At 61.4% G+C, this 55,898-nt stretch carries 57 protein-coding genes and 5 pseudogenes (2 of these 62 cut by a window edge); 28 read left to right on the top strand and 34 right to left on the bottom strand.

What is annotated here, in order from left to right:
- The 4 genes and pseudogenes from AC07NY_RS24535 to AC07NY_RS24520 all read left to right on the top strand — a co-directional run.
- On the top strand, positions 1–2,343 hold the 3' portion of the coding sequence (locus AC07NY_RS24535) for a hypothetical protein (protein ID WP_492288403.1). The gene continues 111 nt to the left of window position 1, outside the view; 2,343 of the gene's 2,454 nt are visible here — the last part of the coding sequence; its start codon lies beyond the left edge, outside the window; its stop codon occupies positions 2,341–2,343.
- A pseudogene (locus tag AC07NY_RS24530) lies at positions 2,343–3,035 on the top strand (TSCPD domain-containing protein); the annotation flags it as partial. The gene AC07NY_RS24535 and the pseudogene AC07NY_RS24530, both read left to right, overlap by 1 nt.
- Before the next feature lie 911 nt (positions 3,036–3,946).
- A complete protein-coding gene (locus AC07NY_RS24525; protein ID WP_494585923.1) occupies positions 3,947–4,399 on the top strand; it encodes a hypothetical protein in 453 nt (150 codons plus the stop codon).
- A 238-nt stretch (positions 4,400–4,637) separates the two neighbouring features.
- Positions 4,638–5,204: a Panacea domain-containing protein gene (locus tag AC07NY_RS24520; RefSeq protein WP_494585922.1), complete on the top strand. Its 567-nt coding sequence runs from the start codon at positions 4,638–4,640 to the stop codon at positions 5,202–5,204.
- A gap of 584 nt (positions 5,205–5,788) precedes the next feature.
- Here the strand turns inward: AC07NY_RS24520 and AC07NY_RS24515 are convergent.
- A protein-coding gene (locus AC07NY_RS24515) for an IS3 family transposase (protein WP_494585921.1) occupies positions 5,789–6,888 on the bottom strand; the annotation gives its coding sequence in 2 pieces (ribosomal slippage) (positions 5,789–6,636 and positions 6,636–6,888; 1,101 coding nt in all).
- Between the two features lie 239 nt (positions 6,889–7,127).
- Between AC07NY_RS24515 and AC07NY_RS24510 the strand changes: the two genes are divergently transcribed.
- The 4 genes from AC07NY_RS24510 (at position 7,128) to AC07NY_RS24495 (ending at position 8,852) form a co-directional block, all read left to right on the top strand.
- Positions 7,128–7,460: a four-helix bundle copper-binding protein gene (locus AC07NY_RS24510; RefSeq protein WP_089174951.1), complete on the top strand. Its 333-nt coding sequence runs from the start codon at positions 7,128–7,130 to the stop codon at positions 7,458–7,460.
- A gap of 33 nt (positions 7,461–7,493) precedes the next feature.
- The gene (copM, locus tag AC07NY_RS24505) at positions 7,494–7,877 is read left to right on the top strand and encodes a CopM family metallochaperone (protein WP_248308054.1); all 384 of its coding nucleotides are present in this window, start codon (positions 7,494–7,496) and stop codon (positions 7,875–7,877) included.
- 63 nt (positions 7,878–7,940) lie between these two features.
- Positions 7,941–8,411 carry a DUF305 domain-containing protein gene (locus AC07NY_RS24500; RefSeq protein WP_089174949.1) on the top strand — a complete coding sequence of 157 codons (471 nt, stop codon included), beginning with the start codon at positions 7,941–7,943 and terminating at the stop codon, positions 8,409–8,411.
- A 93-nt stretch (positions 8,412–8,504) separates the two neighbouring features.
- Positions 8,505–8,852: a hypothetical protein gene (locus AC07NY_RS24495; RefSeq protein ID WP_089174948.1), complete on the top strand. Its 348-nt coding sequence runs from the start codon at positions 8,505–8,507 to the stop codon at positions 8,850–8,852.
- Between the two features lie 57 nt (positions 8,853–8,909).
- Here the strand turns inward: AC07NY_RS24495 and AC07NY_RS24490 are convergent, their stop codons facing one another.
- From AC07NY_RS24490 to AC07NY_RS24455, 8 genes are all read right to left on the bottom strand, one after another.
- Positions 8,910–9,401 (bottom strand): DUF411 domain-containing protein, encoded by a 492-nt coding sequence (locus tag AC07NY_RS24490; RefSeq protein WP_089177870.1) that lies wholly within the window; start codon positions 9,399–9,401, stop codon positions 8,910–8,912.
- 159 nt (positions 9,402–9,560) lie between these two features.
- Entirely contained in the window at positions 9,561–12,740 is a 3,180-nt protein-coding gene (locus tag AC07NY_RS24485) for an efflux RND transporter permease subunit (RefSeq protein ID WP_494585920.1), read from the bottom strand.
- The gene (locus tag AC07NY_RS24480) at positions 12,737–14,155 is read right to left on the bottom strand and encodes an efflux RND transporter periplasmic adaptor subunit (RefSeq protein WP_494585919.1); all 1,419 of its coding nucleotides are present in this window, start codon (positions 14,153–14,155) and stop codon (positions 12,737–12,739) included. The genes AC07NY_RS24485 and AC07NY_RS24480 overlap by 4 nt, the downstream gene beginning before the upstream one ends.
- Positions 14,152–14,550: a FixH family protein gene (locus tag AC07NY_RS24475; protein ID WP_494585918.1), complete on the bottom strand. Its 399-nt coding sequence runs from the start codon at positions 14,548–14,550 to the stop codon at positions 14,152–14,154. The genes AC07NY_RS24480 and AC07NY_RS24475 overlap by 4 nt, the downstream gene beginning before the upstream one ends.
- A 128-nt stretch (positions 14,551–14,678) precedes the next feature.
- Positions 14,679–15,029, bottom strand: coding sequence for a hypothetical protein (locus tag AC07NY_RS24470; RefSeq protein ID WP_494585917.1), 351 nt, complete (start codon positions 15,027–15,029; stop codon positions 14,679–14,681).
- 91 nt (positions 15,030–15,120) lie between these two features.
- Positions 15,121–15,642 carry a cytochrome b gene (locus AC07NY_RS24465; protein ID WP_494585916.1) on the bottom strand — a complete coding sequence of 174 codons (522 nt, stop codon included), beginning with the start codon at positions 15,640–15,642 and terminating at the stop codon, positions 15,121–15,123.
- Between the two features lie 123 nt (positions 15,643–15,765).
- Positions 15,766–18,141 carry a heavy metal translocating P-type ATPase gene (locus tag AC07NY_RS24460; protein WP_494585915.1) on the bottom strand — a complete coding sequence of 792 codons (2,376 nt, stop codon included), beginning with the start codon at positions 18,139–18,141 and terminating at the stop codon, positions 15,766–15,768.
- Between the two features lie 78 nt (positions 18,142–18,219).
- Positions 18,220–18,486 carry a heavy-metal-associated domain-containing protein gene (locus tag AC07NY_RS24455; RefSeq protein WP_494585914.1) on the bottom strand — a complete coding sequence of 89 codons (267 nt, stop codon included), beginning with the start codon at positions 18,484–18,486 and terminating at the stop codon, positions 18,220–18,222.
- Positions 18,487–18,704: 218 nt separating this feature from the next.
- Between AC07NY_RS24455 and AC07NY_RS24450 the strand changes: the two genes are divergently transcribed.
- Positions 18,705–19,061, top strand: coding sequence for a hypothetical protein (locus AC07NY_RS24450; RefSeq protein WP_494585913.1), 357 nt, complete (start codon positions 18,705–18,707; stop codon positions 19,059–19,061).
- A 130-nt stretch (positions 19,062–19,191) separates the two neighbouring features.
- Here the strand turns inward: AC07NY_RS24450 and AC07NY_RS24445 are convergent.
- Positions 19,192–19,668, bottom strand: a pseudogene (locus tag AC07NY_RS24445) (amino acid ABC transporter ATP-binding protein); the annotation flags it as partial.
- Positions 19,669–19,724: 56 nt separating this feature from the next.
- Here AC07NY_RS24445 and AC07NY_RS24440 point away from each other — a divergent pair.
- A protein-coding gene (locus tag AC07NY_RS24440; protein ID WP_494585912.1) for an IS3 family transposase occupies positions 19,725–20,860 on the top strand; the annotation gives its coding sequence in 2 pieces (ribosomal slippage) (positions 19,725–19,989 and positions 19,989–20,860; 1,137 coding nt in all).
- Positions 20,861–20,926: 66 nt separating this feature from the next.
- On the opposite strand, the gene AC07NY_RS24435 is transcribed toward AC07NY_RS24440, so the two are convergent.
- The 9 genes and pseudogenes from AC07NY_RS24435 to AC07NY_RS24395 form a co-directional block, all read right to left on the bottom strand.
- The gene (locus tag AC07NY_RS24435; RefSeq protein WP_257735531.1) at positions 20,927–21,577 is read right to left on the bottom strand and encodes a DsbA family protein; all 651 of its coding nucleotides are present in this window, start codon (positions 21,575–21,577) and stop codon (positions 20,927–20,929) included.
- The gene (locus AC07NY_RS24430; protein ID WP_257735530.1) at positions 21,574–22,002 is read right to left on the bottom strand and encodes a disulfide bond formation protein B; all 429 of its coding nucleotides are present in this window, start codon (positions 22,000–22,002) and stop codon (positions 21,574–21,576) included. Before AC07NY_RS24430 ends, AC07NY_RS24435 begins: the two co-directional genes overlap by 4 nt.
- A gap of 29 nt (positions 22,003–22,031) precedes the next feature.
- The gene (locus AC07NY_RS24425; protein ID WP_257735529.1) at positions 22,032–22,760 is read right to left on the bottom strand and encodes a cytochrome c biogenesis CcdA family protein; all 729 of its coding nucleotides are present in this window, start codon (positions 22,758–22,760) and stop codon (positions 22,032–22,034) included.
- Positions 22,760–23,317, bottom strand: coding sequence for a TlpA family protein disulfide reductase (locus tag AC07NY_RS24420; protein ID WP_257735528.1), 558 nt, complete (start codon positions 23,315–23,317; stop codon positions 22,760–22,762). Before AC07NY_RS24420 ends, AC07NY_RS24425 begins: the two co-directional genes overlap by 1 nt.
- 612 nt (positions 23,318–23,929) lie before the next feature.
- The gene (locus tag AC07NY_RS24415) at positions 23,930–24,352 is read right to left on the bottom strand and encodes a TlpA disulfide reductase family protein (protein ID WP_257735527.1); all 423 of its coding nucleotides are present in this window, start codon (positions 24,350–24,352) and stop codon (positions 23,930–23,932) included.
- Between the two features lie 113 nt (positions 24,353–24,465).
- Positions 24,466–25,086, bottom strand: coding sequence for an SCO family protein (locus AC07NY_RS24410; RefSeq protein WP_257735526.1), 621 nt, complete (start codon positions 25,084–25,086; stop codon positions 24,466–24,468).
- Between the two features lie 633 nt (positions 25,087–25,719).
- Positions 25,720–26,373, bottom strand: a pseudogene (locus AC07NY_RS24405) (divalent metal cation transporter); the annotation flags it as partial.
- A gap of 32 nt (positions 26,374–26,405) precedes the next feature.
- Positions 26,406–27,553 (bottom strand): IS3 family transposase gene (locus tag AC07NY_RS24400; RefSeq protein ID WP_494585911.1). Its coding sequence is split into 2 segments (ribosomal slippage): positions 26,406–27,304 and positions 27,304–27,553, totalling 1,149 coding nucleotides; the frame shifts between segments, so codons are not numbered across the junction.
- Positions 27,554–27,615: 62 nt separating this feature from the next.
- Positions 27,616–28,299, bottom strand: a pseudogene (locus AC07NY_RS24395) (Nramp family divalent metal transporter); the annotation flags it as partial.
- 227 nt (positions 28,300–28,526) lie between these two features.
- Between AC07NY_RS24395 and AC07NY_RS24390 the strand changes: the two are divergent.
- The 5 genes from AC07NY_RS24390 to AC07NY_RS24370 all read left to right on the top strand — a co-directional run bounded on the left by AC07NY_RS24390 (position 28,527) and on the right by AC07NY_RS24370 (position 33,999).
- The gene (locus AC07NY_RS24390; RefSeq protein WP_257735524.1) at positions 28,527–31,280 is read left to right on the top strand and encodes a heavy metal translocating P-type ATPase; all 2,754 of its coding nucleotides are present in this window, start codon (positions 28,527–28,529) and stop codon (positions 31,278–31,280) included.
- Positions 31,281–31,312: 32 nt separating this feature from the next.
- Positions 31,313–31,909 carry a methyltransferase family protein gene (locus tag AC07NY_RS24385; RefSeq protein ID WP_257735523.1) on the top strand — a complete coding sequence of 199 codons (597 nt, stop codon included), beginning with the start codon at positions 31,313–31,315 and terminating at the stop codon, positions 31,907–31,909.
- Positions 31,909–32,427, top strand: coding sequence for a signal peptidase II (lspA, locus tag AC07NY_RS24380; RefSeq protein WP_494585910.1), 519 nt, complete (start codon positions 31,909–31,911; stop codon positions 32,425–32,427). Before AC07NY_RS24385 ends, lspA begins: the two co-directional genes overlap by 1 nt.
- Positions 32,424–32,978 (top strand): copper chaperone PCu(A)C, encoded by a 555-nt coding sequence (locus AC07NY_RS24375; protein ID WP_374679324.1) that lies wholly within the window; start codon positions 32,424–32,426, stop codon positions 32,976–32,978. The genes lspA and AC07NY_RS24375 overlap by 4 nt, the downstream gene beginning before the upstream one ends.
- Before the next feature lie 106 nt (positions 32,979–33,084).
- Entirely contained in the window at positions 33,085–33,999 is a 915-nt protein-coding gene (locus tag AC07NY_RS24370; protein WP_257735521.1) for a cation diffusion facilitator family transporter, read from the top strand.
- 14 nt (positions 34,000–34,013) lie between these two features.
- Here the strand turns inward: AC07NY_RS24370 and AC07NY_RS24365 are convergent, their stop codons facing one another.
- Positions 34,014–34,409 (bottom strand): TFIIB-type zinc ribbon-containing protein, encoded by a 396-nt coding sequence (locus tag AC07NY_RS24365; protein ID WP_257735520.1) that lies wholly within the window; start codon positions 34,407–34,409, stop codon positions 34,014–34,016.
- Positions 34,410–34,508: 99 nt separating this feature from the next.
- Positions 34,509–34,655 carry a cytochrome c oxidase system small membrane protein gene (locus tag AC07NY_RS24360; protein ID WP_494585909.1) on the bottom strand — a complete coding sequence of 49 codons (147 nt, stop codon included), beginning with the start codon at positions 34,653–34,655 and terminating at the stop codon, positions 34,509–34,511.
- Positions 34,656–34,814: 159 nt separating this feature from the next.
- Here AC07NY_RS24360 and AC07NY_RS24355 point away from each other — a divergent pair, with 159 nt between their 5' ends.
- Together AC07NY_RS24355 and AC07NY_RS24350 are read left to right on the top strand one after the other, a co-directional pair.
- Positions 34,815–35,453 carry a transglutaminase-like cysteine peptidase gene (locus AC07NY_RS24355; protein WP_494585908.1) on the top strand — a complete coding sequence of 213 codons (639 nt, stop codon included), beginning with the start codon at positions 34,815–34,817 and terminating at the stop codon, positions 35,451–35,453.
- Positions 35,454–35,865: 412 nt separating this feature from the next.
- Positions 35,866–36,915 (top strand): L,D-transpeptidase family protein, encoded by a 1,050-nt coding sequence (locus tag AC07NY_RS24350; RefSeq protein ID WP_257735518.1) that lies wholly within the window; start codon positions 35,866–35,868, stop codon positions 36,913–36,915.
- 226 nt (positions 36,916–37,141) lie between these two features.
- Here the strand turns inward: AC07NY_RS24350 and AC07NY_RS24345 are convergent.
- The 10 genes and pseudogenes from AC07NY_RS24345 to AC07NY_RS24300 form a co-directional block, all read right to left on the bottom strand.
- A protein-coding gene (locus AC07NY_RS24345) for an IS5 family transposase (protein WP_257735517.1) occupies positions 37,142–37,902 on the bottom strand; the annotation gives its coding sequence in 2 pieces (ribosomal slippage) (positions 37,142–37,563 and positions 37,563–37,902; 762 coding nt in all).
- Positions 37,903–37,995: 93 nt separating this feature from the next.
- Positions 37,996–38,199, bottom strand: a pseudogene (locus tag AC07NY_RS24340) (transposase); the annotation flags it as partial.
- Complete coding sequence (locus AC07NY_RS24335; protein ID WP_257735534.1) at positions 38,157–38,351, bottom strand: hypothetical protein; 195 nt, start codon at positions 38,349–38,351, stop codon at positions 38,157–38,159. The gene AC07NY_RS24335 and the pseudogene AC07NY_RS24340, both read right to left, overlap by 43 nt.
- A gap of 79 nt (positions 38,352–38,430) precedes the next feature.
- Positions 38,431–38,820 (bottom strand): hypothetical protein, encoded by a 390-nt coding sequence (locus AC07NY_RS24330; protein WP_257735516.1) that lies wholly within the window; start codon positions 38,818–38,820, stop codon positions 38,431–38,433.
- Positions 38,821–38,864: 44 nt separating this feature from the next.
- Positions 38,865–39,110, bottom strand: a complete 246-nt coding sequence (locus AC07NY_RS24325; protein ID WP_257735515.1) for a hypothetical protein — start codon at positions 39,108–39,110, stop codon at positions 38,865–38,867.
- A gap of 206 nt (positions 39,111–39,316) precedes the next feature.
- Positions 39,317–39,595, bottom strand: a complete 279-nt coding sequence (locus AC07NY_RS24320) for a copper-binding protein (RefSeq protein WP_257735514.1) — start codon at positions 39,593–39,595, stop codon at positions 39,317–39,319.
- 25 nt (positions 39,596–39,620) lie between these two features.
- Positions 39,621–40,097: a cupredoxin domain-containing protein gene (locus tag AC07NY_RS24315; RefSeq protein ID WP_257735513.1), complete on the bottom strand. Its 477-nt coding sequence runs from the start codon at positions 40,095–40,097 to the stop codon at positions 39,621–39,623.
- A gap of 28 nt (positions 40,098–40,125) precedes the next feature.
- A complete protein-coding gene (locus AC07NY_RS24310) occupies positions 40,126–41,565 on the bottom strand; it encodes a multicopper oxidase family protein (RefSeq protein WP_257735512.1) in 1,440 nt (479 codons plus the stop codon).
- 14 nt (positions 41,566–41,579) lie between these two features.
- Positions 41,580–43,043: a TolC family protein gene (locus AC07NY_RS24305; RefSeq protein WP_291664851.1), complete on the bottom strand. Its 1,464-nt coding sequence runs from the start codon at positions 43,041–43,043 to the stop codon at positions 41,580–41,582.
- Between the two features lie 53 nt (positions 43,044–43,096).
- Positions 43,097–43,315, bottom strand: a complete 219-nt coding sequence (locus tag AC07NY_RS24300; protein WP_257735510.1) for a hypothetical protein — start codon at positions 43,313–43,315, stop codon at positions 43,097–43,099.
- 176 nt (positions 43,316–43,491) lie between these two features.
- Between AC07NY_RS24300 and AC07NY_RS24295 the strand changes: the two genes are divergently transcribed.
- From AC07NY_RS24295 to arsB, 9 genes are all read left to right on the top strand, one after another.
- Complete coding sequence (locus tag AC07NY_RS24295) at positions 43,492–44,253, top strand: response regulator (protein ID WP_257735509.1); 762 nt, start codon at positions 43,492–43,494, stop codon at positions 44,251–44,253.
- Entirely contained in the window at positions 44,250–45,677 is a 1,428-nt protein-coding gene (locus tag AC07NY_RS24290; RefSeq protein ID WP_257735508.1) for an ATP-binding protein, read from the top strand. The genes AC07NY_RS24295 and AC07NY_RS24290 overlap by 4 nt, the downstream gene beginning before the upstream one ends.
- Before the next feature lie 270 nt (positions 45,678–45,947).
- Positions 45,948–46,265, top strand: a complete 318-nt coding sequence (locus tag AC07NY_RS24285; RefSeq protein WP_257735507.1) for an ArsR/SmtB family transcription factor — start codon at positions 45,948–45,950, stop codon at positions 46,263–46,265.
- Positions 46,266–46,315: 50 nt separating this feature from the next.
- A complete protein-coding gene (locus tag AC07NY_RS24280; protein WP_494585907.1) occupies positions 46,316–47,713 on the top strand; it encodes an NAD(P)-binding domain-containing protein in 1,398 nt (465 codons plus the stop codon).
- Complete coding sequence (locus tag AC07NY_RS24275) at positions 47,713–48,936, top strand: MFS transporter (protein ID WP_257735505.1); 1,224 nt, start codon at positions 47,713–47,715, stop codon at positions 48,934–48,936. Before AC07NY_RS24280 ends, AC07NY_RS24275 begins: the two co-directional genes overlap by 1 nt.
- A gap of 30 nt (positions 48,937–48,966) precedes the next feature.
- The gene (gene arsH / locus AC07NY_RS24270; RefSeq protein WP_291664857.1) at positions 48,967–49,728 is read left to right on the top strand and encodes an arsenical resistance protein ArsH; all 762 of its coding nucleotides are present in this window, start codon (positions 48,967–48,969) and stop codon (positions 49,726–49,728) included.
- Between the two features lie 94 nt (positions 49,729–49,822).
- Complete coding sequence (locus tag AC07NY_RS24265) at positions 49,823–50,194, top strand: ArsR/SmtB family transcription factor (RefSeq protein WP_257735504.1); 372 nt, start codon at positions 49,823–49,825, stop codon at positions 50,192–50,194.
- 89 nt (positions 50,195–50,283) lie between these two features.
- Entirely contained in the window at positions 50,284–50,709 is a 426-nt protein-coding gene (gene arsC / locus AC07NY_RS24260; RefSeq protein WP_089174918.1) for an arsenate reductase (glutaredoxin), read from the top strand.
- A gap of 5 nt (positions 50,710–50,714) precedes the next feature.
- Positions 50,715–51,770 (top strand): ACR3 family arsenite efflux transporter, encoded by a 1,056-nt coding sequence (gene arsB, locus AC07NY_RS24255; RefSeq protein WP_089174917.1) that lies wholly within the window; start codon positions 50,715–50,717, stop codon positions 51,768–51,770.
- A gap of 79 nt (positions 51,771–51,849) precedes the next feature.
- Here arsB and AC07NY_RS24250 read toward each other — a convergent pair whose 3' ends face one another.
- From AC07NY_RS24250 to AC07NY_RS24240, 3 genes are all read right to left on the bottom strand, one after another.
- Positions 51,850–52,638, bottom strand: coding sequence for a sulfite exporter TauE/SafE family protein (locus AC07NY_RS24250; protein ID WP_089174916.1), 789 nt, complete (start codon positions 52,636–52,638; stop codon positions 51,850–51,852).
- A 151-nt stretch (positions 52,639–52,789) separates the two neighbouring features.
- Positions 52,790–53,668, bottom strand: a complete 879-nt coding sequence (locus AC07NY_RS24245) for an arsenate reductase/protein-tyrosine-phosphatase family protein (protein ID WP_248308047.1) — start codon at positions 53,666–53,668, stop codon at positions 52,790–52,792.
- Positions 53,665–54,183 (bottom strand): arsenate reductase ArsC, encoded by a 519-nt coding sequence (locus tag AC07NY_RS24240; RefSeq protein WP_089174915.1) that lies wholly within the window; start codon positions 54,181–54,183, stop codon positions 53,665–53,667. Before AC07NY_RS24240 ends, AC07NY_RS24245 begins: the two co-directional genes overlap by 4 nt.
- Positions 54,184–54,295: 112 nt before the next feature.
- On the opposite strand from AC07NY_RS24240, the gene AC07NY_RS24235 reads away from it, so the two are divergent.
- Positions 54,296–55,339 carry an ArsJ-associated glyceraldehyde-3-phosphate dehydrogenase gene (locus AC07NY_RS24235; protein ID WP_089174914.1) on the top strand — a complete coding sequence of 348 codons (1,044 nt, stop codon included), beginning with the start codon at positions 54,296–54,298 and terminating at the stop codon, positions 55,337–55,339.
- 4 nt (positions 55,340–55,343) lie between these two features.
- Positions 55,344–55,898, top strand: the start of a protein-coding gene (gene arsJ, locus AC07NY_RS24230) for an organoarsenical effux MFS transporter ArsJ (protein WP_089174913.1). The gene runs 690 nt beyond the window's last position; 555 of the gene's 1,245 nt are visible here — the first part of the coding sequence; it begins with the start codon at positions 55,344–55,346; the stop codon falls past the right edge of the window.

Raw genomic sequence — 55,898 nt, 5'->3', positions numbered from 1 at the left:
GAACTTGTCGAACGAGCGGAAGTCGCGCCCGCTACTGCGCGGGGAATTAGCTGGCGCGAAATTTCTCGTCGGAGTCATGTCGATTACGGTCTTATCGTTTTTTGCAAACGAATGATTTCACCTGCACTTGAAGCCATAGCCGAGGTAGCTCGAGATTCACATACAGCTCCATCATCGAATATTATTCGCGAGGAGGTACCTGCCACAATCAGCGTGGCGGTGCACGACCGCGACGATCGATTCTACCTGGATTGCAGCCCAAAGATAGTTTGGCCTTATCAACTCGCCCTGTCAGGGCACCTACAGTTCGAACTTGGCACAAAAGATTTTCACCGGGTCAGTTTGCCCAATCCCGACATGAGGGAGCTGAGAATTGCTGAAACCGGGCTCAATAGCGACCATCAGTCCGCGGCGTTCTCGGACCAGGCAGGGCCGAGCGACGCTGAAGCAACGTTCGGACAGGCTTTGAAGCAAGCAATAATCGATCACCACGACAGTTGCGAGCGGCTCTGGAAAAAGCTAACGGCCCACGGATTTAAACTTCACGCGCAGACGATCGAAAATTGGCGCAATGGGCAAATTCCGAAGCGGCGCCAGAGCTATCCCATTCTGCACTGGATCGCAGAGCACTACGGGTACGATCGCAATTATTTCGTCGACAAAATCCAGTTCAAATCGTATGCCCGCTTCATAGGAATCCATCAATTTGAAATCTACGAACGCCACATCGTGGCGTGGCATCTGCCTGATGACTTTAATGATCGCAGTGAGGCCGAGCGCAAAAGAATTTTTGAATGGATAAGCGGCAACGTCTTTCACGCGCCGACTGATTATTCGCTGTATGCTTCTGAAAAATCGAAGCAGCATTTCATACTCAAATTCCCCGGTTATCGCGGTAGGCCTGCTGCTCCGATAGCTGACGACGCTTGCAACGGGGAGTTCAGCAAAATGAAGCCCAGCCTTATCGCCCCTGCGCGATTGGCAGGCGAACTCGACGACTTGATCGCCTTTAAATCGAGACAATTTGCGCGCGAAGAAATGGGTCGGATCGGATCCTGGTCTGACGCATCAATCGATATCGCGCGGATAAACATAGGAATTATCTTTGGATCACTCGCCGCTCCGTCGGAAGGTCCGGTCCGAGGCAAGGGCATTCCGGCTGAAAAGTTGACGTTGGCGCTCCTGCTGTTTCCGAAGGTTTGGGACTGGTTCTTGCTTTGGCGATCGCAGCGGCGCGGCGGCTTCTATGTCGTCACGGAAGTAAATATGATTCACTTTGCGGTCAGCATTTTGAGAAAGAAGACCGGATGGTTGCGGCAAAGCAGCCATCTCGCAGCCCACCTATCGCCAATACCAGGATGGATCTCTCCGCAGGAAATCGAGCGCGTCCGGGCGAGTTGGTCAAAGGCATGTGACAAGGCGCGGGCTCACCTGATGGATCGAGCCACCCAAATTTCAGAAAAGACGATCGAACATCGGGATAGCTCGGAATCACTAAAGCCGGTGCTCGAATCCCAGCACCCTTACGATGAGTATCTAAAAATTGCCGCAGAGATTCAAACGCGAATGGGCGAGACGGCAGGCGATCCAGTTGGGGCGGCGGAGCTTGTAAGATCGTTCCTCATAATTCGTTTTGGGCTTCATCTCTGCTTGCGCCAAAAGAATTTCCGTGAGCTCCTCGTGTGCCTTCCCGGAGAGAAGCCCCGGCCAGCTCATGAGCTTTATAAGCTCAAACGCGGCGAAATCCGCTTCAACGTGACCTCCCGCAAATGGGAGGTATTCATTCCCTTGTCGGCATTTAAAAATCACAAATCCTCTTTCTTTGACAAAAACCCGTACCATTATGTGCTTGAAGATGTGGGCGATCTATACAAATTTATTCAGATTTATCTTGACCTTCATAGGAAGACATTGCTAGCTAACGCTGCCGATCCAGGTACCTTTTTCGTTCGGACAATCAAAAAGAAATGCCGGACACCAACCTACAGCTTGCTGACGTTCAATAAGGCCTGGACTGCGATCATCCAACGATTTGGAATCCAAAATCCATTTACGGGACGGGGCGCGATTGCTGGAATTTTCCCGCATGGCCCCCATTGCGTTCGCGATGTCGTTGCAATTCACATTCTGAATGAAACCAACAATCCGTGGCTAGCTGGTTATGCGATCCAGGACACCCCGGAAACGGTCCTGAGGGTATACGGCAAACGTCTGCCTAAGCAGAAACTGGCGATCGCCGCAGAAATTTTGAACCAGGCGTGGCAGCGAAAAGCCGCACTCGATCAAGCTCCGGACTTCCTTAAGAAGCTCCAGTGGCACCACACGTTGCCGGCGGCCGCGTAGCACCGATCGGTGGCCACAAGCTCTACGTTCACACCGGCGAGTACAAGGACGGACGTCTCGGCGAAATCTTCATCGACATGCACAAGGAGGGCGCCGCCTTCCGGGCGATGATGAACAATTTCGCCATCGCGATCTCGCTCGGCCTCCAATACGGCGTGCCGCTCGAGGAGTATGTCGAGGCCTTCACCTTCACCAAGTTCGAACCCTCGGGCTTCGTGCAGGGCAACGAGCGCATCAAGAACGCGACCTCGGTGCTCGACTACGTTTTCCGCGAGCTCGCCGTCTCCTATCTCGGCCGCCACGACCTCGCCCACATCAAGCCGGAGGACCTCTCGGTCACCACGGTCGGGCAGGGCAAGAACGACGGCACGCTGTTCGAAGACAGCCAGGCACGGCTCGGCTCGAACGGCTTCGTCCGCGGCGAGATGCCCTCGGCCAAGGCGATCGTGATCGAGGTCGCCAAGAGCGAGATGGTGCAGAGCGAACTCGCAGCTGAAAGCCAGCGCCGCGCTGAGCCTGCGCCGGAACCGGCGCTCGCTGTCGCCACTGGCCCGGCCCGGAATTTCCGAGCGGAGGCGATCGAACAGGGCTATAGCGGCGATGCCTGCGGCTCCTGCGGATCGTTCACGATGAAGCGCTCGGGCACCTGCCTTTCGTGCACCTCATGTGGATCGACGACCGGATGCTCGTAAGTCTCTGATATAGTTACTGAAGTGAAAATCGAGGCATAGTGTTTCCGCGATTGCAGGTTGAGTTCCGCAATTCGAATGGGCGCCCGACAATGTCGGGCGCCTTTCATTATTGGGTTCCGTCGGATCATTGTCCGGTGTGCGGCGGGCGGATTGATGGGATGCCCGACTCTGATCAGAGCGCCATTGAAATTGATGGCATGCGATCCCCGTTGATTTGATCATCCAGGACGCACGTTAGGGATGATCAATTGTGGCTCGAAAGCCTGTCATTCCAGGACAGAACTGGGTGCCTCCTCGAGAGGTATCGGCGCGCAATCCCGACAAGCAAACAGCTTCGCAGCCCCGCAAATTAAGTCAGACTGAAGAAGTCGAGCTGAAGCGCGAACTGAGCCGACTCCGCGATCGCTTGAGGGATATCCGAGCAGAGCCGAATACGGATCCAAACAAGCGCCGTCGACAAGTCCAGCACCTCACGCGTCGCATACACGAGACAGAAGTCTCGTTGGGAATTGCAAAGGGAGCACATCTACGCCGTTCCCAAGATCGTGCTCTGACGAACGGCTTGGGCGATGCGCCCTCAGAACCCCACGCAACATTTTCTACCCGAGGCCCGGGACCGCGGCCGCCGCCACGCCCGCAGCCTCCTCGCGACAGATCGAAAGATAGCTGATGAATGATACTGAACCGGTAGTTGAGTCCTCAATCCGTGCCGACCAACTGAATTACAAATCCGGAATCTCGTACCGCGGCTGGAATCTCAGGTTCGATGCTCTTCGAAATGCGCACTACCATAAGGCTCGCCAACGACGCCTCGATACTTGGTCCAAGAGCGCCAACTTTCTTGTCGTCGTCCTCGGCACTACGGCCGCCGCGGACTAGGCAGGAATATTTTTTCCAAGCAGTTTCCAACAATGGAAGCAGGCTCGACCGCAGTCACAATCGGCTTTGTCGTCGCTGTAATCGGCGCGCTGCAGCTCGTTTACGATTGGTCTGGTCGAGCAAGAACGCACGAATTTCTGCAGCGACGCTTCTATGAGGTGATCGCGAGGATCGAAGAAAGAAGACCAGAGAACGACGAGCAGCTTGCCGAGCTTGAGGCTGAGATGGTCAGGATCTATGCGGACGAGCCCGCGACACTCCGTGCTCTCGACGCTGTCGCTTACAACGAGGCTGTCGATGCTCTCGGTTCAATCAGTGGACGGAATGATCGCCTCGTCGTTACATGGCTGCAGCGCTTGTTCATGCACTGGTGCTCATTCTCTCAAACTCACTTCCCGACCGAGGGCGAAAGCAGGGGAGTTAAGCGCACTTATTCGCCTCACGCGAGAACGACGACAATTGCTGTTCTGCCGCGCGTGCGATGACAGCGTGAGCCAGGAAGGTTGCAAGGCATCGGGTGAACAGCCACTATAACATTCGGAAAGATTAATTGTGAGCAGGGTTCCAGATTAACCCCATTGAAGCAGACTATTCCACTCCCCGAGACTGCCGCTTTGCGACTTTTAAACTCGTAGGCGACGTAGAAGCAATCTGGCTATGATGCTGTCAAACAATTAGTGCAAGCAATCGGGCGTTGAAACCCACCTGATTGAGAAGGCAACAATGAACGCAATTAAACCCAGAAAGGCCGCGCATGTGACCGCATACTTCGCCATTCGCGAAGGCGGTACCATCGATGCGCTGAAGCTCGCGAAGCTCTTGTACCTCGCGGAGCGCGCTTACCTCGACGCTTACGAACTGCCCCTGACCGGCGACAGGCTTGTCGCTATGCCTCACGGCCCCGCGGTCTCCGAGACCCTAAACCATGTGAATGAATCACCGAATCCCGGTTGGCAGGCAGTCGTGAGCGAGCGATCGGGCAATACGGTCAGCGTTGTCCCTGGCGTGACGATGGAATCGCTCAAAAGGTTGTCGCCGGCCAATATCGAAGTGCTTGAAGAGGTTTGGCAGAAGTACGGCCACTTGAATGGCCTCACCCTACGCAATTTCACGCACGACAACTGCGCTGAATGGTCAGACCCTCGGGGATCCTCGCACGAGATTTCGTACGCTGACCTTTTTCGAGCTCTCGGTAAGGACGATATCGAGGAGCTGATTGAAGATATCCAGATCGCACAAGGGCTTCAATTAGCCCCCGCTCGATCCGGCAATCACAGAAGTCGTCATTGAGCTAACGAAGAAATTTCGACCCTGGGCGCTTGCCTCCTGATTCCTTCAGGCCCGCCGGGGGCGCGCAGCTGATAGGCGGCTACACCGTCTCACAAACCTCTTATATGTAGATCGAATCTCGCCTCCGCTGCTTTGTTCACCGCATCGGGAAGGATCGCCCCGATGCGAGTAGGCGCTAGCGGCCCGGGGGCTCCAACCGGGCAGGAATCAGTCTAGCCGGGCGATTGTTTCCCATTTTGCGCGCTTTTCCGTATCGGCAGCCTGAATGAGGCGCTGAGATATTGCGCTTCTTCCTGCACGAGCCCGCTATTTCAACTCATAGGATCGCTCGGCGCGAGCCGAGCCGATCGACACAGGTGTCGAATGAACACATTTAATGTCGAGAAAGCGGCTCAGATCACCGCATACTTCGCTCTGCGCGCAGGAGGCTCTATCGACGAGCTAAAAGTGCTCAAGCTCGTTTACATCGCAGAACGAGCCTACTTGGATGCGTATGAGCTCCCACTGACCGGTGACACGCTGATCTGACCTGAGACCCTTTTCTCCTCCAGTCTGAGGGAGAGTCCTGGGTTTCATTTCTGGCCTCAGGCGGCCTGTTTTTCCAGCGTGGATTTGAGGGCGAACTCGGCAGGAGTTATGTTGCCGAGGGCCGAGTGGGGTCGTTGGCGGTTGTAATCCTCCTTCCATGAGGCGATGGCGCTGCGGGCTTCGACGAGCGTCGAGAACAGCGTGTCGTTGAGGCACTCGTCCCGGAAGCGTCCGTTGAAGCTCTCGACGAAGGCGTTCTGCGTCGGCTTGCCGGGAGCGATGTAGTGCCACGCGAGGTCGGTCTCCTGGCACCAGCGCAGGATCGCCATCGAGGTGAACTCGGTGCCGTTGTCGGACACGATCGTCCCCGGTCGGCCGCGCCGGCGAATGACATCATCCAGTTCGCGAGCCACGCGCAGGCCCGAGAGCGAGGTGTCGGCGACGAGTGCCAGGCACTCGCGCGTGTAGTCGTCGACGATGGCGAGCACCCTGAAGCGGCGACCGTCCGAGATCGTGTCGGAGAGAAAATCAAGGCTCCAGCGCGCATTGGCCCGATCAGGCACGAGCATGGGCCTGCGCGTGCCCAATGCCCGTTTGCGGCCGCCGCGGCGGCGGACCTGCAACTTCTCTTCGCGATAGAGCCGTCGTAGCTTCTTCTGGTTCATCACGATGCCCTGGCGGTCCAGCATGACGTGGATCCTGCGATAGCCGAACCGCCGGCGCTCTCCTGCCACGGCCTTCATCGCCTCGCGCAACAGGGCATCGTCCGGCCGGGTGCTCGTGTAGCGCACCGTCGAGCGGTCGATCTTCAAGGCCAGGCACGCCCGACGCTGGCTCACCGCATGCACCGTGCAGGCATGAGCCACCGCCTTCCGCTTCGCATCGGGCGTCACCATTTTTTTGCGGCGACATCCCTGAGGATCGCGTTGTCGAGCATCTGTTCGGCCAGCAGCTTCTTGAGGCGCGCGTTCTCGTCCTCGAGGGTCTTCAGCCGGCGCGCATCCGACACGTCCATCCCGCCATACTTCGCCTTGAACTTGTAGAAGGTCGCCGAGGAGATGCCATGCTTGCGGCAGACGTCAGCCGTCGCAGCTCCAGCCTCCTGCTCCTTCAGCATCCCGATGATCTGCTCTTCCGTGAATCGTGAGGGGCGCATTGTCCGTCTCCATGAGTGACGGACTCTACCCAAATCTGGAGGAAGATCAGGGTCTCAGGTCACCAGCAAAAATCGTTCGGTCGCGACTACCGCGCACGGCCACTGCACCGCACGACAAAAGCGCTGCCAAGCCAGCGGATTGTTACAGATTGTAACGGGTAGGAACCCGCGCTCGCCGCCCGCGTCTTTCCTTGGAGCAGGAAGCTCACCGCCTCCGCAACGGGCTCAAGGAGTAGACCATGCACCGCCCTACCCCAGAGATGCAGTCCTGCATCGACGAATGCCTGCGCTGTTATCAAACCTGCCTCGGCATGAGCACGAACCACTGCCTCAAGCTCGGTGGAGCGCACTCCGCCCCCGAGCACATCCAGCTAATGCTCGCTTGCGCCGAGATCTGCCGCGCCAGCGCCCAAGTCATGATCATCGGCTCCCCGCACCACAAGCATCTCTGCGCCGAATGCGCCGACATCTGCGACGACTGCGCCAACGAATGCGAGCGGATCGGAGACATGGACGACTGCGTCCAGGCCTGCCGCAGTTGCGCAGACAGCTGCCAAAAGATGGCGGCATAGCCGTTCCTGCCCTCGAACCCTTGGAGAATGCAGATGATGCGCTTCGTTCTGACCGCTGGCCTCGCGGCCTCCATGATAACCGCCGCACTCGCGCAGCCAGCTCCCAAGCCTCAGATGGGCGACAGCATGCCCATGAAAATGATGATGCCGGAGGCCTCCGATTCCGCATCAACCAAGGAATACAAGGCGAGCATGATGCGGATGATGCAGGCGATGCCGTCGAAATTTACCGGCGATGCCGACGTCGACTTCATGATGCAGATGAAAGCCCACCATCAAGGCGCAATCGATATGGCCAAGGTAGCCTTGGCGAATGGCAAGGACCCCACCGTCAAGAGGCTCGCCACTGAAATCGTCAGCGCGCAGGAAAAGGAGATCAAGACGATCGACGAATGGCTGAAAACGAAGGGAAAATAGCACCGCTTCTGGAAGTTTTTGACTCGTATCGAGACCCTCAGAGCTTCCCGAAAGGAGGCCCCCATGGAGCATGGCAATGGCCATAAGGGCCCAAACCATTACGGCCGACTAGCGATCGAACTGACGCTGGATTTCATTGTGATGTACCTCGTCATGTACACCATGATCGCAGCGCTTGCGCATTTCCATTTCAATCTCAACAACGTTTACATGACCATGATGATGGTCGCGCCGATGACGATCATCATGCTCGTCTCCATGCGCTCGATGTTCCCCTCGTCGCGGCTGAACATCATTATCGGCGGCGCCGCCGTTGCCGTCTTTGTCATTGGCTTCATAGCCATGCGAACCCAAGCCGGCATTGGCAATGCCGAGTTCCTGCGCGCAATGATCCCACATCATTCCGGCGCGATCCTGATGTGCCAGAAAGCCAGCATCACTGATCCGGAGATCGTCGCGCTCTGTCAGGAAATCACCAAGTCGCAGAAGGCGGAAATCGCGCAAATGGAGACAATCCTCGCCCGGCAGAGGTGAAACTCTTCACATCCGAGGCTGACATCCCCATTTCAAGCTTAGATTCTCAGCCCCGAGTGGGTTTGCCATCGGGGCAAGCCAGGGGAGGCTGTGATGAGGTTGTCTCGCCAAATCGCCCTATCGGCGGCCTGTTTGCTGCTCTTGGCGCAGCTTGAACCCGCGATCGCCCATCGTGCGAACCTGGCCCTGGGCCTGCGAGAGATCACCAGCGCGATTAACGGTAAGGTCTGTGCGACAGCGGGAGGGGCGCACTTCACCTTCGATAATGATGGGCGCTTCTCATATGATGGCCTCTGGCAAAGCAGCGGAAACTTCACGCTTGGCGATAGCGCGGTCGTGGTGACCTTCGACAGCGGCCTTCAGCGCAGCTTTGAAATCTCCAAGCGAGACGGCGCGCTTTACATGGAACAGACCCGCGTCGTCTGCACTGCGAAGCAATAACACGAACCTTCAGCCGGGCGAGCAAACCGCCCGGCTCCCATACAGTCTTGGGCTAGATCAGACCTGCTGGAGCCCTCGATAGCGCGCAAACACGTGCTGCTTGCCGGCCGAAAAGATGGCGATCTCGTAGGACTGCGGCGCTTGACCAGGCACATCCATGCCGGGCGAACCGACCGGCATGCCGGGAACCGCGATGCCGATCGCCTTCGGGCGCTCGACGAGCAGCCGCTTTACCGCCTCGGCTGGTACATGCCCTTCAATGACGTAACCGCCAATCTCGGCCGTGTGGCACGACATCAGCGCCTCCGGCACGCCAAGCTTGACCTTGAGTGGCAGTACGTCATCGAGCTCAACCACATCGACCGGAAAACCCGCAGCCTTGATATGCTTGACCCAGTTGCCGCAACAACCGCAATTCGGATCGCGGGTCACGGTCATCTTCGGCAGAGTTTCGGTCGCCGCCCCCGTTCCGGCCAGCGCCACGGTCGTGCAGGCTTGCGCTGCTCCGATCATCAGCCCGCGGCGGGTTGGTGAAATATCGATCTGCATGTTCATTCTCCTTCAATCTCGACCGCGCCTTCACCGAAGGAAGACGTATTTGACCAAGGCGGCGATCGCCAACAGCAGCACGGCGACGCCGAGCCAGTGGAAAGCCCCCATGCTCCAGCCCATTCCGTTCATCATGTCGTGCATGTCAGTCACTCCACCTTATTCAACGACCGCAGCGTGCCGCTGCACCGACGTAGGCTGGACCGCTACGACGTTGGTTTCCTCGGCCGGCGGAAGCCGCCACCCTTTGACGAGGCCGTAGATCGCCGGGATCACGAGCAGTGTGAGGACGGTCGATGAGACCATGCCGCCGATCATCGGCACCGCGATGCGCTGCATCACCTCCGAGCCGGTGCCGGTGTTCCAGAGAATCGGCAGCAGTCCTGCCATGATCGCGACGACGGTCATGATCTTCGGTCGTACGCGCTCGACCGCGCCCAGCATGATCGCTTCGTGCAGATCGGCCCGGGTAAATGCCCTGCCTTGCTGCGCACGGCGCTGCCGAATCTCGAAGAGCGCATGATCGAGATAGATCAGCATGATCACGCCGGTTTCGGCGGCGACACCGGCGAGTGCGATGAACCCGACAGCGACCGCGACCGACATGTTGAATCCGAGCCACCAGAGCAGCCAGACGCCGCCGACCAGCGCGAAGGGCAATGAGAGCATGACGATGAAGGTTTCGGTCAGCCTGCGGAAATTCAGGTAGAGCAGCAGGAAGATGATCGCGAGGGTGACAGGCACGACCAGCTTGAGGCGAGCCTCGGCCCGTTCGAGATATTCGAACTGACCGCTCCAGGCGACGCGGTAGCCTGCTGGCAGCTTGATGCTCTGCGCGATCGCATTTTGGGCGTCGCGGACATAGCCACCGAGGTCGCGCCCGACGGTGTCTACGAAGATGTAGACCGCGAGCTCGCCGTTCTCTGTGCGGATCGACGTGGCGCCGCGCTTGCGCTCCACGCTTGCGACCTCGCCGAGCGGCACGCTGGCACCCGATGGGGTCGAGACCTGGACTTCGCGCGCGATCGCCTGGGGATCGGAGCGTAGGTCTCGGGGATAGCGGATGGTCACGCCATAGCGCTCGCGCCCCTCGACCGTCGTCGTCACGGTCTCGCCACCCATCGCCATCACGATCGCATTCTGGACGTCGCCGACGGAAAGCCCGTAACGCCCGAGCGCGATCCTGTCCGGCACGATGTCGAGGAAGTAGCCGCCGATGACGCGCTCGGCATAGGCACTGCTCGTCCCCGGTACCGCTTTGAGGACGGTCTCGATCTGTCGCGAGATCGCCTCCATCTGCGCCAAGTCGGTACCGAACACTTTGACCCCGATCGGCGTGCGAATGCCGGTCGCCAGCATGTCGATGCGTGCGCGGATCGGCTGCGTCCAGGCGTTGGAGACGCCCGGAAACTGGAGCGCCTTGTCCATTTCCGCCTTGAGGTTGTCGAGCGTGACGCCCTGGCGCCACTCGGTCTTGGGCTTCAGGTTGATGATGGTTTCAAACATCTCGGTCGGCGCCGGGTCCGTTGCCGTCTGGGCCCGCCCAGCTTTGCCGTAGACCGAGGCGACCTCCGGGAACGAGCGGATGATCCGGTTCTGAGTTTGCAGAAGCTCGGCCGCCTTTGTGACCGACAGCCCAGGCAGTGTCGTCGGCATATACATCAGCGTGCCCTCGTCGAGCGTTGGCATGAACTCCGAACCGAGCTGACGCATGGGCCAGAGACTGAGCCCGAGCACCGCGACCGCCAGTAGGATCGTCACGGTTTTGGCTTTAAGGACGGCGCGAATGAAAGGGCGATAGAACGCGATCAAGAACCGGTTGATTGGATTCCTGGCCTCCGGAATGATCCGTCCTCTCACGAATATCACCATCAGCGCCGGCACCAGCGTCACCGACAGAAAGGCCGCAGCCGCCATGGCGAAGGTCTTGGTGTAGGCGAGCGGACCGAACAGCCGGCCCTCCTCCGCTTCCAGCGTGAAGATCGGCAAAAACGAGACGGTGATGACGAGCAGGCTGAAGAACAGCGCCGGCCCGACCTCGCTTGCCGCCTCGATCAGGATCTCGATGCGCGGCTTGTCCGGTCGTGCCCGTTCGAGATGCTTGTGGGCATTCTCGATCATGACGATCGCGGCGTCGATCATGGCTCCGACCGCGATGGCGATGCCGCCCAGGCTCATGATGTTGGAGCCAAGACCAAGCGCCTTCATCGCCGCAAAGGCCATCAAGATGCCGACCGGCAGCATGATGATCGCCACCAGGGCACTGCGCAGGTGCAGCAGGAAGACGACGCAGACCAGAGCGACGATAATGCTCTCTTCGATCAGCGTGCCCTTCAGCGTCTCGATTGCCCGCTCGATCAGCCCGGAGCGATCGTAGACGGGCACGACCTCGGCCCCGCCCGGCAAGCTGGGTGCAATCTCGGCCAACCGCGCCTTGGCGCGCTCGATCACGGCGAGCGCATTGGCGCCGAAGCGCTGCAGGACGATGCCGCTCGCGACCTCGCCCTCGCCGTTGAGCTCGGTGATGCCGCGCCGCTCGTCGGGGCCGAGTTCGACACGGGCGACATCGGAGAGGCGCAGGGCTGCGCCGCGCTCGCTCTTCAGGACGATGTTCTGAATATCGGCGATCGACTTGAGATAGCCGCGGCCGCGGACCATGAACTCGAACTCGCTGAGCTCGACCGTACGTCCGCCGACATCCAGATTGCTGCTACGGACGGCTTCGCGCAGCGCAGCCAGCGAGACGCCCTGGGCACGCAGCCGCACAGGATCGACCACGATTGCGTATTGCTTGACGAAGCCACCGACGCTGGCGACCTCGGCCACGCCCTCGGCACGCGAAGCCGCGAAGCGGATCTTCCAGTCCTGCAAAGAGCGCAATTCGGCCAGGGTCATCTCCTTGGCCATGACAGCATATTGATAGACCCAGCCGACGCCGGTGGCGTCAGGCCCGAGAGTCGGCGTCACGCCCGAGGGCAGGCGACGCGCTGCGGTGTTGAGATATTCCAGAACCCGCGAACGCGCCCAATAAGGGTCGGTGCCGTCCTCGAAGATCACATAGACGAAGGAGACTCCGAAGAAGGAGAAGCCGCGCACGACGCGCGCTTTCGGCACCGTCAGCATCGATGTCGTCAGCGGATAGGTGACCTGATCCTCGATGACCTGTGGCGCCTGGCCGGGATATTCGGTGTAGACGATAACCTGGACGTCGGAGAGATCGGGAATGGCGTCGAGCGGCAGGGTCCTTAGGGCATAGACGCCGGCGGCCACGACGAAAGCCGTGGCAACCAACACCAGGATCAGGTTGCGCGCCGACCAGGCGATCAAGCGGGCTATCATGGTTTCGCCTCCGTCGAGGAGAAGCCGCTCAAGGCCGCCTTGAGGTTGCTTTCCGCATCGATCAGGAAGTTGGCGGAGACGACGACGCGGTCGCCCTCGGAGACGCCCTCGCTGATCGCGACCATGCCGTCGCCGCGGCGGCTGAGCTTGACTTCACGCGGCTCGAAGCGGCCTTCGCCGCGATCCAGAATGACAATGCGTCGCGTGCCGCTATCGATGACGGCACTCCAGGGAACCGTCAGCTCTGCGCTTGCATCGCCCGCGCCGATCTCGACATCGGCGTACATGTTCGGCAGCAAGACGCCATCGGGGTTGGCGAGCTCGATGCGGACCTTGGCGGTGCGCGTCGCCTCAGCGATCTGCGGATAGATCACGCTGACGCGCCCCTCGAACGCCATGTCGGAACGGCCGCGTAGCCGAACCGTCGCCGGCGCTCCGATCCGGATCTCGGACAGCTCGCGCTCAGGCACATCGGCCAGGACCCAGATCGTCGAAATGTCTGCGAGCCGGAACAGGCTGGTGCCGGCCACCATCTTCATGCCGTCACTGACATTGCGCTCCAGCACGATACCGTCACGCGGCGCCGACCAGTTGATCGTCGGTGGTACCTTCCGGCTGCGCTCGATCTCGGCAATGATTTCGGGCGGAACCCCGAGGTTTTCGAGACGCTGTCTTGCGCCGCCCTCGGGCACGCCGCGCGCGGCGGCATTGAGCTCGGTGATGAACTGGGCACCAGCCGTGCTGATGTCCGGCGAGTAAATGCGCGCGAGCCGTGTACCCTTGGCAACGCGATCGCCGGTCGTGACTGGCGCGACCTCCTGGACGAAGGCATCCGCGCGTATCGCCACGACGGAAACGCGTCGCTCGTCGAGCTGCACCACACCCGGAACCCGAATGGTCTGTGCAATGCTCTGGCGACGGACCAATTCGGATCGCACGCCACTACGCTGGATGCGCCCGGGCGAGAGCTTGATGATCCCGTCCTCGCTCGCCTCACCCTCAAAGACGGGGAGATAGTCCATCCCCATCGAATCTTTCTTGGGCACCGGCGAGGTGTCCGGCAGCCCCATGGGATTGCGGTAATAAAGAATGCGGCCCTTCTCCGCTTGGACCGCCTGCTCCTTGCCCTCAGGCTTCTCCTCGAAGCTGATGTCCTCGCTGGCCCGCACGGCCCTGAACGGCCTGCCATCGACCGTCTGAGCCGGCTCGGTCGAATAGACCGGCTTTCGATCTGGATCCTGATAGTAGATCACGGGCCCAACTCCGGCAGCCTCGTTTGCCGCGAGCGACCCCTCGATACCGAGCCAATTCCGCAGGCCAGGCAGCGCGATGCCGCGATGACCGGCCCAATAGCCTGCACCTCCCACCGCCATGATGGCGGCGAGAGCGAGGCCTGTGAGGGCGAGGCGTTTCATGGCAGCGCCTTGAGGATCAGCTTTTTTTCGAGCGTGCCGGTCTCACCCTGGACCTTGGCACCGAGCGACAAGCGCCAACCTCCCTCCATGACCAAATTGGTCTTGAAGCTGTAGGTTCCTGCTTCCGGCACAGGGATCGCTTCGATCGGAGAGGCCATCGTGGCCATGCCCTCCGGCTCCATGTCTATGCGCTTGGCGAAGATGACGGCATCCGGCACCGGCTTGCCGGAGCGCTTATCGATCAGCCTGACGGTGATGACGACACCATTGCCCTGCTTGAATTCGCTCTGGGTGAGACGGAATTCATAATCCTTGATCTCCGCCAGAGCCGGTAAAGCAACGGCCATGAGCGGAAGCGCGGCGATGAGTGCGCGCGAAGTGCGGGTGATAAACATTGTCGAGATCCTGAGACGGAGAGGCTGCTGCGCTCACGCGTGCAGCTCCAACGTGGCGCTAGCCACGGCGCACCGACCGCCCGGGTTCACCATGCGGTCGCAACCGGCGTATGAGCGCCGGCTATGTCTCAGGTTCGTGGAGGTCGGGCGGGTGGCTCGCTCGGCTGTGAGAGGCGTGCGGCCTCATTGCCCGCAAGCCCGAGCACTACGACAACAGGTTGAACAACTAGGTCAAACGCCGTGGGTTCGCTCGCGAAGCTCTTGGCCAGGCAGAAGCTCAAGGCCGGGCAGTTCGTGGTGCAATCCGGTTGCTTCTCTTTCGGATTGGGGCAGCACGGCATCTCAGGCGACATGGTCGCCATTGTCTCGCTGTCCATGCGGGCATAACCGGCCTTTGCCGGCGCCACCAGGGCGACCAACATCGTGGCCGTGACGAACAGCCCCAGGACCAACACATTCGTGAGAAGTCGAAACTTCATGGCACCTGTTCTGACATACCGTCAGATATCGCAAAAGGGCGAAAACTGCGGCTGTTTGACCGGGAGCAAGCAAAATCGCTGCTTCGTGATCTCACCTTTGGCTAGTCAGCATACGGCGCAGGATATCGTCGCGGCGATAGAAATGGTGCCACAGCGCGCCGGCAACATGGAACAGCGCCAGTACAAGCAGCGCCCAGCTGAGCCATCGATGAACCGGCGCGGCGCGGAAGCTAAGATACATCGCAATCGTACCCGTAAACGGCAGAAGCAGCAGAACGCCGTACAGGGCAACATGAACGCCCGTCGCGGCCCACCGTTCGGGTGGCGACAACCCTTCAAGGGAAGGGCGGCCATAGAGATAGCGCAGCGCGATCTGGATCAGCGCCAATCCCATGACCAGCCAACCCATCCAGGCATGGACCTGGTGCAAAAACAGATCGAGCGGGGCAGGCTTCGTGAAGCCATGTGCCATATGGGTGCGTTGGATTGCCCAGGATGTAGGGACCTGGGCAATGCACAACAACGGCACGAGCCAGTGGATCCAGCGTTGGTAGACACCGAAAGACTTGGTCGGGCTGAGTTTGGGAACAAGGACGCTTTGCAACAAGCTCACGATTGAGGCCCGTTCGGTTGAATGGCGCGGTGTAGGTCGGGCATCAGCGGGAGGCAACCGTCGTCCTGTGCCAGGTGCCGGACGGGATCAACGCAGTCCCATTAAGCCGTTGAAGGACTGCTCTTATTCCAGAGAGACGGTGCGTAACCGCAGGGCGTTTGCAATCACGCTGACCGAGGACAAAGCCATCGCCGCCGCCGCAATGATCGGCGACAACAGCAATCCGAATATCGGATAGAGCACGCCTGCGGCGATTGGGACGCCCGCCGCATTGTAGATGAAGGCGAAGAACAGGTTCTGCCGGATATTGCTCATCGTCGCCCGGCTGAGCTGAAGCCCGCGCACGATGCCCTCAAGGTCGCCTTTGAGCAGGGTTACGCCGGCACTTTCGATCGCGACGTCCGTGCCCGTGCCCATCGCGATCCCGACATCCGCCGCCGCCAGCGCAGGCGCGTCATTCACGCCGTCGCCGGCCATCGCGACCACCCTGCCTTGCGAACGAAACTTGCTGACGACTACGCTCTTGTCCTCGGGCAGGACCTCGGCCTCGACCTCGTCGATACCGAGCCGGCGCGCGACCGCTTGTGCCGTCGTCTTGTTGTCGCCGGTCAGCATGACCACCCGAATACCGGCGCTTTTCAGCGACTTGATCGCTCTCGGGGTGGTCTGCTTGACCGGATCAGAGATTGTCAGCAGTCCGGCGACGCGGCCATCGATCGCCACAAAAATCACTGTGCCGCCCTCGGCGCGCAGCGTTTCCGCCTCGGCTGCCTGAGCCGCGGTGTCGATACCAGCCTCAGTCATGATCCGGTGGCTGCCAATCACCAGCGCGCGACCTTCGACGGTCCCCGTTACCCCCTTACCGACCGGGCTGTCGAAATCCTGCGCCTCGGCCAGGGCGAGGCCACGTTCCTTGGCGGCATCGACAATCGCGGCGGCGAGCGGGTGCTCGCTCGCCCGCTCGAGCGAAGCGGCGAGCCGCAGCAGCTCACTCTCCGCGATTGCGCCAACCGGCTTCAGCCCGGTCAGCCGTGGCTTGCCTTCGGTCAGCGTACCGGTCTTGTCGACGACGAGGGTATCGACCCTCTCGAAGCGCTCCAGCGCCTCGGCATTCTTGATCAGTACGCCGAGATGCGCGCCGCGCCCGACCCCGACCATGATCGACATCGGCGTCGCCAAACCGAGCGCGCAGGGACAGGCGATGATCAGCACGGCGACGGCGGCGACCAGCCCATGCGCGAAGCGCGGCTCCGGCCCGAACGCCATCCAGGCGGCGAAAGCGACGATGGCAATGACGATGACGAGCGGAACGAACCAGCCGGACACCTGGTCCGCCAGGCGCTGGATCGGTGCCCGCGAGCGCTGGGCCTCCGCCACCATCGAGACGATCCGGGCCAGCATGGTGTCGCTGCCGACCTTGCCGGCGCGCATGATGAAGCCGCCGGTGGTATTGAGCGTGCCGCCGATCAGGGTCGCGCCGACCTCCTTGGTGACCGGCATCGATTCACCCGTGACCATGGATTCGTCGATCGAGCTGCGGCCTTCGATCAGTTCGCCATCGACCGGAACCGTCTCGCCCGGGCGGACCCGCAAGCGGTCCCCGACATGGACCGCGTCCAGGTTGATATCCTCGTCCTCGCCGTCGTCGCGCACCCGCCGGGCCGTCTTCGGCACGAGGTCGAGCAAGGCCTGGATCGCGCCGCCCGTCTGCTCGCGGGCCCGCAATTCGAGGACCTGGCCCAACAACACCAGAACCGTGATCACGGCCGCCGCCTCGAAATAGACTGCGACCGCGCCTTCCGCGGAGCGAAGCGTTTCCGGGAACAGGTTCGGAGCGACGGTCGCGACGACGCTGTAGGCCCAGGCGACGCCGGTGCCCATCGCGATCAGCGTGAACATGTTCAGGCTGCGGTTGACGAGCGAGGCCCAGGCCCGCTGGAAGAACGGCCAGCCAGCCCAGAGCACGGCCGGCGTCGCCAGGACCAGCTGCAGCCAGTTCGAGCTCTGCTGGCTGAGCAGCATGTGTAGATCGACGAGATGCCCGCCCATCTCCAGCACGAACACTGGCAGGGCGAGCACGAGACCCACCCAAAACCGGCGGGTCATGTCGACGAGTTCGGCGCTAGGTCCTTCCTGAACTGTCGCGATCTCCGGTTCCAGCGCCATGCCGCAGATCGGGCAATTGCCCGGGCCGGGCTGGCGGATCTGGGGATGCATCGGGCAGGTGTAGATCGCGCCCGTGGGCGCCGGCTTTGCGACAGGCGCCTCGGCTTTCTCGCCGGCATAGGCTGCCGGATCGGCCTCGAACTTGTTCTGGCAGCCGGCGGAGCAGAAGAAATAGGTCTGCCCCGCATGAGCGGCGCGATGCTTTGCCGTGGCGGGATCGACGGTCATTCCGCAGACCAGATCCTTCACACTCTCCCCCGCGCCATGAGAATGGCCATGGTGGTGTGAATGGTCGTCGTGCCGGTGACCGGCGTGATGCTGATGATCTGCCATGGCTCGCCGCTTTGCTCTCCTGCCCCTTTGCCTTGCCAATGCGTGAGCGGCCGGCGGGTTCGCGCCGGCCGCCCGCGATCAGCCGATGCTTTCCGCGCCGGGAGTGTATCCGGCGCCCGCCACGATCGACCTAACGGCGGAGAAATCGGCCGCGCCGACGACGCTGACGAGCTTCGAAGCCGGGTCGGCGGTGACCGCGGTTCCGGGCAATTGATCCTCGATCGCCTTCTTGATCGTGCCGGCGCAATGGCCGCAGGTCATGTCCTCGACGCGAAAGCTGATCGCGCCCTCAGGCGCGCCGGTTGCCTTGGCTGCGGTTCCGGAATGTTGCTGGCAGGAGCACATAGCTGCGATGTCCCAAAAAAAATTGACGATTACAGCACTCTACGGCTTCCCATAATGGGAAGGTCAAGGGCATGTTGCATTCGCGTTCGAGTGCTTTCTGAGAGCGCCAAACGCGGGGCTGGTGAGCGCGAGTATCTTGTCCAAGGGGACAATAGCTGCGCGAGCGGCAGATGTTAGATTGCTTCAGAAAGCTCGGCAGTTCCAGCATCGGAGGACTTATGAGCCAAGCCATTCATCCAGCAGCCGCCTCGACTCATTTGCCGGCATTCCTCGCCGGCCCCGGTGAAACGGACTGGCTCCTGGTTGCGATGGGCATTTTTTTGGCCATCTTCGTCTTGGCAATTGGTATTCTGTATTTGCACCTGCACGTCCTGCCGGATCGGATTGCTCATAATAAGGTGCAATTGCAGATCGTTTGCGTGCTGGGATTGCTGGCCATGTTCACGCACATGCACATCTTCTGGATCGCGGGCCTTCTTCTTGCTTTAGTCGACATTCCCGATTCCATCACTCCCCTGAAACGCATCGTAGCGGCAACGGAAACGATCGCAGGCGCGAAACATCGACCGGAGTGAGTAGATCAAAGTGCCTTGCAGGGCAGGACTGGCACGATCGCATCTTTGGCGTGCTTGCTGCATTTCCCACTTAGTGAAGATCAACAGCTCTCGCTTGCTGCTGTCCATCGGTTCTGCGTCCCGTTTCTCCTCAGTGCAGGATCTGGCTGAGGAAGAGCTTGGTGCGCTCGTGCTGCGGGTTCCTGAAGAACTCGTCCGGGGTGTTCATCTCGACGATTTGGCCGGCATCCATGAAGATGACCCGGTCCGCGACCTGGCGGGCGAAGCCCATCTCATGGGTGACGCAGAGCATGGTCATGCCCTCCTCCGCCAGCGACACCATGGTGTCGAGCACCTCCTTGACCATCTCCGGATCGAGCGCCGAGGTCGGCTCGTCGAACAGCATGATCTTCGGGCTCATGCACAAAGAGCGGGCGATGGCGACGCGCTGCTGCTGTCCGCCGGAGAGCTGGCCCGGATACTTCAACGCCTGCTCGGGGATCTTGACGCGCTTGAGGTAGTGCATCGCGATCTCCTCGGCGTCCTTCTTGGGCATCTTGCGAACCCAGATCGGCGCCAGGGTCAGGTTCTCCAGGATCGTCAGATGCGGGAACAGGTTGATGGCCTGCCCCCTGAAAAGTGGTCCTCCGTGAAGTAGGCTTTTGAGCCTTGGAGGAAGCCGCTATGGCGCAGAAGAAGCATAAGCCTGAAGAGATTGTCGCGAAGCTGCGACAGGTCGATGTGTTGTTGTCTCAGGGCCGGCCGGTTGCCGAGGCGATCCGCACGATCGGTGTGACGGCCTTCACCTATTATCGTTGGCGCAAGGAGTTCGGCGGCCTGAAGAGTGATCAGGTGAAGCGGTTGAAGGACCTCGAGAAGGAGAACGAGCGGCTTCGCAAGGCGGTCTCGGACCTCACGCTTGAGAAGCTCATTCTCAAAGAGGCCGCCTCGGGAAACTTCTGAGCCCCGCCCGGCGTCGTCGCTGTGTCGAGCATGTCGTGGTGAAGCTCCGGGTTTCGGAGCGACTGGCGTGCCGGGTCCTGGGGCAGCATCGTTCGACGCAGCGAAAGCAGCCGCTGGGTCGCGCCGACGAGGCGGTCTTAACGGCCGACATTGTTGAGCTCGCCACCCGGTATGGGCGCTACGGCTATCGGCGGATCACAGCGTTGCTGCATGCCGCCGGCGGGGCAGTGAACGTCAAGCGCGTCGAGCGGATCTGGCGGCGAGAGGGGCTCAAAGTGCCTCGGCGGCAGCCGAAGAAGGGACGCCTCTGGCTGAACGACGGATCCTGCGTGCGGCTTCGACCAGAGCACCCCAACCACGTCTGGTCCTATGACTTTGTCGAGGACCGTACCCATAACGGCCGGAAGTTCCGCATGTTGAACGTGATCGACGAGTTCACCCGGGAATGCCTGGCGATCCGCATCGATCGGCGGCTCAGGTCGACCGATGTGATCGACGTTCTCTCCGACCTCTTCATCATGCGCGGCGTGCCGGGTCATGTGCGTTCAGACAATGGTCCGGAGTTCGTCGCCAAAGCGGTTAGGGACTGGATCGCAGCCGTCGGAGCGAAGACGGCCTTCATCGAGCCGGGCTCGCCGTGGGAAAATGGCTATTGCGAGAGCTTCAACGCGAAGCTCCGTGACGAGCTCCTGGACGGAGAGATCTTCTACAGCCTCTCCGAGGCGAAGATCGTCATCGAGAGCTGGCGCCAGCACTACAACACCAGGCGCCCGCACTCTTCGCTCGGCTACAAGCCGCCAGCGCCTGCGACTATCATGCCGACGCCGAGCGTGGCCGTGAAGCCGACCATGCATTAGATTGAAACCGGACCACTCAATCGGGGCAGGCCAGCTCATCCAGCCACCGCATCGAAAATATCCGCGCTACTTCGTCTTCTGTACCTCCCGACGAACCATGTCGTAGAGCTGCTGTGGGCCGAAGTCGGTCAGCGGTTGGCCGTTCACAAAGAACGTCGGAGTGCGTGTCACCTCCAGAGATTTGCTGTCGCGGGTGTCGCTATCCAGGGCAGCTTGGATTTCAGCGCGTGTCCAGTCCCGCTTCGCCAGCTCGATATCCAAGCCCGCATCTTTCGCGCGCGCCCAAGCCTTCTCCAACACGGGTCCAGTGTGATCGGCCCACTCCGGCTGAAACTCCAAGAGTGCCTCGAGGACGGGCACGAACTTGTCCTGAAGGCGAGCCGCTTCAAGGATTTTTACGGCGGCGTCGGAGCCGTCGTGAAATGCCGCGTAACGCATAACGAGGCGAACATCGTTGGGGAACAAACCCATGATCTGCTTCAAGGGCGGATAGAAGGCTCGACACGCCTCACACGATGGATCGAAGAATTCCACGATTGTGACGGGCGCGTTCAGCGGACCAAGGACCGGGGAATGGCTCCGCACCAATGCCTCGGCACGGGCCGCGGCAATCTCGCGCGCTCTCCGCGCTTGTTGAGCGTTGTAAGCCACACTCCCGCCCACGAAGAACGAGAGCGCCAGCGCGCCAGTTGCAATGACAAGGCCGCGACGGTTCATGATTGTGCCTTCGACTTTGAAGCAAGCAGGGCGAACACGATTGCTAAAAATGCTGCCAGCGAGAGGTATGGGAGCGGCAGAACTCCAAGGACGGTCATCTCTGCGCTCGCGCAGGACGGGCCTTGCGAGCAGGGCTGGATGCCTTCTGGGATCAGGCCAGCGTAGAGCAGGCTGTGGAACAGAGCGATCGCCGCACCGAGAGCGGCCAGCGGCAATGCATATCGCCAAACCGTCGTGTCCGCACGAAAGCTGGCGATAGCGAGTAGGATGGCGAGCGGGAACATGAATGCCCGCTGTTGCCAACAAAGGCTGCAGGGAGCCTGTCCCATCACCTCGCCGATGAAGAGCGCGCTTAAGCTCGCGACCAGCGCAACGAGCCATGCCAGATACAGAAACGACCACCGCCCTTCCTGGTCGGGTAACATGCTGGGATTTGTCATCAAATAGAGGCCTTTCAACCGATAAGTGCGAGGATTGGGAAGGTTTCGAGTAGCCAGAACGCCATGGTTGAGAGGCGCCCCGTCATCATGGCGAGCCCCATGGCAACCATCGTTAGGCCCGTGAAAATCTGGAGACCTCGACCGAAGCTGCGCAGCCTCCGCAGACGCGCAGTGATGCCGCCGGCTAGCAGAGCGGTGAGGAGAAAGGGGATGGCCAGGCCGAGCGAGTAGATCGCCAAGAGAGCCACGCCCGCCGCGGGCGTCGTAGAGGTCGCGCTCACGGTAAGGATTGCGCCGAGAATCGGCCCGATGCAGGGCGTCCATCCGAAACCGAAAGCGAGCCCGAGAATGTAAGCGCTTTGCGGCCGTCCGCCTGACACTTGCGGACTCAGTCGGAATTCCCGCTCCATCCAGGGGATCCGCACAACGCCAGTGCTGAAAATGCCAAAGACGACGATGATCGCGCCGCCGACGAGGCCGGCCTCGTAACGATAGGAGAGCAGAAGCCGGCTTAACGCAGAGGCTCCCGCGCCCAGGATGACGAAAACCGTCGAAAATCCGAGCACGAACCAGAAGCTCATAGCAAAGGCACTTATCCGCGCTCTCGGGCTGTCGGAGTCGACCGACAAGCTTCCCGCGACATACGACAGGTAGCCAGGGACCAACGGCAGCACGCAGGGGGACAGAAACGAGACGGCGCCGGCGGCGAGAGCGGCTAGAATGCTGATGTTCGCGATTTCCATCAGGGCTTCTGTCCTTCGTTTCCACCCTTTGCGATCAGCCCGATGATTTCCTGCCTCGTTGCCGTCGCATCCCAAGATCTGGGGCCGAACCAGCGGCCGACCTCGCGACCATTGCGATCGAGAAGGATGGACGTCGGCAGCCCGGAAACCGAAAATTCTTTCACGGCCCGGCCGGCGGGATCGAGAAAGACCGGCAAGTCCACGATGCCGAGATTGCGGAGCAAAGGTTCTACGACTTCCGCGCCGTCACGATCGACGGACAGTGCGACGACGCGAAGGCTGGGCTCTTTCCACTCGCGATTTAGGCGCGCGAGAGCCGGAAGCTCCTCGCGGCATGACAAGCACCACGTCGCCCAGATGCTCAAGAGAACCGGCTGACCCTGGAAGCTTTTCAGGTCGGTAAATTCGCCACCGAGTCGATAGAACCCGAGTGCCCCAGCGGTTCCCGCTCGTGGGGCCTTCTCATCGACGAAGAGTGACGCAGCCAAAATCGCGACTGCCGCAGTTGCGACAGCCGTGAGGATAGCGAACCGGGACTTGAGAATTTCGCCGAGCACTCCGCGGCGCCCCTGGGCTGATCGGGATCATGAGCTGCCCCAATGCACGGCGCTGTCTGTGCGCGTGAGGTTCAGCTACGATTTCGGATCCGCTGAACGCGGTCCTAGCAAAGCCTCTCGCGCGGCCCGCTTGATCAACTTTGGGATGGAGGACCGGTCGCGCGCGGCGGTGCTGTCGAGGGTGGCAAAACGAACGGAGCGAAGGGCAGCGCAAAAACCAACTTGGCTGGCCCGGGACGATCCGAAACCAAGACTGCGGCCGCAGGCGGGACCAAGGACGTCAAGGCGATGGGTTTCGCCCAGAAACAGCAACTGTTCAGGCCTTCGATATGCGCGGCGCGATCACCTTTGGTGGCCGGCGTTGTCCCGCAAATTTCTGACAGCGGAGTGCCGCGTTGAACGAATTTGATGGCGAGATGGTTGCTCGTCGCCGACGCACTAACCAGCAGCTGAAGCAGCAGCACGAGACCGCCAACGACAGCCAAGAGGCTGCGTCCGATCGTTCGAGCTGACCTGGTTGCCATCATGGTTCCGAATTATCGCGAGTTGAGCATCCGAGGCAATTTGGGAGGCCGAGGCTCGCGCTTTCTTGAAGGTGCCGTCCGGAGGCGATCATCGACCAGTCGACCTTTCGGTGATCCGCTCGTCGATCTCCCGCATCATCTCCCGCTTATCCCATTCCCGCATTCCAGCCCACCGCGCGACCTCGACGCCGCTTGGATCGAGCAATAGCGTCATCGGAAGTCCCGTGACCCGGAGGGCAGACATGCTCCGGGCCTCGCGATCGAGGTAGATTCCAAGCGATCGAATATTCGCGCGCAGGTAAAAGTCTTTGACGAGCTGCGGACCTTTCCGGTCGACTGAAAGGGCGACAACCTCAAAGCGAGTGTCGCCTTTCAAAGCCTGAAGCTTATCAAGCGAAGGCATCTCTTTCACGCATGGTGGGCACCAGGTCGCCCAGACATTCAGGAGCACGTACTTGCCCCGGAAATCGGCCAGCGATCGCGGCTGGCCGTTGACGTCCTCAAAGGTCACTGCCGGGCGGAATTCTGCCTGTCCCCCAAATCGCCGAGCCAGCCCGAGATATGCTGCCGGGGCCGCGATGCCTAATATGACGACGGAAGCGCCGAGCCATCGGCGCCTGCTGATCACCTCAACACCATGCGAATTTTGGCGAGCGCCGAGCTATCTTCCTCGTGATAGTCGATCATCGTTCGGAAGCTGCCGTCCGCATTCATAAGATACACGGACGCGGTGTGATCCATGGTGTAGCTGCCGTCGGTCGGGACCTTTTTGGCATAGGCCTTGTACGCCTTCAGAGCAGCCTCCACCTGCTCACGGGTCCCGCTCAAGCCGACGACCCGTGGGTCGAAGGACTCCAGATAGAGCGCCATCTGCTCTGGAGTGTCGCGTTCAGGATCAACCGTGATGAACAGGATCTGGAGCTTGTCCGCCGCTTGCCCGATCTGCTTCGTCAGGTTTCCCAACTGAACCAACGTGGTTGGGCAGACTTCCGGGCAATGCGTGAAGCCGAAAAATACGGCCATCGGTTTGCCGACAAAGTCCTTATCGGTAACAGCCTTCCCTCGGTGATCGGTCAGCGAAAATGGCCCTCCGATGTCCACGGGCGTAGAGATGTTGGATCGGCTCTCCGCGGTAACCCTGGATCCGTCAACCCGCCACCAGCCCAGCAAAATCGCCGCGCAGGTGAAGCTAATCAGGATAACGGCAGCCCACGCTCCGTACCGTATCCACTTCAGAAATGGCATGGCTGACACATTTGATTTTGGCGCTGATAGCGACGAAAGGCATGCGCCGCCGCGCGTCGATCCCCACTGTGACGGATGGCAAGAGTTGGGGAATTAGCGCCCAAGCCGGACTTCGGAATGCCGCTTGCGGGGGGCAAAATCATCAAGGTCGTCTCCTCATAGCGAAGGGGCCGGCTAGGCCGGTTCAACTCACGTCATGAGGGCTGGCGGTGCTCTTGATCCTTGGCGAAGAAGTGCCCGGACTGGCACGACAACCGTAGCATCGACGGCGGGCGCAGGTAGGTGAACGAACCGTGGCCAGCTGTTTTCGTCGGCAGCAGCCAGCTTACCGCTGGGCAGCAAAGCCCTATCGCCAGGCGCGTGCCGGTCTGAATTCCCATTCTGCAAAGATTGGTGGTGGTCCGAAATGCGGGCCGGCGCCTGCGAACCAGAATCGCTCGGCAGGTCTTTGGCAGGGCTCGCGGCGGTTAATTCGAGTGAGTAGCTGGCCTGAACGGGCTGTATCAAGCACGTCAGCACCAGCGCGCAAGCGAGCGCAACTGCCCATAGGCACCGCCAACAGTATGCGCTCGAAATGGTTCTCACGATGCTCTGTTAAGCCGGCCACTGCGCTCAGGCAATGCGACGAGATGTTCACCCAACCGCGAGGTCGACCAGCAATTTGATATTGAGGATGATGATGATGGCAGCCACCACCGCTGCGGTCACCGTTAACCACCGTGGCGCGACGAGCTCGCCCATTTTTGTCCGCGACGCAGTGAACATGACGAGTGGAACGATCGCGAAAGGAAGCTGAAGACCCAGGACGACCTGACTTAGGATCAGAAGTTTCGCCGTTTCTCCAGCACCATAGATCCAGGTGACGAGGAGGGCGGGAACGATGGCCACGAGCCGGGTCGCCAACCGTCGTAGCCACGAGGGAAGCTTGATATCGAGGAAGCCTTCCATGACGATCTGACCCGCCATCGTCGCGGTGACCGTCGAGTTGAGCCCGCAGCAGAGAAGGGCAATCGCGAAAAGGGTCGGTGCGATTGAAGCTCCGAGGAGCGGCGCGAGCAACTCGTGCGCTCTGCCGAGCTCCGCGACCTCGGTCTGCCCAGTCTTATGAAAGCTTGCAGCAGCCAGAACGAGGATGGACGCATTGACGATGAGCGCAAACATCAGAGCGATCGTTGAGTCGAGAGTTGCCCATTTTAGCGCGTCTCGTTTCTCAGGGATCGTGCTCCCGTATGCCCGGGTCTGCACGATGCCGGAGTGCAGATAGAGATTATGCGGCATCACCGTGGCACTGGCCTGCTGCCGGTTCTGTGGACAGCTGGTTAAGCTAATCCAACCTTCTTTTCGAACTCGACCGGGCTGATGTAGCCGATGGTCGAGTGCCTGCGAACGGCATTGTAGAAGCGCTCGATGTAATCGAACACGTCGGCGCGAGCATCGTCGCGCGTGCGGTAAACCCTGCCTCTGATCCGCTCGGTCTTCAGCGACGAGAAGAAGCTCTCCATCGCGGCGTTGTCCCAGACATTGCCAGAGCGGCTCATCGAGCAAGTGACGCCGTTGTCGGCCATAAGCTTCTGGAACTGCTCGCTGGCATACTGGCTACCCTGGTCCGAATGGTGCAGCAGGGCATCCGGCTTTCCCCGGCGCCAGATCGCCATCATCAGCGCATCGGTCACGAGCCCGGCGGTCATTTCGGCCTTCATCGACCAGCCCACCACACGGCGGGAGAAGAGGTCGATGACGGCTGCAACGTAAAGCCAACCCTCCGCGGTCCATATGTAGGTAAAGTCCGCGATCCAGCGCTGGTTCGGACGCTCGGCATGGAACTCCCGGCCGAGCGTATTCGGGGCGATGGCCGCTCGTCGGCCCTCATCCCTGGGCAGGCTGCGTCGACGCGGCCTGGCACGCAAAGCCTGGGCCCGCATCAGCCTCTCGATGCGATGCAGGCCGCAATCGATACCTTCCTCCAGCACGTCGCGCCAGACGCGCCTGGCGCCATAGGTCCGATCCGAACCAAGGAAGCTTGCACGGACCCTCGCGCCAATCTCCTCGTCGTCGCGCGCACGCAGGCTCGGCGATCGGTTAAGCCAGGCATGAAAGCCCGAACGCGACACATCCAGCGCTTCGCAAAGCCATGCCACCGGCCAGATCCCCCGGTGCTTCGCAATGAACGTGAACCTCATGTCACGTCCTTCGCGAAGTAGGCTGCGGCCTTTTTTAGGATATCGCGCTCCGCCTTGAGCTTGGCCACCTCGCGCCGCAGCTTCTCGATCTCAAGCTGCTCCGGCTTCATCTGGCCGTGGCCGGGAAAAGCCTGCGCAGGATCGGCCGAAAAGAGCTTCACCCATTTGCGCAGCTGGTTCTCATGGACATCCAAATCCCGAGACGCCTGTGCCACGCTCACTCCGCGATCCTTGATCAGGCGAACCGCCTCGATCTTGAACTCACGTCCAAACTGTCGTCGCCGCATACGCCACCTCCGGTTTCATGAAACACCCAATCTCGGTGTCCACGAAACCGGCAGCAGGCCACACCGATGATTCCCAAGGCCAGGTAGAGCATCTGGGGATTGCGGACGATCTCGGTCGTCGGAGCAAAACCTCGAATGACCTCACCCCAGTTCGGATCCGCCAGAGCAATCTGGATGCCGAAACAGAGCGCAATTACGCCGAGTAGCGTGATGATAAAGGCTTCGACCCAACGGAAGCCCATATTCTGCAGCCAAAGGATAACGATCACGTCGAGAGCGGTGACTAAGACGCCAATCTCCATGGGCATGCCGAACAGCAAATTCAGCGCGATTGCCGTCCCGATGACTTCAGCGAGGTCGGTTGCGCAGATGGCCAGCTCCGCGAAGGCCCATAGCGGCCATGAGACCGCTTTTGGAAACGCGTCCCTGCACGCTTGCGCGAGATCCCGGCCGGTCGCGATGGCTAAGCGGGCGCAAAGGGCCTGCAGAATAATCGCCATGATGTTGGAAATGAGAGCGACGACCAGCAGCGCGTAGCCGAACTGCGCTCCCCCAGCGAGTGAAGTCGCCCAATTGCCGGGGTCCATATAGCCCACTGCAACGAGATAGCCGGGGCCCACGAAGGCAAGGAATCTGCGCCAGGGCGTCGCACCAGGATTTACTGTGATGCTCCGAAACACGTCGAGCATGGACGGCTCGCCGCGCTGCCTGCGCCAGCCGGTTTCAGCGATCTCACTGCCCTTCATCGGAAGGGCTTTCTGTAAATGCATTTCATTTGCAATAAGAGAAACTGCTGAAGCCTGTCAAGACCTAGGAATTCCCGTTGAATGTTCGAGCCATCCGAAGCCCGGCGAGACTCCGTCGGCGGGCGATTTGGCCCGCAACCAGAGTATGAAATTTTTCGCTTGAACCTGAAGTCGCTAGAGGTTGTAGAGATGCAGCTTCCGAAATTCGGGCACCAGGAGTCATCCCTATGGCCGCCAGCAAGGACAGCAAGCTTCAGCCTTTGAGCTGGAAGATTAGCGGGATGGATTGCGCCAGCTGCGTGGCCAAGGTGCGCGGTGCCGTCGAAAAAATGCCAGGCGTGTCCGATTTCAGGCTCTCGCTGATGTCGGAAACGATGAAGTTGAAGCTAGACGAGACGCGTACATCTCGTCAGGCGGTCGAGCAGCGCGTGAAAAGCCTGGGCTTCGGCGCAATAGCGATGGTGGAGAGCAAGCGCCACGCGAATGACGACGTCGGTCAAGCCCACGACCACGATAAAACTGAACCATCAAAGCAGACCCTGTCTTGGAAGGTCGCGGGTATGGACTGCGCAAGTTGCGCAGCGAAGATCCGCGGCGCCGTGGAGCGCCTCCCCGGCGTCAGCAATGTCAAAGTCTCGGTGATATCCGAGACTTTGACCCTTGCACTGGATGCCGGACAAACCGCCCCTGACGCAATCGAGAAGCGCGTGAAGGGCCTCGGCTACACCACTACTGCGCTTGCAGCACTGGCATCACCCGCGCCTGCGGCAAAAGAAGACAGCTGTGGCTGCGGGCATGATCATGGTCACGCGGGTCACACTCACGATCACCACGATCACGATCATGCCAAGCATGATCACGGCAAAACTTCATGTTCGGGCCATGACCATGGCCCCTCGCATGATCATGAGCATGGGCACAACCATGGTCATGAGCACGGGCAGAGCCATGATCATGCTGGCCATAAGCATGATCATGACCACAATCACGATCAACCAGGCGACAAGCACGCCGCTCATTCACACAGTGCCAAGGTCTCGGGCTCCACGTCTGCAGTGAAGGACCACGGCCACGGCCTGCCCGGCCATGTCCATGAGGCCACGCCCGACGGCGCGAGCTGGTACCAGACCGGCAAGGGCCGGCTCGTCATCGCGACCGGCCTGTTCCTCGGTGCCGCCTATGCCGCCGGGCTGATCTGGCCTGGCATCGGCCACTGGGCCTTTATCGTGGCCTGCGTCGTCGGCGTCGCGCCGGTGGCGAAACGCGCCTTCGCGGCGGCCCGCGCCGGCATCCCCTTCACCATCGAAATGTTGATGACGATCGCCGCCATCGGCGCGCTCTTCATCGGCGCCGCCGAGGAAGCGGCGCTGGTCGTCTTCCTCTTCGCCGTCGGCGAAGTCCTCGAAGGCGTCGCGGCCGACCGGGCCCGCGCCTCGATCCGCGCGCTCGGCGATCTCGTCCCGAAGACGGCCATCATCGAGGAGAACGGCTCGACCCGCCAGGTCGACGCCACGAGCCTCAGAATCGGCCAGACCGTGCTTGTCCGTCCCGGCGACCGCATCCCGGCCGATGGCGAGATCACCGACGGCACCTCCGGCATCGATGAGAGCCCGGTCACTGGCGAGTCGATGCCCAAGACCAAGGGCGTCGGGGAGCCCGTCTATGCCGGTTCGGTCAATCGCGAAGCGGCCCTGCGCGTGCGCGTCGACAAGGCGGCCGAGGACAACACCATCGCCCGCATCATCCGCCTGGTCGAGGAGGCGCAGGAGGCCCGCGCCCCGACCGAGCGCTTCATCGACCGCTTCTCGCGCTGGTACATGCCGGCGATCGTCGGGCTTGCCGTGCTGGTCGCACTGCTGCCTCCGCTCCTGCTCGGCGCCGAATGGTCGGTCTGGATCTACCGGGCGCTGGCGCTGCTGCTGATCGGATGTCCATGCGCGCTCGTCATCTCGGTGCCCGCCTCCATTGCAGCCGCATTGTCTACTGGTGCCCGTCAGGGCCTGCTGATGAAGGGCGGGGTTGTCATTGAAGCGGCCGCCAAGACGGGCGTCGTCGCCTTCGACAAGACCGGTACGTTGACCGCTGGTACTCCGCGCGTGACTGAAGTGATCGCACTCGGAGAGGATGAACGCCGCGTCGTCGAACTCGCGGCATCCGTTGAAACCGGATCCAACCACCCTCTGGCTGAGGCAATCTTGGATCGCGCCAAGTCTCACGCCATCACGGTTCGACCAGCGCAAAATGCTGCGGCTATCGCCGGGCAAGGTGTCACTGGCTCCTTGGATGGCATTTCGGTTTTTGTTGGCGCGCCCCGGCATGCGATTTCCCGAGCGACGTTCGACTCTGAGGCCAAGGCGAATGTCGAGCGGCTTGAATCCGATGGAAAGACCGTCGCTGCCGTCATCGCCGGCGACAACCTGGTGGGGCTAATCGCATTGCGTGATGAACCTCGGGATGATGCTGCCCTGGCTGTAGCCGAATTGAAGGCGATGGGAATTCGATCGCTTATGTTGACCGGCGACAATGCTCGAACCGGCGCCGCCATCGCAGGTGGACTTGGCATGGAGCACAAAGCCGAGCTGATGCCTGACGATAAGGTCACCGCCATCAAATCGCTCGCGAGCGAGACATCTGTGATGATGGTCGGTGACGGCATCAATGACGCCCCCGCCCTCGCTGCAGCCAATGTCGGAGTGGCCATGGGCTCCGGCACGGATGTTGCTCTGGAGACGGCCGACGGAGCCGTCCTCAAAAGCCGGGTTCGGGATGTCGCTGCCATGATCCGCCTGGCGCGGGCGACGATGGGCAATATCCGGACGAACATCACCATCGCGCTGGCGCTCAAGGGCGTGTTCCTCGTGACCAGCGTCTTGGGCTACACTGGCTTGTGGGTCGCCATCCTTGCTGACACGGGAGCGACCGTCATCGTAACCGCAAACGCCCTGCGGCTATTGCGCTTCAACGCCAGTCAAGTGTCTTAGCAATGTCGGCCCTGGAACTCGCGGCGTACGGGGTGGCCATCGCCTACGTTGCGGGATTCTTGGCGCTATCGTCCGCGCTAGCTCGATCCTCAGATCAGCCAGTGTGGTTATTCGACAACGGATCGCCGCGCCAATTCGTGCCGGCGCTGCTGTTCAGGCTGTCGTTCGCAGGAGCGGTGCTGTGGCCGTTAGGCACGACAATTTTTGGTAGTGCATTTTCCGCCGATCCGTTGTCGGGCCTACTGGGCGGAAATGCGCCAGACGTGGTGGGATTCGTCCTGGTGCTTGCCGGAGTCTGCCTTGCCCTTTTTGCGCAGGGTTACATGGGTGCCTCATGGCGGATCGGGACGGCTGAAGACCACGTCGGGCCTATCGTTGATGGGGGTCCGTTCGCCATCTCGCGCAATCCCGTTTTTGTCGGCCAAGCACTCCTATTCGGCGGCCTTTTCATCGCCAAGCCGAGCATCGTCCAGGCTGGACTCACAGCGTCGGCGCTCTATGCGATAGCGCTCCAGGTACGCATCGAAGAAGGCGTTCTGCTGAAGGCTTTGGGCGAGCCTTACCGTGCCTATTGCGCGCGCGTAGGCCGATGGATCGGCTATCGCTCTCAACAATCCGGGAACATGTAATGTCACAGGCTCGGACAACCCGTCGCGTGCTTGCTTGGGCAGCTGTTGCGCTAGCCGCCGATCAGATCAGCAAGTGGTTGATCCTCAACAAGGTCATGGTGCCTCCGCGCATCATCGAATTGACGCCGTTTCTGAATGTAAGGCTCGGCTTCAACTACGGGGTCAGCTTCGGCTTGGGCAGCGAGTGGCTGGACGCCTGGCCCGGCGCTCTCGGCCTCTTCAAGTTTGTCGTCGCTATAGGATTGCTGGTCTGGGCTGCGAAGAGTGAGACAAATCTGGAGCAGATAGGATTGTCTTTGATCGCGGGTGGAGCCCTGGGCAACGCCACGGATCGCTGGCGACAAGGCGCCGTCACCGATTTCATCGATCTTCACTGGGCAGGCTACCACTGGCCGACCTTCAACGGAGCCGACATCGCCATCAGCATCGGCGTGTCTTTGATACTGGTGGTCAGCTTGATGCCGCTGAATTCGCGATCGGCTCCGTCCCACACAGGATTGAAGGGCGGCTCCAAATGATTGGCACCGGGTTCAGGAAATTTATCGATGCTCTCGGACGAGCCGACCAGGTCGCTTCTCCGAGCTATAAAGCCGTTGGCAGGACGGTCGGCCTGGCGCTGATAGGTGTTGGGCCGTTCCTGCTGCTGGGCATGACCCATACTGAGCCCGTAGCTCGGGCCAACGGTGTATCCGTAATACACCCGTGGTCGAGCGGGACGGCCTTGGTTGGGGACGACCTGCCAGTGTTCGCAATCTTTGAGAATAACGCCCCGAGGCTGGATCGACTTGTTGCCGTCGAAACGACTGCAGCCTCTGGCGTCGTGTTTGAGAGGACCATCCGGCGCTCAGCCAGCACGAGAATGGACGAGCTTGGTGAGATCGATCTGGCTCCGTCGGCAAAGACAAGCCTCAAGCCTGACTATCAGCAAATTCGTCTCATCGGTTTGAGGCAGAAGGTCGAGCCAGGTACCACTCTGCCCGTCGAGTTCATTTTTGCTCGGGCCGGCCGGCTAAAGGCCGACGTTCGGATCGAGAGCCCGGGTCAGCCGCCTCACAATGACCATTCCTAGTCTCGTCGGCTGCTTCCAAGGACGGGCCAGAAGGATGGGCCTTCGTCTCAATTCCTCCAGGTTCCGATTTCGATCGGCCTAGCTGCAAATCGATTGAGAGGGCTTCATGGGCGCAGGACATTCTCACGGCGGAGCGCAGGTCACCGGCGCTGGCAAGCACAAGTCGCGCCTCGCGCTTGCTCTCGGCCTCACGACAACCTTCATGATTGCGGAGGTTGTTGGAGGCCTCTGGACCGGCAGTCTGGCCCTGCTGGCAGATGCCGCGCACATGCTCACCGATGCGGGCGGTTTGGCGCTGGCGCTTATTGCCATTCGATTTGCTGAGCGCCCCTCCACGCCAAAGCAGACGTTCGGGTATGTTCGCCTTGAAATTCTATCGGCGCTCGCGAATGCGGTCGTGCTGTTGCTGCTGACCGTCTACATCCTATTCGAGGCCTATCAACGCTTCAAAAACCCGCCGGAGATCCTCGGTGGTCCCATGCTGATTGTTGCGGTCATCGGCCTGTTCGTCAATCTACTGAGCCTAAAATTGCTCTCAGGCGGTTCGTCCGAAAGCCTGAACGTCAAAGGCGCCTACTACGAGGTGCTCGGCGATATGTTGGGCTCGCTAGGTGTCATTGTTGCTGCCGCAGTGGTGATGTTCACAGGGTGGAAACTGGCCGACCCGATCATCGGCGCGGCGATCGGGCTCTTCATCGTCCCGCGCACCTGGATGCTCCTGAAACAGGCGGTCCACATCCTGATGGAGGGGACACCGCCGGAGATCGACGTCGGAGCGATCGAAGCTCGTTTGGCGTCACTTCCGAATGTCACCGCGGTCCACGATCTCCACGTCTGGACGCTCACATCCGGTCTCGATGCAATGAGCTGTCACGTCATCACGTCTGATATGTCGCAGGCGAAGAGCACCCTGCAAGCCGCCAGCGTGGTCATGCGCGAGGAGTTTGGAATCTCGCACACGACCATTCAGATTGAGGACGAGGACATTCGGCAGTCCTCTGGACACGACACTCGGATCTGACTTTCGCGGTCAGTTCAGTCGAAGATCCGGCCGAGGAACCCCCGTCGGCCGAAACCGCCACCATGGCCACCGCCATGCCCCCCTCCGTGGCTCCCGCCATGACTGTCGTAGCCACTTTGATGACCGCCTTGGGGCGCATAGCCCTGGTAGCCAGGTTGAGCGAGTGCTGCCCCCCAAGGTGTTGGAGCGCCGGGCTGAGTTAGGAAGCTGGGCTGCGGTTGCTCCTGAGCTGAACTTGGCTCCCGCAAACTGCGCTCAATGATTTTGTCCAGTTCGCCGCGGTTGAGCCAAACGCCGCGGCACTTGGGGCAGTAATCGATTTCGATGCCCTGTCGATCGCTCATGACGAGATCGACGCGGCAGACCGGGCACGGCAATCCTTCATGCGGCTTGGAAGCGGTATCATTCATTGCAGGCGCTCCTAACGAACACTGGACGCCCAGGATACAAGCTGGAGTCACTAGAGGTTCAAGGCGGCATTCTGAGGCAGATTGACGCAATTTCACAGGTCACAGTTTGCCGGGCGTCGAATGCACGTTTGGATCCTCGACGTGTCTCCGGTCCTCCGTCTGTTGCATGCGCACAAACGATACAGCGTAAAAGACGCCTGCAAGAACAATCAAAGCCAGCGCCAAGGCTCTGTTACGAGATCTCATAAACGTACTCCTTGATCTCGCCTGATGCGGTGAGCGGCATTTTGAAAGAACCATTTGTTAAAGAAAACGAACCCTGAATATCATTCTCTCAATTTATACCGAGATTTTTGTTCGATTCGAATTCGCGGGCGCTACGACAATTCTCGATAGGAGATTGTCATGCTTGCGCTCGCCAGATCTTGCTTTGTCGTTGCTGCTATCATCGCAGCCCAGCTTTGTTTGTCGCCGGCGAGCGCCAATGGCCTTACCGACTTTGCTCACCTTCATGCCGGACAAGCCGCCTTGCCCCCCATTGGGTGGGGTCAATTTTGCAATGCTAACCCGACAGACTGTGTTCCTCAGCGAACTGGTAGGCAGACCGTGGGCCTGACCGACGCACGCTGGGCGGAGCTTGTTGAAATCAACCTCCGCTTCAATAAAGCCATTGAGCCGGTAACCGATTTCGATCAGTTCGGCGTCGCCGAGCGCTGGACTTACGCAACGACCGGAAGAGGGGACTGCGAGGATTATGTGCTGGAAAAGCGGCGCGAGCTTTTGAGGAGGGGCTGGCCGCTCTCCTCGCTCTTGATCACAGTCGTGATTGACCGCGAAGGTGGCGGGCACGCAGTTCTTACCGTCGTGACCGATCGTGGAGAATTCGTTCTGGACAACCAGATCGATAAAATCCTCCCGTGGTCGCGCTCCGGCTTGACCTTCATCAAGCGTCAGTCCCCGACCAACCAAAACGATTGGCAGGACTTGGGCCGCATTCTCGGCCGTCCGGAGGTGGTGACCGCGAGCATTACCCCACCTCGCTAGGGGCTCAGCGGATCGCTCGATGGGAGGAACGGGATCTCGGCTTCCGGGTCGTTCCGCCCTATGACGCCACCACGGGCGGTACTTGTGAGCGGCACACACAGCTCAAGCGAGTCCACGGGCCGATCGCAGCATTGCGACGGCGAGGGCGTAGCGCGGGATCTGGGACACCGCCGGCTTTCTCCAATCCGCGGCGAACGTCGCGGTTGAGCGCCAGAGGATCTGGCGGGAACTTTTCACTTCGCAAACTCCTACGTTCCCGCAGGTGTCGCACCTATAGTGACATGAGGTTCAAGCCCCATTCTGCCAAAGGTTCAACTGCGCGGCACTTTGCCCCTTGAACCTCTAGTGGCATCAGCTTGTAGGCTAACTCGCTATTAACGCCTCAGAAGCCATAGCCGGTCATCCTCAAGCAATGTCTCAACGCTCCTCGACCTTGGTCAAAATTGCGACGGCCATCGGCCTTTTGGCGCTGCTTTCCGGCTGCGTCGTGGGCGATGGTGATGACGCGCGGCATTTGCAGCCCCTGCCTGCGAAGCTGGTCTCGCAAATGTCGACGAAAGGCATGTCGCAAGCCGACCCGATCTTCATCCGCATCTTCAAAAAAGAGAGCGAGCTGGAGGTTTGGAAGCGGGATCGAAGTGGCCGGTTTGCTCTCCTCAAAACCTATCCGATGTGTCGCTGGTCGGGGCAACTTGGCCCCAAAACGCGCGAAGGCGATCGGCAAGCCCCGGAGGGAATTTACACGGTCACTCCTGACCTGATGAACCCCAGGTCACAGTTCTACCTATCGTTCAATCTGGGCTATCCGAACGCGTTGGAGCGATCGCAGGGCTTCACGGGTTCCGCGCTGATGGTCCATGGAGCCTGCACGTCCGCGGGCTGCTTCGCCATGACGGATGATGGCGTGACGGAGATTTTCGGATTGGCTCGCGAAGCGTTTGCCGGTGGCCAGAAGAGCTTCCAGGTGCAAGCGTTACCCTTCCGGATGACACCGGAGAACTTGGCAGCTCACCGCAACAGCCCGCACATCGCTTTTTGGCGCAATCTGAAGGAAGGGTTCGATCACTTCGAGGCGACAAGGCAACCTCCGAAGGTTGCGGCCTGCGAAAGGCGATATGTCTTCGATGCCGCGGGGGACAACTCGCGTTTCGTCGCCGGTAGCCAGTGCCCGGCCTACGAGATCGAACCGGCCATTCAAACTTTGATTTCGGAGAGACGCGCAAGCGATGACAGGCGCTACAGCGCACTCACGAGCGCGAGTGCTCCCTCTCCTGTGCTCGCATATGCCGATGGCGGAATGCACTCCAGCTTCCGCAAAATGCTGAAGGAAATGGGTCCCGAGCGCTTGCAAAGCGTTGTGGCCGGCCGGGTTGAAATCAGCCGACCAGACGCTGCCCTGCTCGATCCCTATGGAGCAACCGGATCATCGTCAGAGGCGACCGGCTCGATCGCCATTCGGTGACCCAGCTTAATCAAATCTCGCAGAGTTATGGAATATGTCAGCACACCAAACTGAACGAGTTGGGGCCGCTGCCAAGCTCCGCAGACGCAATCTGATTGTACTGCTGGCCCTCATCGCCTTTGTCGCATTCGCGTTCGTGTTGAGTTTCCGACACGTGACACGCGAGATGGGAGGCGGCGCCGTCCAACGCTCGGGAACAACCAACTAGGTCGTAGTGACGATTTAACTATTTGATCCATATGGCAATTGCGGCGAGTTTGACGAAGCCCATGAAATTGGCGAGCAGTTTATCGTATCGGGTGGCGACGCGCCGGAACTGCTTGAGCTTGCTGAAGAAGCGCTCGATGCGATTGCGCTCCTTGTAGAGGTCGACGTCGTAAGAGCGCAGGTCTTTCCGGTTGCGCTTGGGCGGGATGACGACCTCTGTGCCATCCCCGAGGATCCTGTTGACGAGGTGATCGGCGTCGTAGCCCTTATCGGCGATGGCGGCATCAGCCTCGATCCCGTCGATCAAGTCATGGGCAAAGGCGATGTCGTTGCGCTGTCCGGGAGAGCCGATCAATCGGATTGGAAGACCGAGCGCTTCCGTGGCCGCGTGGATTTTCGTGCTCAATCCGCCGCGAGACCGGCCCAAGCCCTGGGCATCCGCCCCCCTTTTATCTTGCGTGCGCCGGCCGCATGCTGGTGCGCCCGCACGATGGTGCTATCGACCATGAGCCATTCGAGATCGGCTTCACGCGCCAGAACCGCCAACATCTCGTCGAGAACGCCCATCTCGATCCAACGATAGTAGCGCCGCTTCACCGAGCGGTGATCGCCAAGCCGTTCGGGCAGATCGCGCCAGCGACCGCCGGAACGCGCCATCCAAAGAAGAGCATCCAAAAACTTGCGGTTGTCGGTGCGCGGACCACGCTTGCCCTTTGTTCCCCCGGGGACAAAGCCCTTGATCCGCTCCCATTGGTCATCCCGAAGCGCGTCGCAATCCATCGCCGATCTCCAAAATCAGCTTTGAATCCGATTTGCGGCGATTGGGGAATCCCAAATCCTTAAATCGTCGCTACGCCCTAGAGCGTTTCCGGTTTAATCCGGATCATATCCGGCTGCCTTGAAGTAGTTGGCGCATTCGGTCGGCGAGAAGAGCTGAAGGATGGTGCCGACTGCGTCCCACAAGGCGCCGATTGAGCGCTCTGCTTTGGCTCGGAGCATGGCCTTCAGCTTGGCGAAGGCATTCTCGATCGGGTTCATGTCTGGGCTGTAGGGCGGCAGGAAGGACAGCGTCGCGCCTGGCCGAGCCGCAGACCAATCCAGAGTGTCCACACCGGCGCAACGACAAACAACAGCGCGGCCGCAATATTGATCAGCCAGTGGCCGTGCGGGTAATCGAGGCCCATGATCTGGTGACCGAGATCATGGATAAACTGAAACGTCGCGGTCACGTCTGCTGAACTCGTTCCTCGGTAGCGACGCCACCTATGTCGGCGCCATTTGCGTTGCCTTCCGATAGGATTGCGGGCCTCAACTCGGTGGAGCTCGGAGCGTGCGATAGAGATCGTTCACCCCATCGCTGAAATCGGCGTCGGGGTTGCGCGTGCAGAAGCTCCGCAGGAACTCGGCCTGCTTGAGCAACGGATAGACGTCCGGGGCGAGGTCCAGATCCTCGTCCTTTCCTGGGGGCGCCCGCAGCAGCAAGCCACTCATGTACCCCTGTGCCCAGGCGAAGAAGTTTTTCTCGACCTCTGGCTTGCCGTTGGTCTCCCGCAAGAAATACTGGCAGCTTGAGGCGCCGATTCCGACAATCTTGACCGACTGCGCTTCCGCCTGATCCATGAACAGCGTTCCCGCGGCCACAGCCCAGAGCGCCCAAAGCACGCACCTTCGGCGTGGTTTCAGGCAGTCGCTGATCATTTCATGATCTTTCATCGACGGCAGTGAGCTGGTCCGCCGGGACATCATTCCGGATCATCCCGGCTGTGTGACGGAGCATCCGCGGCGCAGCGTCCGTTCATGCAGACGATCTTGATGCGTCTGTCGAAGCAGTTCGCTTCATAGACTTCACTCTGTCCAATGGGATTGAGGCGCGTGACCTTGGCAGTGGGGCAAGACGCTTCGATCAACGCCCGCTGCAGATCGCCATCGTCCGCCCGCGCTTGCAGCGCGACAAGCGCAATAGAAATCGCCAGCAAGACCAATCGCATGGCTCGCCCTTCATCGTACTTCGTTCTTTGCATGGTCAAAGGCGAAGCTTCAAACAGCTCGCGATGGTGCTTCCGTCAGACAATGCGCCTGCTAACGCAACCAGCGTCGCCAGAGTTCGGTGACGGAATAGCCAGTTTGGCCGAAACAATCGCCGGGAACGGCGCTATGAGCGGCAAGGCAATTTGCGCCTTGCCGCTCATCAGAATCACTTCGCCTTCTGGAGCTTGGTGACGGTGATCTGGCCGTTGACCCTGTCGGCGTCGAACTTGATCTTGTCGCCGGTCTTCAGCCCTTTCAACATGGCGGGATCGCCAGCGCGGAACACCATCGTCATGGCGTCCATGTCGAGGTTCTTGATCGCGCCATGGTTGATCGTGAGCTTGCCTTGAGCCTCATCGACCTTGGTGACGGTGCCGCTGACCGACTGCGCGGCGGCCGGCAATGCGACGATCAGGAAGGCAAGGGTGGCGGCAGTCTTCAGCATGGGACGCTCCTTTCGCTGAGGTTGCTTACTTGACGATGATCTTGCCGGTCATGCCCGCCTCGCGGTGACCGGGGATCAGGCAGGAGAAATCGAACTCGCCCGGTTTGGTGAAGGCCCAGACGATCTCGCCGGCCTTCTTCGGCGCGAGGCGCTTGGCGTTCGGATCGTCATGTTCCATGTCGGGGTTCTTCTGCATCGCGACCGCGTGCTTGAGGTTCTCCTCCAGCGTCGCCAGGACGAGCTCGTGATCCAGCTCGCCATTATTGCGCAGCTGGAAGCGGATCTGCTCGCCGCGGCGGATCTCGATGCGATCGGGAATGAAGGACATCTTGCCGTCCTTCTCACTCATCACGACCTGAACAGGCCGCGCCGGCTTCTTCGGATCGCCCGGCTTGCCATAGGCGGCCTCGCCGCCATGGCCGGGATCGGCCAATGCCGCTCCTGCAGACAAAGCCATTGCAGTGATGACGACGAGCGAATTTGCCTTGAGAATCCCAGACATGCAGTTCTCCTGAGTGAGTTCAACGATTTCAATGATTGCCATGGGCGCCAGCCTTGTTGGCGACCATGGGTTTGCCATCCGGGCCTAACCGGGGCTTGCGCGGATCCTTGACCTGCCATTCAGTCGGCTCAATGCCGCTGTCGGGGGAGGCGCCGCGCGCCGCCTCGGCGAGCTTCTGGCCCTTGTACTCAAAGGCGACGGTTCCTTCGGGATGCTTGAACCAGCCGGGATCCTTGTAGTCGTTCTTCGCCAGCCCCTCGCGGACCTTCACCACCGAGAACATGCCACCCATCTCGATCGGGCCGAACTGACCGAAGCCGGTCATCATCGGCAGGGTATTCTCAGGCAGCGGCATTTCCATCGAGCCCATCTCACCCATGCCGTTCGAGCCCATCGGCATGTAGCCGGGTGCGATCTTGGCGATGCGCTTGGCGAGGTCCTTCTTGTTCACGCCGATATAGGTCTTCACCGAGTGCCCCATGGCATTCATGGTGTGGTGGGATTTGTGGCAGTGGATCGCCCAGTCGCCCGGCTCGTCGGCGACGAAATCGAAGGCGCGCATCTGGCCGACGGCGACGTCGATCGAGACCTCGTCCCAGGCCGCCGCCGGATCGACCCAGCCGCCATCGGTGCACGAGACCTTGAACTCGTAGCCATGCATGTGGATCGGGTGGTTGGTCATGGTCAGGTTGCCGAAGCGGATCCGCACCTTGTCATTCTTGCCGACGACGAAGGGGTCGATCCCCGGAAACACCCGGCTGTTCCAGCACCACAAATTGAAATCAGTCATGGTGTTGACCTTCGGCACATAGGAGCCGGCCTCGATGTCGAAGGCATTGAGCAGGAAGACGAAGTCGCGGTCGACGCGCCGGAACGCCGGGTCCTTGGGATGGACGACGAAGAAGCCCATCATGCCCATCGCCATCTGGACCATCTCGTCCGAATGCGGGTGGTACATGAAGGTTCCCGAGCGCCTTAGCTGGAATTCGTAGACGAAGGTCTTGCCCGGTGGGATATGCGGCTGGGTCAGCCCGCCGACGCCGTCCATGCCGTTCGGCAGGCGCTGGCCGTGCCAGTGGACGGCGGTGTTCTCCGGTAGCTTGTTGGTGACGTAGATGCGGACCTTGTCGCCCTCGACCGCCTCGATGGTCGGGCCCGGCGACTGGCCGTTATAGCCCCAGAGATTGGCCTTCATGCCGGGGGCGAGCTCGCGCACCACCGGCTCGGCGACGAGATGGAACTCCTTCCAGTCGCCATTCATCCGCCAAGGCAGCGACCAGCCGTTCAGTGTCGCGACCGGCTGGTAGTCCGGTCCCGTGGTCGGCACGAGTGGGGCCTGCGTCGTTGCCTCCTTCATGGTCGGGGCTTCGGGGACCGCCGCGAAGGCAGCGCGCCCCGATACAGCGGCCGCCCCAGCCAGAACGAGTCCGGACGAACCGATGAAGCCTCTGCGAGATAGGGATGTCATGTCGGGAAGCTCCTTCAGTGCCCGCCGCCGGCGTCGCCGCCGCTCGCTGCCGCGACGGCGGCCGGGCCGCCACCTCCGCTGCCACCGCCGATCAAGGCGTGCTTGAAGTCGGTATGGGCGATCCAAAAGTCGCGGCGGGCATTGATCGCCGCGACGTTCGACAGAATGCGGTTCCGGGCGTCGGTAATCAGATCGGTCACGTCAGTGAGCATGCCACTGTACTGCAGCAGCGACTGATCCAGGATGATCTTGCGCAGCGGCAGCACGTTGTTCTGGTACTGCCGGGTGATGTCGTAATTGGCACGGTAGGCGGTGTAGGCCTCGCGCGCCTCGGAGCGGATGTTCACCGCCTTTTCCGCCAGCTTGTTGGCGGCCTGCATGTAGCTCTGCTCGGCGAGCGCGACCTTGGACTGGCCGAAATCGTAGATCGGGATGTCGATCTCCAGTTCCAGCGTCCGGCTGCGGCTGCTTTCGCGCTCGACATGGCCATCTTCCGTGATGACACGCCCACGATCGTAGGTGCGGCGTCCCAGCAGATCGACGTCGTTGACGAAGCGCGTCGCCTGGGTGAGCCCCAGCGACTTCGCCAGCACGTCGAGATCGGCGCGTGCGATCCTGAGATCGATGCGCTTGCGTAGCGCTTCCGCCTCGACCGCCTTGACCGATTGCAGTCGCGGCAGCGGCGGTAGACTACCGACGCGGAACTTCAGATCATCGCCCCAGAGTCCGAGCTGGCGGACGAGGCGCTCGCGCTCCTGGCGCTGCTGCTGGTGGGCCTGGGCGAGCTGCACGGTCAGCTCCGCCTCGAAAGCGAATTCGCGCGCCTGGTCGATCTTGTTGACGCCGCCGGTCTCGCCGAGCCGCTTGAACAGCTCGGAAGCCGCATCAGCCGAAGCCTTCGCCTCCTGATAGAAGGCGACTTGGGCATTGGCTGCGGCCGAACGGTAATATTGGCGGCGGGTGTCGGCCGCGAGTTTCAGCACCGCCTCGGCCGTGCGCAACTGTGCCGTCTGGAAACGCTCGCGGGCGATCTCGGCACGCGCCGGCAGGGTTGCCAGCGCCAGCAGGCTGCCGACGATCTGGCGCTCGATCTCGACTTCGAAGCGGCCGGAAAGCTTGGAGATACCCAGCCGCGGATTGGGCGGCAGGCTCGCCGCGACCATCTGCGCCTCGGCCATGCCGAGTTCGTTGAAGGCGGCCTGCAGGCCGCGATTGTTGAGCAGCGCGACCTGCACAGCCGCATCCGCGGTCAGCGGCTTGCGCAGCAGCTGATCGATCCGCGCCTTCGCCGTGAGCGCGGCCTGATCGTCGCCGATCTTGGTCACGTCCTTGCCGATATCGGCGTAAGTCGCGGCCTGGATCGGCGCCATGCCGCCATCGGCAGAAAAGCTAGCGCAGCCTCCCAGCAGGGCCGCCGTGCCGGCGAGCAGCCCGAAACGGAACAGCCGACGGGCATTCAATATCGCTGGAGCGGTCAAGGCTGTCCTTCCCCGGATAAAATTGATCGCTGAAATGGATACGGCAGGCGAAGTCATGACTTCGGGCCGACGTCACGGTTGAGTTCGTGCCAATCCTTGGGCTCGGCCGGGCGGTATGTGGCGGCGCCAGCCGTCACGCTGCGATATTGGACGGCAGGGACGCGGATATTCGGATCAGCCGGCTTGGCAAGATATTCGGGAACGGGTGTCAGCGAACAGGCGCCTAACGCCAGCCCTATACCTGCCAGGAACGGCACCTTCACGAACGTCACGATTCGGCTCCTCGCGTTTCGATGGCATAGGGGTAGCAGCGCACGCCCGGAGGCGTCCGTTACAAATTGTATCAAAGCAACGCGGGCGGCACGGCGGTAAGCGCGCTATTGTGCAGTCGTGCAAAGGAAGAAGCGCCACCGCCCCGATGGGCTTGTTTCGGGAAGCCGAGCGAAAGATGGATCAAGATCCAATCAAAACGATCGCCGAAGATCACGGTCATATTCTCGTGGTAGACGATGACCCGCAGATCAGGCTTCTGGTCTCACGTTTCCTCCAGCGCCATGGCTATCAGGTCACCGGGGCACCGGACGGGCGCGTGATGATGGATGTCGTGGCCCGCACCAGCTTCGACCTGATCGTGCTCGACCTGATGCTACCTGGCCGTTCCGGTGTCGAGCTTTGCCGCGACGTCCGCATGACGTCCCAGGTGCCCATCGTGATGCTGACCGCCCGCAGCGAGGAGAGTGACCGGATCATCGGCCTCGAAGGCGGGGCGGACGACTATGTCACCAAGCCGTTTAGCCCGCGCGAATTGCTGGCTCGTATTCGAGCCGTCTTGCGCCGCACTCGCTCGCGCAACGCCACTGAAATCCGACGTTCCGAGATCGTGTTGTTCGATGGCTGGTCGATGGATCTGCGCCGCAGAGAGCTGCAATCACCTTCCGGGACATTGGTCGATCTCTCAACCGGTGAGTTCGACCTTCTCGTCGCCTTTGTGGAACACGCCAACCGTGTGCTGTCGCGAGAAGCCTTGATGCAATTCGCTAAGGCCCGAAGCAGCGGCGACCCATTCGATCGTACGATCGACGTCCAAATCAGCCGGCTGCGGCGGAAGCTCGAAGCGGTGACGAATGGCAGCCAGCTCATTAAGACCGTCCGTGGTTCCGGCTATGTATTCGCGTCGGATGTCCGCATTCGGGAAGGGCAGTCCGCTTGAGAAAATACATCGAGCGTCTTTGGCCTGATACGGTCGCCAGCCGCGCCATCATGATCCTGGTGGCCGCACTCCTGGCATTCCATCTGCTCGGCTTCTGGGCCTATCGCGTCGGCTTCGAGAGTCTGGCGATGGCGGCCCGCGACCGTGGCCTCGCCGAGCACATCGTTTCGATCAAGCGAGCAATCGCAAGCACTTTTGATGCGCCGGAACGCGATCGCGTCGCTCACGACTTGTCGAGCGCTAGCCTTGAGGTTCACTGGAGCAATGTCAGCCTGGTGCTCGGCAACGCGCCGGCGACGGAACGGGCGCAGATCATGGAAGCGCGCCTCAAGGAGCTGGCGCCCGAACTTGCCGCGGAGTCGTTCCGGGTCGGCTTCGCCGATGACGGTGCCTTGGGAAGTGGAAATGCCGATGCCTACCGACACATGATGCTGGTCTCGGTGCGCTTGACCGACGGCTCCTGGGTGAATTTCTCGTCGTCCGCCCTTGGAGCGAACCCACATATCGACTGGAGCGTGATTGCAGTCACCATCTGCTTTGGCGTCGGCATCGTCGTTGTCGCGCTACTACTGCTTCGCTGGGCAACACGACCGCTGCGCGATCTCGCCATCGCGGCCGAGCGATTCAGCATAGATCAGACGCCGCAGCCGCTTCCCGAAAACGGACCGATCGAGGTGCGTCGCGCCGCGCGGGCCTTTAACACCATGCGCGAGCGCATCCAGCGCCTCGTCACCGAGCGCATGCAAGCGATGGCGGCGGTCTCACATGATCTGCGAACCCCGATCACCCGCCTCAGGCTCCGTTCGGAACTTCTCGACGACGACGCGACCCGCGATCTGATCGACGCCGATCTCGGGGAGATGGAGGCGATGATCGACGCCACGCTGGAATATCTGCGTGGCGGGGTCTCCAGCGAAGCGATCCGACCGATCGATCTCGCTTCGGTCATCGAGACCATCGTCGACGATCATCTCGATCAGGGGCATCGAGTCGCGTTGATCGGCCTCACTTCCGCTCCGGTGCTGGGGCGCGTGCTCTCGCTGAAGCGCGCTTTCTCCAATATCATCGGCAATGCCATCAAATATGGCCATACGGCCCGTGTCACGATTGCCGAGGCCGGAGACCATATCGCTGTCACCGTCGAGGATGAAGGGTCGGGCATTCCGCCGGCGGATATGGAGCGCGTATTTCAACCCTTTGTGCGGCTTGAGGAGTCCCGAGGCCGCGAGACGGGCGGCACCGGCCTGGGGCTCACCATCGCGGCATCCGTGATCCAGACCCACAGTGGGCTCATCAATTTAGCCAACCGCGCGGCCGGCGGCCTGTGCGTAACAATTACCTTGTCGAAAGCGGGCCTAAGTAGCGCGTCATCGGTCAGCGACGCCGGCCAGGCGCCAGCGTTATCACGGGTACTCTGGAGCTGAGCGCCATCGCGCTCAGCTCCGTATGATTGATCTCCAATCGCTACTGAACGATCGTCTCTGCCAAACTGCTTGAGGAAGGCTATCAGCTCGGCGATCTCCAACTCGTTCGGATGCCGGCCTGGGCTGCGGCGGGAGACGACGAGCCGCCAGCGACGCCCATAACCCCCAGCGTCAGCGGCGGTTCGCGAGCGCTTCTTGCCGCCAAGACAGTGTTCTATATTTCTAGAAGTACGAATTGCCTTCCGCGCGTGCTTGGGGCAAGCTCCGTCTATGCTAAACACTCAAAACGCCGCCCCTCAGCTGGAGGCCCTCGGCAACCCAACCCGGTTGTCGCTCTACCGCCTCCTGGTGAGGGCGGGACATCCCGGCTTGTCAGTGGGGCAGTGCCAGCAGCGCCTTGAGATCGCAGCGTCCACGCTATCGCACCACCTGAAGACGCTGATCATCGTAGGGCTGGTCAGTCAGGAACGCGATGGCACCACGCTGATCTGCCGGGCGAACTTCGACCGCATGAACGAACTGGTCCAGTTCCTCATCGCCGAATGCTGCGCCGACGCCGGGTGTGGCTCCGAGCAGACTGCCGCATAAATTTTTTCGACCATATTTCAGTATTTCCGGTTTCACGGGAGGATGCGAAGGTGGCAACCAAGACGATCGCGATCATTGGAGCCGGCCCGGTGGGTCTCGCCGCGGCAGCCCACGCCACGGAACGCGGCCTCATCCCGATTGTTCTGGAGCGCGGCCCGGCGGCCGGACATGCCATCCGGCAATGGGCTCATGTTCCGATGTTCTCACCCTGGGCCTTCAACATCGATAAGGCGGCGGAGCGCCTCCTCGAAGCGTCGGGTTGGACGCGCCCCGACCCGGATCGTTACCCAACTGGCGGTGACCTGATTTCGCATTACGTCGCCCCTCTTGCCGAACGGCTACGGGATCGGATCAAGCTCAATGCCGAGGTGATCTCGGTTTCCCGGGCTGGCTTCGACAAGGTCAAGACGGATGGCCGCGAGGCAGTGCTGCTGCTGGTGCGCTATCGCGACGGCGGTACGCCGGCGAGCTTGGCCGTCGATGCCGTCATCGACGCTTCCGGCACCTGGTTCTCGCCGAACCCGGCTGGGGTCGGCGGCTTGCCGGCAATCGGCGAGATCGAAGCGACCGAGCATATTGCCTACGGGATGCCGGACATCTCCGGGGAGGCCCGATCGCGTTATGCCGGGAAACAGGTCGCGGTGCTCGGCGGAGGCCATTCGGCCATCGGCACCCTCATCGCGCTATCCGAGCTTCAGGCCGAGAATCCCGCAACCAAGATCACCTGGCTCTATCGGGGTCCGATCCTGGCGAAGGCATTCGGTGGCGGCGCCGCCGACCAGCTCTCCGCCCGCGGCGAACTCGGTCTCCAGATCGCGGATCTCGTCAAGCAAGGCCGCATCAGGACCCACACCGGCTTTCGTCTGGAACAGATCGAGCGCGATGCCTCCGGTCTGCGCTTGATCTCAAACGACGAACGCAAGCAGGCCGTCACCGTCGACGAACTCATCGTCGCGACCGGCTTCCGCCCGGAACTGGCTCTCCTGCGCGAGCTGCGCGTCGAGCTCGATCCGGCGCTCGAATGCCCGCCGAGCCTGGCGCCGTTGATCGACCCCAACGTCCACTCCTGCGGAACGGTGCGTCCGCACGGTGCCGCCGATCTCGCCCATCCGGAACCTGGCTTCTACATCGCAGGCATGAAGTCCTATGGCCGAGCGCCCACCTTCCTGCTCGCGACGGGGCATGAACAAGTCCGCTCGATCGTGGCTGAACTCGCCGGCGATCACGCCGCGGCCCGGCGCGTCGAGCTCGTCTTGCCGGAGACTGGCGTTTGCAGCGCGACGCCCGGCGGACCGTCGGCTTCGACGTCGAGCTGCTGCGGAGGGCCCGCGCCTGTGGCCGTCGATGCCTGCTGCGCCGATGACGCGGTTGCCAAGCAATCCGGGAAGGCAGGATGCGGATGCTCGTCCAGCTCCCGCGAAACCACCCGTGAGACGGCCGAAGTCTGATGTCCAGTCTGTCGCTGCCTATACCCGCTCCCACCGGAGGGCGTGGTCTCGCGTTGATCACGGCGCTCGGCGTCACTCAGGTCGCTGGCTATGGCGGCCTGTACTACGCCTTCGCCGTACTGGCTCCGAAGATGACCGAAAGCTTCGGCTGGTCTCCGGAGTGGACATATGGCGGGTTCGCGGCCGGGCTGCTGATCGGCGGACTTATCGCGCCCGTCGCTGGGCGATTGATTGATCATTACGGCACCCGTCTGATGATGACCCTCGGGTCGGTGCTTGCCGGCCTCTCGCTTCTCGGCTTGGCGGAAGCGCGCGGTCCGGTTGGCTATTTCGCGGCCATGATCGCTCTGGAGATCGTTTCGACCCTCGTCCTCTATGATGCAGCGTTCACGGCGCTGACGCAGGCACGCGGCCCGGGCGCAAGGCGCGCGATCAGCCAGCTCACCTTGATCGGGGGCTTCGCATCGACGCTGTTCTGGCCGTTGACGACTGCCCTGCTCAACTCCTTTGACTGGCGCGACATCTACCGGGTCTATGCGGTCGTCCAGATCGCTCTGTGCGCGCCGCTGCATCTGTTGCTGCTGCCGGGTCCGATCCATCGCACGGCGAGTTCCGTGCCCAGCGCCGACGCCGCAGATGCCTCGCAGGTCAGGTATCTTGAAGGGAACGATCGGCGGAGCGCCTTCGCCCTGCTGGCATTGGCATTCTCGCTTCAAGGCTTCGTGGTATCGGCAATGTCGGTCCACATGCTGACGATGCTGCAAGGGCTGGGGCTGAGCGCGGCTGTCGCTGTCGGCATCGGCGCCATGGTCGGTCCCTCCCAGGTTGCGGGGCGCCTGATCGAAATGCTCTTCGGAACCTCGATCGACCCCGTCACGACCGCCTGGACCTCCGCCGCATTGATGCCAGTCGGATTCGTTCTGCTGACAATCGGCGGTTCCGCGGCCGGCCTCGCGGGTCTGTTCGCGATTGCCTATGGCATCAGCATGGGACTGAGCTCGATCGTACGCGGCACGGTCCCCCTGAAGCTCTTCGGCCCAGCCGGCTATGGGGCGATGTTGGGCAAGCTCTCCGCACCCGGACTCGTCGTAAAGGCTGCCGCGCCGCTCCTCTTCGCCATGCTGCTCGAACGTGCCGGATTGATGCCGAGCACGCTGCTCCTGGTCGCCCTGTCCGGGCTGGCAGCGGCTGCAATGTATGCTCTGGCGCGCAAGCTGCGCTGAGCTCTGTTCCGGATATCAAGGAGAACCCTCATGCCAATGCGTGAGCTGACCGATCTTTCCTCGCTTCCAGCCCTCAAGCCCGAGTTCGCAATGAGGCGGCCCGCCGAAGGGCTGCCCGATCCGCTCGGTCACCCCCCGCGCATCCTGTTGCTCTACGGATCCCTGCGCGAACGCTCATTCTCTCGGCTCGCCGTCGAGGAGGCTGCGCGCCTTCTGACGCTATTCGGGGCCGAGACGCGTATCTTTGATCCGTCCGATCTTCCTCTGCCGGACCAAGTCAAGGGCGACGACCACCCTGTGGTCCGGGAATTGCGCGAGCATGCTCTCTGGTCAGAGGGGCAGGTTTGGTGCAGCCCTGAACGCCACGGGCAGATCACCGGCGTAATGAAAGCGCAGATCGATCACCTGCCGCTGGAGATGGGCGGCATGCGCCCGACCCAGGGACGCACGCTCGCCGTAATGCAGGTGTCGGGCGGCTCCCAGTCCTTCAATGCGGTCAACACGCTTCGCCTGCTCGGGCGCTGGATGCGGATGTTCACGATCCCCAATCAATCGAGCGTCGCAATGGCCTACAAGGAATTCGATGAGGCGGGGCGGATGAAGCCGTCGTCTTACTATGACCGCATCGTCGACGTGATGGAGGAGCTGGTCCGCTTCACCGTCTTGCTGCGGCCGCATGCGGAGACGCTGGTCGACCGCTACTCCGAACGGAAGCAGAAGCAGATCGTCGTTGATCCGACGACGGACATGTCGGCTATCGCCATCGCTCACCAGCGTCGCCGGTCGGCCTGACGGCCGCTTCGGCTCTCTCAACGCCAAGCCGGAATGCCCGCTATCCAGGGCCGTTCAGCTTGCAATACATCCATATATCCACTAACTTGGATACATGGAATCAGAGCAGATTATTTTGGGGCTCGCAGCTCTCGCGCAGCAGACCCGCCTCGACGTGTTTCGCCTGTTGGTGAAGCATGAGCCGGAAGGTCTGCCCGCGGGAGAAATAGCCCGCCGCCTTGCCGTGCCGCAAAACACCATGTCGTCGCACCTGGGCATCCTGGCTCGGGCCAAGCTGGTCCGAACCGAACGCCAGAGTCGCTCCATCATCTATCGAGCGAACCTGGTGGCGGTGCAGCACCTCGTCACCTTTCTGCTGAACGATTGCTGCGGCGGACGGACGGAGATCTGCGCTCCGGTGGTCGCGGCGCTCTCGGCTTGCTGCGCCTCCTCTTCGGCCGCGACCGAGATTGAGGAACACGCCTAGACCCCTCCCCCGACCGGCTCTGCGCCTCTCGATAGGCGGCTCGCGCCTTGCCGCCGGAGCACGAAACCTCTGTGCCGGAGTTACTTCAGATGGACGTCGTCATCTACCACAACCCCGATTGCGGGACCTCACGGAACACGCTCGCAATGATCCGGAATGCTGGGGTCGAACCGCACGTCATCGAATATCTGAAATCGCCGCCCTCGCGCAGAATGGTGCGCGAACTCGTCGATCGCGCCGGCCTTACGCTGCGCGAGGCGCTACGTGAAAAGGGAACGCCTTACGCCGAGCTTGGCCTGGACGATCTCTCGCTCAGCGATGAAGCCCTGCTCGACGCAATCGAGGACCATCCCATTCTCCTGAATCGCCCCTTCGTGGTGACGCCGAAGGGCGTCCGACTGTGTCGCCCGTCCGAGCGGGTGCTCGACCTGTTGCCGCCGCAGCGCGGTGAGTTCCGCAAGGAAGACGGCGAGCTTGTCGTTGATTCATCCGGCCGTGTCCTCGCGGGAGCCTAACAGCCATGTCGACCTTCGAACGCTACCTCACCCTTTGGGTCGCCCTGTGCATCGTCGCGGGCATCGCGCTCGGCCACATTGCGCCCGGCGTCTTCCAGGCGATCGGCGCGGCTGAGATCGCCAAGGTCAACCTGCCAGTGGCGGTGTTGATCTGGTTGATGATCGTGCCGATGCTCCTGAAGATCGATTTCGCAGCGCTCGGCGAAGTCGGGCGCCACTGGCGCGGCATCGGCGTCACCCTCTTCGTCAACTGGGCGGTCAAGCCCTTTTCGATGGCCGCGCTCGGCTGGTTCTTCATCTCCTACCTGTTCCGGCCTTATCTGCCGGCGGATCAGATCAACAGCTACATCGCCGGCCTGATCATCCTCGCGGCGGCGCCCTGCACGGCGATGGTCTTCGTCTGGTCGAACCTGACGAAAGGCGAGCCCCTGTTCACGCTCAGCCAGGTCGCCCTCAACGATGCGATCATGGTGGTCGCTTTCGCGCCGATCGTGGCCCTGCTGCTGGGCCTTTCGGCCATCACCGTGCCGTGGGACACGCTGCTGCTGTCGGTGGTGCTCTATATCGTCATCCCGGTGATCGTGGCTCAGCTCCTGAGGCGTCAGCTCCTCGCGAGCGGCGGACCGGCCTCACTCGACCGCGTGCTCGGGGTTCTCGCTCCAATCTCGCTGGTGGCATTGCTGGCGACGCTGGTGCTGCTCTTCGGCTTCCAGGGAGAACAGATCCTGGCGCAGCCGCTTATCATCGCGATGCTCGCTGTGCCGATTCTGATCCAGGTGTATTTCAACTCTGGCCTGGCCTACCTGCTCAATCGGATGACCGGCGAGGCGCATTGTGTCGCCGGCCCCTCAGCCCTGATCGGCGCAAGCAACTTCTTCGAGCTCGCCGTCGCCGCGGCAATCAGCCTGTTTGGCTTCAACTCCGGAGCGGCGCTCGCGACCGTCGTCGGGGTGCTCATCGAGGTCCCGGTGATGCTGTCGGTCGTCGCGATCGTCAATCGAAGCAAAGATTGGTACGAGCGCCATCCGGCCGTCGCACGCGCGGAAGCAAATCGCGGCTAACAGCACCCGCACAAAGCCAACGGCCGCTTTCCATGCGAACCTGGCTGCCGGGCCTAACGGATTTTTGCCGGCAGTCTCTTCATCTGTGTCTCCAGACCTTTACGGCCGACACAACGAGGATCAACGCCAAGGCTGGCAGAAGCACATTACCCGGCACAACACCGAGCAAGCGGCCACCGACGAAGGTCCCGACGATCGATCCGATCGCCATGGTCAGGACGAACGCGCCGTTGCGCCGCAAGACGGAAAATGCCTGGTCCTGACTGTAGCGGGCAAAGCCGACGATCATGGTCGGCAAGCTGACGGCGAGCGATAGACTACCTGCCAGCTTGATGTCGGCGCCGAACAGCAGGACCAGCGTCGGGATCAACAACTCTCCGCCTGCAACCCCCATCAGGGACGCGACGACGCCGATGGCGAATCCTGCGATGACTCCGGCAACAAGCTGAGTGGATCCCGTAACGAATGCCCCGGCTGAGCTGACGTTGTGTCCGAAGATCAGGACGATCGCGATGATGACGAGCAGGACCGAGATAACTTTGTAGAGGGTTTCAGACTTCAAACGTGTAGCCCACCCGGCACCGAACCAGGCGCCAAGCAAGCTCCCCGCGAGCAGATTCACGATCACCTGCCAGTGGTTGGCGATTTCGACGAACGGCACGGTGGCCGTCCGGAACGGCAGAGCGGTCGCCACCACGACCAGGCTCATCGCCTTGTTCAGGATGACCGCATCAAGGGCGCGAAAGCCGAATGCTCCGATGAGGAGAGGCAATCGAAACTCGGCACCTCCGAGACCGATGAGACCGCCAAGCGTGCCTATCAGTGCACCACCGCCGAATGCGGTCGATTTATCGCGGAGAGATTTCATGAGCGCGAGCCTTCGACGCACACCTGCGTCGTGATCTAGATCAGGCCCGTGAAACCGACGTGGCGGTGCGCTTCACGGCAGGCTTACGGCGTGCCGTGGGGCAGGACCCATCTAAAGCTTGATGCGGCGATTTGCCAAGCGGTCGTCGCCTCTAAGCAGCTTCCAAAGACCTGGGTGTCGCCCCATCCATCCGGCCAATGGCTTCAAGCGCTGGCGCCAGGTCGTCGAGCATCATGCTCTCGAACGGCAAATTGACGAGAGCCGTGACCCGAGCGGTCAGGTCTCGATAGCTTTGACGGAAAGCGGCACGGCGCGCCTCAACCGGACCGCCGACCTCTGCGGGATCGTCCAATCCCCAATGAACTCGCATAGGCGCGCCCGGGAAGGACGGGCAGGCTTCGTCGGCCGCGGAGTCGCAGACCGTGATGACGAGGTCGATTTCGGGCGCGTCCGCCGCCAGGAACTCGCCCCAGGACTTCGAGCGGAAGTCAGCGGTCGCATAACCCAGCTCCCTGAGTAGCTGGAGCGCGAGCGGGTGCGGCGCCTCATGCGGGCGGCTGCCTGCCGAATAGGCTTGGATGCGGCCGAGCCCTTCCCGGTTCATGACGGCTTCCGCCATGATCGATCTGGCGGAGTTCCCCGTGCAGACGATGAGCACCCGCAAGGGTGTGTCGGTTGCCTGAGCCTCCCTGCGCGACAGATAGGGAGTTGCAGGCGTCTCGCAGGTCGACGGGCTCTGCGAGCAGCAGGCTTCGGCCAAGAAACCAAGCAAGGCGTCCGCGCGATCCGGAACCGCGGCGAAGATGATGTGTCGCCCTTCACGGCGCGAGGCCAGCAGCCCGACCTGCTCCAACGCCCCCAGATGAGTCGAGAGGGTATTGTGCGGAACGGCCAGCAGCCGACCGATATCGCCTGCCGCCAGGCCATGAGGCCGGTAGCGCATCAACAGGCGGAAGATTTCCAGTCGGGTCGACTGGGCAAGCGCTCCCAACAAGTCGACCGCGCTGGCGGCTTCGAGGCGGGTGGTCAAGCTGCGTCGTCCTTCCTTGCCAGATTGGTGCCGATCGCATCCAGCCGATGCTGTAGAGCGACACTCTCCAGCGAGGCTAGCGGCAAATTGGTGAAGATCGATATCCGATTGTTCAACATGCGATAGGCATCGGCGAAGGCAAGCGCCTTCTGGACATCCTCGCCAACGAACGCTGCCGGGTCAGGCAGGCCCCAATGCGCGCTCATCGGCTGTCCCGGCCAGTGCGGGCACGGTTCGTTCGCGGCGTCATCGCAGAGCGTGAAAACGAAATCGAGCGGCGGCGCGTCCGGCCTCGCGAACTCCTCCCAGTTCTTCGGGCGAAACTGAGTGATGTCGTAGTTCAACGACTTCAGCAGGCGCGCAGCGAACGGATTGATCTCCTCCCGGGGATCGCTTCCGGCGCTGAATCCTTTGAACTTGCCCGGCGCGACGCGACTGATGATCGCCTCCGCCATGATCGAGCGGGCGGAATTGCCGGTGCAGACAAAAAGCACGTTAAGCGGGGCGCGGGTCATGTCTGTCATCTCATTATGTCGATAGGTGTCGACATGATTGACTCCGTCGTCATTTCGATGTCAAGCGACATATCGAATAATTTGCTCCGGATCGAATTTGAGAGGCGATGGGATGAAGGTCGGGATCAACGGCATGGGGCGCATCGGACGCTTGGCCCTGCGAGCGGCGCTGGGCGCAGCAGAACGACCGACTGATGATCCCCGGCGCGGGAACCGCCTCGAGGTCGTCCATCTGAACGAGATCAAAGGAGGCGCCGCGGCGACGGCTCACCTGCTGGAGTTCGACAGCATGCAGGGTCGCTGGCGAACCGAGATCGACCATGATGGCGACAGGGCGATCCACATCGGCGAACGTAAGCTCAGCTTCTCATCCGAGGCATCCCCTTCGGAGCTGCCCTGGGGCGATCTGGGCGTCGACGTCGTTCTCGAATGCACCGGCAAGTTCCTGACCCTAGCGGTGCTGGAAGGACATCTGAAGCGCGGCGCCAAGCGAGTGATCGTTGCCGCGCCGGTCAAGGATCCGTCCGTCCTGAACGTTGTCGTCGGCATCAACGAGCATCTCTACGACCCCTCCCTGCATCCGATCGTGACGGCCGCCTCCTGCACCACGAACTGCCTTGCGCCGGTCGTGAAGGTCGTCCACGAGCACCTCGGGATCCGGCACGGCCAGATCACCACGATCCACGACCCCACCAACACCAATGTTGTGGTCGATGCCCCGCATAAGGATCTGCGCCGGGCGCGTTCGGCGATGCTCTCGCTCCAGCCGACGACGACGGGCAGCGCAACGGCGATCGCGCTGATCTATCCGGAACTCAAGGGGAAGCTCGATGGCCACGCGGTCCGCGCGCCCGTGCTCAATGCCTCGCTGACCGACTGCGTCTTCGAACTCGAACGGTCGACGACGGCCGCCGAGGTCAATGATCTCTTCAAGAGTGCAGCGACAGGCGCCCTCGCCGGAATCCTTGGCTTCGAAGGGCGCCCCCTCGTCTCGATCGATTATCAGCGGGATACGCGCTCCAGCATCGTCGACGGCCTGTCGACGCTCGTCACGAGCGGCACGATGCTTAAGGTCTACGCCTGGTACGACAACGAGATGGGCTATGCCTGTCGCATGGTCGACCTTGCCTGCCATCTCGAAGCAGTCGGGATCTGACGCGATGAACGAGGGCACGCGCAACTACGCCATCGTGACGGCCGGATACTGGGGCTTCACACTCACGGACGGCGCTCTGCGCATGCTCGTGCTGCTGCACTTCTTCCGGCTCGGATACTCGCCCTTCACGCTCGCCTTCCTCTTCCTCCTCTATGAGGCCGCCGGCGTGCTGGCGAACTTCATCGGCGGCTGGCTCGCGGCGCGCTACGGCATCACCAGGATGCTCGCGGTCGGCTTGACGACGCAGATCACCGGCTTCTTGGTGCTTTCGGCTCTTTCGCCCGATTGGTCGGCCGTGGCCTCCGTGATCTGGGTGGTACTCGCTCAGGGCATCTGCGGCGTCGCCAAAGACCTCACAAAAACAGCCTCAAAATCTGCCATCAAGATCGCCGAGACAGCAGCCAAGGCGGAGGATTCGGAAGGCCGCCTCTTCCGCTGGGTCGCCTGGTTCACCGGCTCGAAGAACGCGATGAAGGGCTTCGGCTTCTTCCTCGGCGGCCTGCTGCTCGAACTCCTCGGCTTCCGGGGCGCGCTGTGGGCCATGGCAGCGGCGCTCAGC

The sequence above is a fragment of the Allobosea sp. GW821-FHT09G06 genome (assembly GCF_059416005.1).
This window is presented reverse-complemented; position numbering and strand designations above follow the sequence as displayed.

Bases quoted from the DNA above. Each gene is read 5' to 3' on its own strand.
- AC07NY_RS24250 (WP_089174916.1), bottom strand. From the start codon at position 52,638: ATGAAATCTCTCCGCGATAAATCGACCGCATTCGGCGGTGGTGCACTG.
- AC07NY_RS24390 (WP_257735524.1), top strand. From the start codon at position 28,527: ATGGCCGCCAGCAAGGACAGCAAGCTTCAGCCTTTGAGCTGGAAGATT.
- AC07NY_RS24240 (WP_089174915.1), bottom strand. From the start codon at position 54,183: ATGACCCGCGCCCCGCTTAACGTGCTTTTTGTCTGCACCGGCAATTCC.
- arsB (WP_089174917.1), top strand. From the start codon at position 50,715: ATGTCGACCTTCGAACGCTACCTCACCCTTTGGGTCGCCCTGTGCATC.
- copM (WP_248308054.1), top strand. From the start codon at position 7,494: ATGATGCGCTTCGTTCTGACCGCTGGCCTCGCGGCCTCCATGATAACC.
- AC07NY_RS24485 (WP_494585920.1), bottom strand. From the start codon at position 12,740: ATGATAGCCCGCTTGATCGCCTGGTCGGCGCGCAACCTGATCCTGGTG.
- AC07NY_RS24295 (WP_257735509.1), top strand. From the start codon at position 43,492: ATGGATCAAGATCCAATCAAAACGATCGCCGAAGATCACGGTCATATT.
- AC07NY_RS24495 (WP_089174948.1), top strand. From the start codon at position 8,505: ATGAGGTTGTCTCGCCAAATCGCCCTATCGGCGGCCTGTTTGCTGCTC.
- AC07NY_RS24350 (WP_257735518.1), top strand. From the start codon at position 35,866: ATGTCTCAACGCTCCTCGACCTTGGTCAAAATTGCGACGGCCATCGGC.
- AC07NY_RS24480 (WP_494585919.1), bottom strand. From the start codon at position 14,155: ATGAAACGCCTCGCCCTCACAGGCCTCGCTCTCGCCGCCATCATGGCG.
- AC07NY_RS24500 (WP_089174949.1), top strand. From the start codon at position 7,941: ATGGAGCATGGCAATGGCCATAAGGGCCCAAACCATTACGGCCGACTA.
- AC07NY_RS24525 (WP_494585923.1), top strand. From the start codon at position 3,947: ATGGAAGCAGGCTCGACCGCAGTCACAATCGGCTTTGTCGTCGCTGTA.
- arsC (WP_089174918.1), top strand. From the start codon at position 50,284: ATGGACGTCGTCATCTACCACAACCCCGATTGCGGGACCTCACGGAAC.
- AC07NY_RS24365 (WP_257735520.1), bottom strand. From the start codon at position 34,409: ATGAATGATACCGCTTCCAAGCCGCATGAAGGATTGCCGTGCCCGGTC.
- AC07NY_RS24450 (WP_494585913.1), top strand. From the start codon at position 18,705: ATGAGCCAAGCCATTCATCCAGCAGCCGCCTCGACTCATTTGCCGGCA.
- arsH (WP_291664857.1), top strand. From the start codon at position 48,967: ATGCCAATGCGTGAGCTGACCGATCTTTCCTCGCTTCCAGCCCTCAAG.
- AC07NY_RS24520 (WP_494585922.1), top strand. From the start codon at position 4,638: ATGAACGCAATTAAACCCAGAAAGGCCGCGCATGTGACCGCATACTTC.
- AC07NY_RS24370 (WP_257735521.1), top strand. From the start codon at position 33,085: ATGGGCGCAGGACATTCTCACGGCGGAGCGCAGGTCACCGGCGCTGGC.
- AC07NY_RS24265 (WP_257735504.1), top strand. From the start codon at position 49,823: ATGGAATCAGAGCAGATTATTTTGGGGCTCGCAGCTCTCGCGCAGCAG.
- AC07NY_RS24460 (WP_494585915.1), bottom strand. From the start codon at position 18,141: ATGGCAGATCATCAGCATCACGCCGGTCACCGGCACGACGACCATTCA.
- AC07NY_RS24490 (WP_089177870.1), bottom strand. From the start codon at position 9,401: ATGCAGATCGATATTTCACCAACCCGCCGCGGGCTGATGATCGGAGCA.
- AC07NY_RS24315 (WP_257735513.1), bottom strand. From the start codon at position 40,097: ATGTCTGGGATTCTCAAGGCAAATTCGCTCGTCGTCATCACTGCAATG.
- AC07NY_RS24275 (WP_257735505.1), top strand. From the start codon at position 47,713: ATGTCCAGTCTGTCGCTGCCTATACCCGCTCCCACCGGAGGGCGTGGT.
- AC07NY_RS24470 (WP_494585917.1), bottom strand. From the start codon at position 15,029: ATGAAGTTTCGACTTCTCACGAATGTGTTGGTCCTGGGGCTGTTCGTC.
- AC07NY_RS24455 (WP_494585914.1), bottom strand. From the start codon at position 18,486: ATGTGCTCCTGCCAGCAACATTCCGGAACCGCAGCCAAGGCAACCGGC.
- AC07NY_RS24310 (WP_257735512.1), bottom strand. From the start codon at position 41,565: ATGACATCCCTATCTCGCAGAGGCTTCATCGGTTCGTCCGGACTCGTT.
- AC07NY_RS24330 (WP_257735516.1), bottom strand. From the start codon at position 38,820: ATGATCAGCGACTGCCTGAAACCACGCCGAAGGTGCGTGCTTTGGGCG.
- AC07NY_RS24410 (WP_257735526.1), bottom strand. From the start codon at position 25,086: ATGCCATTTCTGAAGTGGATACGGTACGGAGCGTGGGCTGCCGTTATC.
- AC07NY_RS24425 (WP_257735529.1), bottom strand. From the start codon at position 22,760: ATGGAAATCGCGAACATCAGCATTCTAGCCGCTCTCGCCGCCGGCGCC.
- AC07NY_RS24325 (WP_257735515.1), bottom strand. From the start codon at position 39,110: ATGCGATTGGTCTTGCTGGCGATTTCTATTGCGCTTGTCGCGCTGCAA.
- AC07NY_RS24510 (WP_089174951.1), top strand. From the start codon at position 7,128: ATGCACCGCCCTACCCCAGAGATGCAGTCCTGCATCGACGAATGCCTG.
- AC07NY_RS24355 (WP_494585908.1), top strand. From the start codon at position 34,815: ATGCTTGCGCTCGCCAGATCTTGCTTTGTCGTTGCTGCTATCATCGCA.
- AC07NY_RS24235 (WP_089174914.1), top strand. From the start codon at position 54,296: ATGAAGGTCGGGATCAACGGCATGGGGCGCATCGGACGCTTGGCCCTG.
- lspA (WP_494585910.1), top strand. From the start codon at position 31,909: ATGTCACAGGCTCGGACAACCCGTCGCGTGCTTGCTTGGGCAGCTGTT.
- AC07NY_RS24320 (WP_257735514.1), bottom strand. From the start codon at position 39,595: ATGCTGAAGACTGCCGCCACCCTTGCCTTCCTGATCGTCGCATTGCCG.
- AC07NY_RS24430 (WP_257735530.1), bottom strand. From the start codon at position 22,002: ATGTTACCCGACCAGGAAGGGCGGTGGTCGTTTCTGTATCTGGCATGG.
- AC07NY_RS24475 (WP_494585918.1), bottom strand. From the start codon at position 14,550: ATGTTTATCACCCGCACTTCGCGCGCACTCATCGCCGCGCTTCCGCTC.
- AC07NY_RS24435 (WP_257735531.1), bottom strand. From the start codon at position 21,577: ATGAACCGTCGCGGCCTTGTCATTGCAACTGGCGCGCTGGCGCTCTCG.
- AC07NY_RS24375 (WP_374679324.1), top strand. From the start codon at position 32,424: ATGATTGGCACCGGGTTCAGGAAATTTATCGATGCTCTCGGACGAGCC.
- AC07NY_RS24360 (WP_494585909.1), bottom strand. From the start codon at position 34,655: ATGAGATCTCGTAACAGAGCCTTGGCGCTGGCTTTGATTGTTCTTGCA.
- AC07NY_RS24285 (WP_257735507.1), top strand. From the start codon at position 45,948: ATGCTAAACACTCAAAACGCCGCCCCTCAGCTGGAGGCCCTCGGCAAC.